Below are 56933 nucleotides of genomic sequence, written 5' to 3'. Positions count from 1 at the left end.
CGAATTTGCGGCTGTCCTCCAGGATGGCGTTGCGCGGCCCCTCCGGCCAGACGCTGCGCGGCAGGGTGACGGAGACGCCCTTCACGGGCTGGATCGGCATGGCGACGCCCAGGCGCTTCAGCAGCGGCACGCTCTGGCTGGCCAGCGCCACCACCACAGCATCCGCCGGCAGCTCCGCCGCGCCGGCATCGCTGGAAATCCGCACCGCCGCCACGCGGCCGCCCTTCAGCACGACATCCTCGACCGTGGTGTTGTATCGGAAGCGCACGCCGCGCGCTTCCAGCCACTTCGCCAGCCCCTGGCTGAACTTGTTGCAGTCGCCCACCTCATCCTGCGGGAAGCCCAGGCCACCGGCGATCTTGTCGGCCACCGGCGCCAGCGCGGGCTCCCGCGCCACGCATTCCGCCTGGCTCAGCACCTCCGTCTGCAAGCCATACGGCGCCAGCGCCAGGTGCTCGGCGGCGGCCACATCGAGGCTGCCCTGGTCGGAGAAGGTCTTGATGACGCAGTTGCCGGCATAGTCGTATTGCACGCCCGTGGCCTCGCGGATCTCGGCCATGGCGGCGGTGCTTTCCATCGCCAGCTTCAGATTGGCCAGGCTGCCGGCCTTGTACTGCGCCGGCCGCGCCGCGCGCAGGAAGCCCAGGCCCCAGCGCCAGACGCGCGGCACGGCGGAAGGGCGCAGCAGCATCGGCGCGTCCTCCTGCCCCAGCCACTTCAGCACCTTCATCGGCACGCCCGGCGCCGCCCAGGGCTGGACGGAGCTGACATGGATGATGGCGCCATTGCCCCAGCTGGTCTCCAGCCCCGCGCCTTCACGACGCTCGATCACCTCGACCTCATGGCCTTCGGCATGAAGCCAATAGGCGCTGGCCACGCCGATGACGCCGGCGCCGAGGATGGTGATACGCATGCTGGAAAAACCTCCGCGAGAAAGCCGGATGGCAGCGCGGCGGCAGCCGGATTGCAAGCCCCACCCCGCCGTTCTATCGAAGCATCCATGCCCAGCCCACGCCAGCCGTCATGAGCCGCACAGCCTTCGATGCCATCGTCATCGGCGGCGGGCTGGTGGGTTCTGCCATCGGCTATGGCCTGCAGCGCCAGGGCCTGGCCGTGCTGCTGCTGGATGAGGGCGATGTCGCGCACCGGGCCAGCCGCGGCAATTTCGGCCTGATCTGGGTGCAGTCCAAGGGGTTGGGCGCGCCACATTACCAGCGTTGGACGCGCGGCTCGGCGCAGGAATGGCCGGAACTGGCGCGGGACCTGCAGGAGCGCACCGGAATCGATACCCGCCGCCACCAGCCCGGCGGCGTGAGCATCTGCATCGGCGAGGAGGAATTCGACCGGCGCGCCGAGACCATGGCGCGGATGCAGGCGGAAGCCGGGAATTTCGGCTTCGACTACCGCATGATCCCGGCCGCCGAGGCGCGGGACATGCTGCCCGGCCTGGGGCCGGAGGTCAGCGGTGTCAGCTGGACACCCTATGACGGCCATGCCAGCCCGCTGCACCTGCTGCGGGCGCTGCATGCTGGCTTCACCGGCCTCGGCGGGCACTACCTGCCCAATGCCGGGGTGGAGGAAGGCACCGCCGCGCCGCGCGACTTCAGCATCGCCGCCGCCGGGCAGCGATTCACCGCGCCCCGCCTGGTGCTGGCGGCGGGCCTGGGCAATGCAGCGCTGGCCCCGCGCTTCGGCCTCTCCGCCCCCGTGAAGCCGGAGCGCGGACAGATCCTGGTGACGGAGCGCGCCCGCACCATCCTGCCCATGCCCACCGTCAGCCTGCGCCAGACCGCCGAGGGCAGCCTGATGATCGGCGACAGCAAGGAGGACGCGGGCTACGACAGCCTGACCCAGTCGCCCGAGATCATGCGGGCCATGGCGCGGCGTGCCGTGCTCTGCTTCCCCTGGATCGCCGATCTCAACATCGTCCGCGCCTGGTCGGCGCTGCGGGTGATGGCGCCCGACGGGCTGCCGATCTACGACGAATCCGAGCGTTTCCCCGGCGCCTTCACCGCCAATTGCCATTCCGGCGTGACGCTGGCCGGCGCCCATGCCAACCGACTGGCGCCGATGATCGCCGCCGGCGCCCTCTCCCCCGAATTGTCCCTGTTCAGTGCGAGGCGGTTCCATGTTCACGCAGCGGCCTGAGGCCCGCCCCGCCACCGTGCAGGTCTTCGTCGACGGCCATCCGCTGCTGGTACCGGAAGGCAGCAGCGCCGCCGCCGCCGTGCTGCTGGCCGGGCTGCCCGCCATCCGCCACACGCCCGTCACCGGTGCGCCCCGCCTGCCCTATTGCATGATGGGCATCTGCTTCGACTGCCTGGCCGAGATCGATGGCCAGCCCAACCGGCAGGCTTGCATGGTGCCGGTGCGGCCGGGCATGCGGATCGCCCCGCAGCAGGGCGCGCGGGCGGTGCCGGCATGACCGACCTCGCCATCATCGGCGCTGGCCCGGCGGGCATGAGCGCGGCGATCGAGGCTGCCGCGCTGGGCCTTTCCGTCACCGTCATCGACGAGCAGCCCGCGCCGGGCGGGCAGATCTTCCGTGGCGTGGAACAGGCCGGGCGCGACCCCGCCCTGGCCGGGGAATATGCCGCCGAGGGGGCCGCCCTGGCCCGCCGCTTCCGCGCCACGCCGGGCATCGACTACCGTCCCGCCACCACCCTCTGGCACCTGGATACCGAGGCCGGGCTGCTCTCCCTGCGCGGGGATGACGGCACCGGCACCCTGGCCGCCAGCCGCGTGCTGCTGGCGACCGGCGCGCAGGAACGCCCGGTGCCCATCCCCGGCTGGACCCTGCCCAATGTCATGACGGCGGGCGCGGCGCAGATCCTGCTGAAGCAGGCGGGCGCCGTGCCGCACGGGCGCACGGTGCTGGCGGGCCAGGGGCCGCTGCTCTGGCTGCTGGCCGGGCAACTGGCGCGGGCCGGCGCGCCGCCGGCCCTGCTGCTAGAGACGACGCCGCGTGGCGCGCTGGGGCCGGCACTGCGGGCGGGCGGGCTCTGGCGCGGCCGGGCCATGCTGGCCAAGGGCGCGGGGCTGATGCTGGCGGCCCGGGCCGCCGGCATGCGCGTCATCCGCCATGTGACGGGGCTGCGGGCGGAAGGCGACGGCATCCTGCGCCGCGTCACCTGGGACGGCGGCAGCACGGAGGCCGGCACGCTGCTGCTGCATGAGGGGGTGATCCCCTCCACCCATATCTCCCGTGCCCTGGGCCTGCCGCATCACTGGGACGAGGCGCAGCTCTGCTGGCGGCCGGAAGCGGATGCCTGGGGCGCCACGCCGCACCCGCTGCTGGCCGTGGCGGGGGATGGCGCGGGCATCGGCGGCTGGCAGGCGGCCATGGCCGGCGGCGCGCTGGCGGCGCTGGATGCCGCCCACCGGCTAGGCCGGCTGGCGGAGCATGCGCGGGACAGCCGCGCGGTGCCGCATCGCGCCCGGCTGGCGGCTGCCCTGGCGCTGCGGCCTTTCCTGGACCGGCTCTATGCCCCCGCCCCTGGCCTGCTGGCCCCGCCGGAGGATGCCACCATCGTCTGCCGCTGCGAGGAGATCACGGCCGGGGAGGTGCGCGCCGCCGCCCGGCTGGGCGCCACCGGGCCGAACCAGGCCAAGGCCTATCTCCGCACGGGCATGGGCCCTTGCCAGGGACGGGTCTGCGGCACCATCCTCTCTGCACTGATCGCCGAGACACGGGGCGTCCCCGTCGCCGAGGCCGGGGCGCTGCGGCCCCGCGCGCCCTTCAAGCCCATCACGGTGGGGGAACTGGCCTCCCTGCCGGTGGATTGAGGCAGGCCTGCCCATGGGCAGCTTGCATCGGGCGGCGCATCGGTCCATGTCTCGCGCGCGCGAAAGGAACTATGGGCCGTGGCTTACGTCGTCACCGAGAACTGCATCCGCTGCAAATACATGGACTGCGTGGAAGTCTGTCCCGTCGACTGCTTCTATGTCGGCGAGAACATGCTGGTCATTCACCCGGACGAGTGCATCGACTGCGGCGTGTGCGAGCCGGAATGCCCGGCCGAGGCCATCCTGCCCGACAGCGACGACCGCGCGACCGACTGGGCCGAGCTGAACCGCGAATATGCCCAGACCTGGCCGAACATCACCCGCAAGGGCGAGGCCCCGGCCGATGCCGAGGAATGGAACGGCAAGCCGGGCAAGAAGGACCTCTTCGACCCCAAGCCCGGTACGCCCTGAGGGGCGCCGCGCGGCCGCGGATGACGCGGCATGAAACTTATGCTATCATCATGTTCTGATTGGGGCGTGCGGGCGTCGGGACAGGGCGCCGCGCGCTTTTGCCATGTGACACGGGGCGGCGTCATCTCGCCCTTGAGGCCCCGCTTTCGTCCCAGGCGCCTCGCAGGAGAATAGAAAACGGATGAAGCCCCCCGCCGGCGCGAAATCCCCCGCCCAATCCGAAACCGCTGAGCCGCGCAGCCCCGGCATGGTGGAAAACCAGGCGCCCGGCGAAGGCACGGTGGCCCCTGGCCCCTCCCGCCCCATGCCGCCACCGAAGCCGCTCGGCAACAAGGGCAGCGATTTCAAGGCGGGCGACTATGTCGTCTATCCCACCCATGGCGTCGGCCAGGTACAGGGCATCGAGACGATGCAGGCCGCCGGGCTGGAGCTCAAGGTGATCGTCGTCACCTTCGAGGAGAACCGCATGACCCTGCGGGTGCCGCTGGGCAAGGCGGCCTCCGCCGGCCTGCGGATGCTCGCCAACAAGGACATGATGGGCGAGGCGCTGGACACGCTGAAGGGCCGGGCGCGCATCAAGCGCACCATGTGGTCCCGCCGTGCCCAGGAATACGAGCAGAAGATCAACAGCGGCGACCCCGTGCAGATCGCCGAGGTGGTGCGCGACCTGCACCGCAATGCCGGCCAGCCCGACCAGTCCTTCAGCGAGCGGCAGATCTATGAGCTGGCGATGGACCGGCTGGCGGCCGAGGTGGCGGCTCTGGACCGCACCGACAAGACGGCGGCCATGAACAAGCTGCTGGACTACCTGAAGCAGGGCTGAACGCCCCCCCGGCGAAAGGCCCGGCCACCGCGAGGTGCCGGGCCTTTTTCATGCCATCTCCCCTCCGGCGCGCCCATAGAAAAAGCCCCGGGGATCGCTCCCCGGGGCCCGGTGCCGTCAAGCCTGGCCGGGTCAGTCCTGCTGGCGGACCCCCATGAACTGCAGCAGCAGCTGGAACAGGTTGATGAAGTTCAGATACAGGCCCAGCGCGTCGAAGACGCTGCGCTTGGCGGCCAGATCCGTGCCCTCGGCATAGGCGTACTCGATGTAGTCCGCCTTGATCCGCTGCGTGTCATAGGCGGTCAGGCCGACGAAGACGACCACGCCGATGACGCTGATGGCGAACTGCAGCGCGCTGGAGCCGATGAACATATTGACGATGCCGGCGATGATGATGCCGATCAGGCCCATCATCATGAAGCTGCCCATGCGCGTCAGGTCGGCCTTCGTGGTGTAGCCGTAGAGGCTGACACCGGCGAACATGCCGGCGGTGATCACGAAGGTGGAGGCGATGGAGGTGCCGACATAGACGGCGAAGATATTCGCCATGCTGGCGCCCATCGTGGCGCAGAAGACCCAGAACAGCGCCTGAACCGTGCCCTTGCTCATTCGGTTCACGCCGAAGGAGAGGGCCAGCACGAAGGCCAGGGGCGCGAACATCGCGGCGAAGCCCAGGATGGTGGGCTGGGTGGCGGCGCCACGCGGCGTCATCACGCGGGTGTAGAACAGGTCGGCAGCGCCGGTGCTCGCGATCACATAGGCAACGATCGCGGTCAGCAGCAGGCCGGAAGCCATCCAGTTGTAGACGCGCAGCATATAGGCCCGCAGCCCGGCATCCAGGGCGGCGGCATCGGTGGTCGCGGCGCGGCCCCAGCCAGGCGCGCCCGTGGTGCGATAGTCTTGACCAAAGGCCATGGCGGCGAAAACTCCTCCGATCGCGGGATGATCCCACGTATGAGCACTAATATGGACTAACGGTAATGTTGTTCAATTGGATTCGGCACGGTTTGCGCTTCGTTACACCCTGCCGTACCCGAATTGCCAGGCGTGACAGTGCCTTAATCCCCGCTCATCTCGTGCGGCGGCGGGAGGAGAGGGCCAGAGCCTTTCAGCCATCCGCTTCCGTCAGAAGATCGTAGCAACGCGGCGGGCGCAAGGCACAACCTGCGAAGGATGGTGCCAGCGGGCCTCCGGGCGCCGGCACCACCGCCTCATTCATTGCGTAGCAGCGGCGCGGGGCGCGCCCGCAGCGCCAGAGCCGTGCCGGCATAGCCCAGTAGAAGCGTCAGCACGGTGCAGCCCAGCACCGTCACGGCCAGGGTGCCGGGCAGGAAAATCCAGTCCGTCCGCATGACGTAACGCGCCACGCCCCAACTCGCTGCGGTGCCGATACCGGCGGCCAGCAGGCCGGCGGTCAGGCCCAGCAGCCCGAATTCCACCATCCAGGCCCGGCGCACCTGGGCCCGGGTAGCGCCGATCACCTTCAGCACCACGGCATCCCGGACGCGGCGCCGCTGCCCGGCGGCCATGGCCCCGGCCAGCACCAGCCCGCCCGCCAGCAGCGTCACCCCCGCCACGGCAGAGATGGCGGTGCCCAGCCGCTCCATCAGCGCGCCCACCGTCTCCAGCGCATCCCGCACGCGAATGCCGGAGACATTGGGGAAGGTGTCCGTCACCGCGCGCAGCACGGCGGCGTCCTGCGCGGCATCGCCATAGAGGGTGGCGATATGCGTATGCGGCGCCCGCTCCAGCAGCCCGGGCGAGGCGATCAGGACGAAGTTCAGCCCGAGGCCCTGCCACTCGATCTGCCGGAGGCTGGCGATCTTCAGCGGCACGTCGCGGCCCAGCACATTCACCACGATCTCGTCGCCCAGCCCGACATTCCAGCCCTCGGCCAGCGCCGCATCCAGCGAGAGCAGGGGCGGCCCGTCGTAATCCGGCGCCCACCACTGGCCGGCGACGACGCGCGTGCCGTCAGGCGGCGTGGCGGCATAGGTCAGGCCGCGGTCGCCGCGCAGCGCCCAGCGCGTGTCGTTGGTGGTCTGCACCTCCTCCGCCGGCACGCCCTTGACCGAGACGATGCGCGCCCGGAGCGAGGGCACGCGCTTCACCTCCCGCACCCCCGGCAGGCCGGCGGTCAGGCGGTCGAATTGCGGCACCTGATCGGACTGGATGTCGATGAAGTAGAAATTCGGCGCGGCGGCGGGGATCTGGGAGCTGATCTGCTGGCGCAGATTACCCTCGATCAGCGCCAGGGCCGAAAGGGTGGTCAGGCCGATGCCCAGCGCCACCAGCAGCAGGGCGGTGGGCGCGCCCGGACGGTGCAGATTGGCCAGGCCCAGCCGCAGCGCCGGCCTCTGCCCGGCCCGCAGGCGCCGGGCCAGGGCCATCAGCGCGGCGGCGCCGAGGCGGAAGACCAGCAGCGTGGCCCCGGCGGCGGCGCAGAAGGCCAGCGCGAAGATCGGCTGCGCCGCCGTGCCCACCACCAGCGCCACCAGCGCCAGCACCGCCGCCGCGTTCATCAGCAGCAGGGACAGGCGCGGCCGCGCCGCGCGGGGGGCCAGCGTGTCGCGGAACAGCGCGGCGCCCGGAATCTCCCGTGCACGACCCAGAGGCCAGAGGGAGAAGGAGAGCGCAGTGAGGATGCCGTAGAGTGCCGCCTGCGCCAGCGTCCAGGGGAAGAAGCCGATGCGCGGCGGCACCGGCATGGCGCTGGCCAGAAGCTGCGCCGCCAGCAGCGCCAGCCCCTGCCCCGCCACCAGCCCCAGCAGGATGCCCAGCACGGAGAGGCCGAGCACCTGGATCATGTAGGTGGCGAAGACGGTGCCGGGCGGCGCGCCCAGGCAGCGCAGGGTGGCGATGGTGCGGGCGCGCTGGTCCAGCCAGCTCCGCACCCCCGTCGCCACGCCGATGCCGCCCACCAGCAGCGCCGTCAGCCCCGCCAGGGTCAGGAAGGAGGCGACGCGGTCCAGCACGCGGTTGACCCCCGGTGCCGCCTGGCTGGCATCGCGCACCCGCCAGCCGCCATCGTCATGTGCCGCCTGCAGGTCCCGCGCGAAGGTCTGGGGCGAGATGCCCGGCGGCAGCGCCACGCGGTATTCGTATTGCACCAGGCTGCCGGGCTGGACGAGGCGCGTGGATTCCAGCGCCGCCATCGGGATCAGCGCCCGCGGCCCCAGCAGCGCGGGGCTGGCCACCTTGTCCGGCTCCGTCCGGATCAGCGCGGCCAGGGTGAAGCCCGCCTCGCCCAGCCGCAGCCGGTCGCCGATCTTCAGGCCCAGACGCTCGGCCACCAGCGGCTCCAGCGCCACGCCGTATTCGGCGCCGGGCGCGGAAGGCGTCAGGCGGGCATCGGGCGGGTCCAGTTCCAGCCGGCCATAGAGGGGGTAGGCGTTGTCGGCCGCCTTCAGTTCCACCAGCGTGCGGTCGCCGCCGGGGGCGATGGCCATGCCGCGCATCTCGATGATCTCGGACAGCCGCCCGCCATGGCCGGTGATCCAGTCCCGCGCCTCCTGCGGCATGGGGCGGTGGGAGACGCGGATGGCGAGGTCGCCGCCCAGGATGCGGGCGCCGTCCTCGGCCAGCCCGGCCTCGGTCGCCGCGCGCAGCACGCCGACGGCGGTGATGGCGGCCACCCCCAGCGCCAGGCAGGCCAGGACGATCCGCAGGCCTTTGATGCCGCCGCGCAGCTCCCGCCGCGCGAAGCGCAGGCCAAGCGCCAGATGGCCGCTCATGCCGCCGCCGCGGCCTGGCTGTCGGCGGCGATCACGCCATCGCCCATGCTCAGCTGCCGCCCGCAGCGGCCGGCCAGGGCCGGGTCATGGGTGATCAGCAGCAGGGTGGTGCCGAGCTGGGCGCGGATCTCGAAGAGCAGGTCCATCACCATCAGCCCGGTGGCGCGGTCGAGGTTGCCGGTCGGCTCGTCGGCCAGCAGCAGGCTGGGCTCGGCCACCACGGCGCGGGCCAGGGCCACGCGCTGCTGCTCGCCGCCCGAAAGCTGGCCAGGATAATGGTCGAGCCGGTGGCCCAGCCCGACCCGCGCCAGGGCCTTGCCCGCGCGCTCGAAGGCATCGCGGCGGCCGGCGAATTCCAGGGGGACGGCTACATTCTCCAGCGCCGTCATGGTGGGGATGAGGTGGAAGGCCTGGAAGACGATGCCGAGATGGTCGCGCCGGAAGCGCGCCAGGGCGTCCTCGTCCAGCTTCGGCAGGTCGTGCCCGGCGACGGAGAGGCTGCCGCCCGTCGGCCGTTCCAGCCCCGCCAGCAGCATGAGGAGCGATGTCTTGCCGGAGCCCGAGGGGCCGACGATGCCGACCGCCTCCCCTCTCGCCACATCCAGGTCGATGCCCCTGAGGATGTTGACCTCCCCCCCTGCGGCGACCACCTTGAGCGAGAGGCCCCTCGCCCGGATCAGTGGTGCGGGGTCACGGGGTGGCAGGCCAGGGGAGGTTCGCATGGGGTTCGTGGCATCGGGCATGAACCACAAGTTGGGCCGGAGGGCCGCGTTGGGAAAGGCCACGCTCGGTATCGGACTGTTTCTCGCCGGCGGTATCCGCATGGCCAAGGCCCAGGCGCCTGCCCCGCTGAAGCTGATGATCCTGGGCGATTCGATCACCGCCGGCTATGGCCTGCCGGAGGCCGAGGCCTGGCCGGTGAAGCTGGAGGCCGCGCTGAAGGCCGCCGGCGAGGCGGTGCGCGTGATCAATGCCGGCGTCTCCGGCGATACCACGGCGGGCGGCAAGTCCCGGCTGGACTGGGCGCTGGCCGACCGGCCGGACGCGGTGATCGTGGCGCTGGGCGGCAATGACGGGCTGCGCGGCCTGCCGCCCAGGGATTCGCAAGCCAATCTGGAGGATATCCTGGCCCGGCTGAAGGCGAGGCGCCTGCCCGTGCTGCTGGCCGGCATGCTGGCGCCGCCCAACCTGGGCGCCGATTACGGGCGCGAGTTCAGCACCACCTTCCAGAACCTGGCCAGGGCGCATCCCGAAGTGATCTTCTATCCCTTCCTGCTGGAGGGGGTGGCGGGGGAGCCGGCACTGAACCAGCCGGACCGCATCCATCCCAATCCGCAGGGCGTGGAGGAGATGATCCGCCGCATGATGCCTCCGGTGCAGGACTTGCTCGCCCGGGTCCGCAAGGCCAGGCAAGGAGAGGGCTGACCCATGGTGCGCCTGTTCGTGGCCCTGCCCATCGACGACGGCACGCGGGATGAGTTGGCCGGCCTGGCCGGCGGCATTCCCGGCGCCCGCTGGGTACCGCCCGAGAACTACCACCTGACCTTGCGCTTCATCGGCGAGGTGGAGAATGTGCTGGCCGATGAGCTGGACGAAGCCCTGGCCACCATCCGCGCCAAGCCCTTCGAGCTGAAGCTGCGCGGCGTGAATGTCTTCGAGAAGGCCGGACGCATCCATTCCCTCTACGCGGGGGTGGAGCGGTGCGAGCGCCTTTCCCACCTGCAATCGAAGGTGGAGACGGCATTGCAGCGTGCCGGGCTGCCGCCGGAGCGCAAGAAATTCGCCCCGCATGTCACGCTGGCACGGACCGAGAAGGCGGCGCCGGACAAGCTGATCGCCTTCGTGCAGGCGCATAACCTCTTCCGCGCCCCGCCCCAGCCGGTGAACCACTTCAGCCTCTATTCCTCCCGCCTCGGGAAGGAACAGGCGCATTACGTGGCGGAGGTGGATTACGCGCTGGAGGGAGCGAGCCTTGCCGCCAGGGCTGCGGAGCATTAGTCCGGTTCCCGCATGAACCCTCGCCCGACGCCATTGCCGCGGCTGCTGGTCACGCTGCTGCTGCTCTGGCAGGCCGTGGCGGCGCCGGCCTACGGGCTGGCCCAGTTGGCGCGCAGCGGGGGGATCCCGATCTGCACCGCCGGGGGGCTGACGACCGCCCATGGGCAGGAGGATGGCGGCCCCGCCTCGCAGCATGGCGATTGCTGCGCCATCTGCCACCTGCCGCCGCAGGGCCCGGCCCCGCATTCCGCCACGCCCGGCGCGCCGGGCTGGCAACTGGCGGAAGGCTCCGCCCCCCTGCCCCTTCGCGCCGCACCACCATACCGGATGGCCGGCGAAGCCTATGCCGCGCGGGCCCCACCGCGGGCGTGAGAGCCTTCCAATCTGCTGTCACGTCCCACGCAACCCGCATCAGCGGAGCCTTTCCCGTGCATCACCGCCGTTTCCTGCTCGCCGCCCTGGGCGCGGGCTGCCTCGCCCTGCCCATCCCTGCCCTGGCCCATAGCTACAAGGCGGGCGAGATCGAGATCGCCCATCCCTGGAGCCGCGCCGCCCCCGCCGGCATCACCGGCGCCGGCTACATGACCCTGACCAACAAGGGCGGCACCGCGGACCGGCTGGTCGGCGCCCGTGCCGTGATCGCCCGCACCGTCGAGATCCATACCCACAGCATGGAGGGCGGCGTGATGCGGATGCGCCCCGTGCCGGGCATCGACCTTCCCCCCGGCGCCAGCGTGACGCTGCAGCCAGGCGGGCTGCACATCATGCTGATCGGCCTGAAGCAGCCTCTGGTGAAGGACAGCCGCGTGCCGCTGACCCTGGTCTTCGAGAAGGCCGGAGAGGTGCCGGTGGAACTGGCGGTGGAAGCCGCCGGCTCGCGCGGCGGCGGCGGGCGGGAGCATGGACACAGCCACGGGCACGGCGGCTGAGGCCAGGCTTGAGCCAGGGGGCAAGGCGGGCCATCTGCGCGGCATGCCCCCCGAGACCCTGGAGGAAGCAGCCGCCGCCGCCCGCGCCTGCACGCGCTGCGGCCCGGCCCTGCCGCTTGGCCCCCGCCCTGTCTTCCGCGTCAGCCCCACCGCCCGCCTGCTGATTATCGGCCAGGCACCGGGCACCCGGGTGCATGCCACTGGCATCCCCTGGAACGACCCCTCCGGCGACCGGCTGCGGTCCTGGCTGGGGATGGAGCGGGAGGATTTCTACGATGCCGGCCGCATCGCCATCGTGCCCGCCGGGCTCTGCTATCCCGGCCGCATGCCGCGCGGGGGCGATGCGCCGCCCCGGCCGGAATGCGCGCCGCTCTGGCACCCCCGGCTGATCGGGCCGATGCGGCAGATCCGCCTCACCCTGCTGGTCGGCACCTACGCCATCCGCACGGTGCTGGGGCGTCAGGCCGCCGCCGCGCTCGGGCAGACGGTGCAGGATTTCGCCGGACCACTGGCGCGGGGCTGTTTCCCTCTGCCGCATCCCTCCTGGCGCACCCGCGCCTGGGCGGCGCAGCGGCCCTGGTTCGAGGATACGGTGCTGCCCGCCCTGCGGGATGCCGTCAGGGCGGCGCTGGCGGGCTGAAGGCGCGCCGCCGCGCCAGCCGGCTCATCCCTCGCCTTCCAGCCGGGCGATCTCCTCGTCGGAGAAGCCGAAGTGATGGCCGATCTCATGGATCAGCACATTGCGGACCAGACGGAAGAGATCCTCCCCCGTCTCGATCCATTCGACCAGGATGGGCTCGCGGTAGAGCAGGATCGTATCCGGCACGGCAGGCACGTCCAGGCTGGACCTCTGCGTCAGCGGCGTGCCGCGGTAGAGGCCGGTCAGCTCCCAGGGGTGCTCGAGTTCCAGGGCCGCGAGGGTTTCCTCATCGGGCACTTCCTCCACCAGGAGGGCCGTGCCTCGCACCGCCTCCCGCAGCACCTCCGGGATGGCGGCGAAGGCAATTTCCGCCATCTCCAGCAGGTCATCGGCCGAGGGTGGGTGGTTGAAGCGCATGGGTATTCCTAGCAGGGCCGGCGCGTTGCGCCAGCCCTGACATCAGGCGCCGGTGCCTCCGGTGCCGGGAACCCCCGGGGTTCCGCGCGCCACCGGAGGCGTGGCACCGGCCTGGCGCATGGCGCGCATCTCGTCGCGGATCTCCATCAGCAGCTTCTCCTCCGCCGTGGGGCCTGCCGCCTCCTTCGCTTCCTCCTGGCGCAGGCGCAGCCTGGTCAGGGCCCGCAGCAGCCAGAAGATCGCCAGGGCCACGATCAGGAACTTGATGACGGCATTGATGAAGGCGCCGATGGCCAGCACTGCCGCGCCGGATTCCCGCGTCGCCTCCAGCGAGGGCCCGCGCTCTCCGCTCAGCACGACGAATATGTTGGAGAAATCGACCCCACCGATCAGCAGGCCGATGACCGGGTTGATGAGATCCTCCACCAGCGAGTTGACGATGCCGGTGAAGGCCGCGCCGATGATGATGCCGACCGCCAGGTCGACAACACTGCCGCGCATGATGAAAGCCTTGAACTCCCGAAGCCACGCGGGTTCGTGCAGGGGGATACTGGGCGGTTTCATCGGCATCCTTTCAGGAGATGTCTCGGGCAACCGGGCTCGATGGGATCACGTGGATCAGCCGTCGCGCAAGGCTTGCGGCAAGCGCCGCCCGCGATACGGCCCGCTGCTCCAACTCGCCCGGCACCACCGAGGATGCAGGATGCGTTATCATTCCGTTGGGACCAGCGCGCCGCGCCACTGGCCGCTCGCTTTCGGCCATGTCCCGGGCGCGGTCCTCTCCGGCCAGCCCTGCTTCCCATGCCTTCCGCATGCAGTGGCGGAGGGCAGCATGGCCATGATCCTCAGGGCAGGCTCGCAACGTCACACCTCTCGCGGGCATGAGCGAGGCAGCTTCCTGAGACCATCATAACGGCCCAGGTGACGGCATATCCCCGCGCAATATCCATCCACCATCCCCTCGCCCGCCCGCCGCCTGAAGGCCTGACATCCTGGCGCGGACAGGGACGGCTCAGCCGGCGGTGGAGACGTAGTTCCGCAATTCGGTGGCCTCCAGCTCGGCTTCCGCGATGCGCGCCTTCACCAGGTCGCCGATCGAGACCATGCCGACCAGGCGCTTCTCCCCGTCCAGCACGGGCAGGTGGCGGACGCGGCGGTCGGTCATCATGGCCAGCGCCTCGACGATCAGGGTGCGGGGCGTGACGGTATGCAGCACCTTGGTCATGAGGTCGGTGGCCGACTGCTGCGCCACAGTCTCGGCGGAGGCGGCCATGCAGCGGACGATGTCGCGCTCGCTGACGATGCCCATGATCTCGCCCGCCTCGTCCCGCACCAGTACCGCGCCGATACGGTGCCGCGAGAGGGTGCGGGCGATATCGATGGCACTGTCCCGGGGCCCGACGGCGATCACCTCGCTGCCCTTGCTGTGCAGGATGTTCCCGATGACCATCATGCTCTCCCTTCAGCTTCCCAGCTCAAACCCGGTTATTTCGCCGGTCTTCTTAATGAGACGAATAGGTTGAAGGGTGCCACGCCTTTACGTCCAGCGGAATCGGGCGCGCGCGCGGCTTCGTGCACGGGAATGTAACCGCTGGAGGAGGCTGTAAAACCGGGAAAAGGGACATGGCCGCCTAGACCAGCAGCCGCCGGGCCTCGTCTGCGGCACGCCGGATGGACAGGACGAAGACCGCACGCTCCGCGCGCACCAGCCCGTCGAGGTCGGCACCGGCGAGGAAAGCCAGGATGCCGGCACCCTGCCCCCCCGGCAGGGCAGAAGTCAGGCCCATCAGCGCGCCACCGGCATCCACCACCGGCCCGCCGGAATAACCCATCAGCGCCGGCATCCGGGCAGTGAAGCCCCGGCCGAAGCCGGGCATGACGGCATCCGGCGCCTCCACCACGCCACGTGCCACCGGGCTGCCCAACGCCGGTGCCCCGGCGGCCCAGACTTCCTCCCCTTCAAGGGGCGCGTCGGTGGCCTGTGGCGGCGGCAGCAGGAAGCCGGCGGGCACGCGCATCACCGCCAGATCCATCCGCCGGCTGCGGCGCAGCAGCAGGGGCCGGACCTCCGCGCCATCCGGCCCGCGCCGCAGCACCACCGCATCATCTCCGGGCAGAACATGGGCACAGGTCATCACATGGCATTCGTCGAAGGCGACAGCGGCGCCACGGGCCGTGCCGCCGGCCTGCACGGCCGCGAAGCCCGTGGCGGCGACCTGCGCCACCGGGGTGCCTCCGGCCTCCGGCCCAGGCATGCGGGCGCAGGCGCCCAGGCCCATCGCCATGGCCGCCCCGCCCATCCCATGCAGGAAGAAGCCCCACCGCCCTCTCATCCGCGCCCCACGCCCCAACCCCAGGTCGATTCGGGCGCACAATATCTGAAGGATTCGTTGAGTGGCAGGCGCCAGCCCCACGGGATTCCTGGTTTTTTTCTCCGGACGGGGGCGCTCAAATCATCTCCAGCGACCGCTTATGGCGCGGCGGCGGAAAAGCGGAATCGAGTTCCAGCAGGTCCTCCGGCGTCAGCACCATCAGCCGGGCGCCCAGGTTCTCCCGCAGATGCGCCTCGTTCGAAGCCTTGGGAATGCTGATGACGCCGGGGTTCCGCAGCGTCCAGGCCAGCGCCACCTGCGCCGGGGTCGCCCCCTGTCGCTCCGCCACCCGGCGTATCACGGGATGGCGCAGCAGCGCGCCGCCCTGGCCCAGGGGGGAATAAGCCATCACCGGCATCAACTCGTTCTGGCAGAAGGGCAGCAGGTCGAATTCCACGCCGCGGGCCTCCAGGTTGTAGAGCACCTGGTTCGCCGCGCAGTTCTTCAGATGCGGACCCAGCTCCTCCAGGTCGGCGACATCGAGGTTGGAGACGCCCCAGTGGCGGATCTTGCCCTGCTCCTTCAGCCGCTCCATCGCCTCGGCCGTCTCGGCCAGGGGCACGGCACCGCGCCAGTGCAGCAGGTAGAGGTCGATCACATCCGTCCCCATCCGCCGCAGGCTGCGCTCGCAGGCCAGCGGCAACTGGGTGCGCGAGGCATTCTGCGGATAGGCCTTGCTGACCAGGAAGACCTCCTCCCGCCGGCCGGCGATGGCCTCGCCCACCACCTCCTCCGCCCCACCATCGCCATACATCTCGGCCGTGTCGATCAGGGTCAGCCCGAGGTCGAGGCCAAGCCGCAGCACGGCGGCCTCCGCGCCACGGTCGGCGCCGCGCTCGCCCAGGCGCCAGGTGCCCTGGCCCAGGGTGGGAATGGGGGTGCCGTCAGCCAGCGTGATGCTGTGCATGGTATCCTCCTCTGATGATACCTATCTTGGCTGGCATGCGCCGTCTCGCCACCGCCACCATCCGGCTTTTCCCACGTCCCCTCGCCTCGGCGCTGCTGTTGGCGGCTCCCCTGGGGCTGGCCCCTCCACCCGCCGCGGCCCAGGCGGTCGATACCTATGGCCCCTGGCTGCTGACCTGCGCCACCGACAGCATGACCGACCGCCAGCGCTGCCGCATGACGCATGAGACGCCTGTCGAGGCTGCCACCGCCGGCCAGTCCGCCATGGCACTGGAAGTGGTGATGCGTGACGGGATGCTGGTGCCGGCGGTGACGGCCCGTGACCTGGGGCTGGAGACGGCCGGGCGCGGGCTGCTGGCCTTCACCGGGACGGCGCAGGTGCGCTTCCCGCCGAACCCGATGATGGAAATGCCCTGCCGGCTGGAGGGCCGCTCCGTCATCTGCGCGCCACGGCGGGAGGACCTGCCCCGCGCGGCCCAGGAGCTGAGCCAGGCCTCGCGCGCGCTGGTGCGGCTGACCGGCCTCGGCGCCGGCGGCACGGATGCGGAGCCCAAGGCCCTGCGGCTGGACCGGACGGCGGAGGCCCTGGCCGCCTTCCGCGCCCGGGTGCCGCCGGGCGCCGCCACGCAGGAAAGCGAGCAGGGCTTCGACCTGCGGGATGTCTTCCTGCGCCTGCAGCAGTTCTTCTTCCCGCAGCAGTAGCCGCGGGCGTTCAGGCCGCTGGCCGGCTCGCGCTCAGCGCTTCATCCAGCGCCGCAGCCGCTCCGGCGCCTCGGCCACGGCCGCCTCCGGCCCGCAATAGGAGAAGCGCAGGAAGCGCCCGCCCCGCGCGGGGTCGAAGTCGATGCCGGGGGTGGCGGCGATGCCGGCCTCGGCCAGCATGCGGGCGGCGAAATCCAGGCTGTCATTGGTCAGGTGGCCAATGTCGGCCCAGAGGTAGAAGGCGCCATCGGCCTCGGCCAGCCGGTCGAAGCCCGCCTCCGGCAGGCCGCGCAGCAGCAGGGCGCGGTTGCGGGCATAGGCGGCCTTGTTGGCTTCCAGCTCCTCGGCGCAGCCGAAGGCGGCCTCGGCGGCGACCTGGGCGATATGCGGGGCGGAGATGAACATGTTCTGCGCCAGGCATTCCACCGGGCGCACCAGATCCTCCGGCAGCACCATCCAGCCGATGCGCCAGCCGGTCATCGAGAAATACTTGCTGAAGCTGTTCACCACGATGGCGCTATCACTGCATCCGGCGGCGGTGCTCTCCTCCATGCCGTAGGAGAGGCCGTGATAGATCTCGTCCGAGACGAGGCGCACGCCATTGGCCTCGCACCATTCCGCGATGGCGGCCAGCTCGTCGCGCGAGAGCATGGTGCCGGCGGGGTTGCAGGGCGAGGCGACGATCAGCCCGGCCGGGCGCGGGTCCAGCGCCTCCAGCATGGCGATGGTGGGCTGGAAGCGGGTGGAGGCGTCGCAGGGCAGCAGTTGCGGCACCATGCCCAGCGCCGTCAGGATATTGGCGTAAGGCGGGTAGAAGGGCGCGGCCATGGCCACGCGGTCGCCCGCGTCGAAGGCCGCCAGGAAGGCCAGCGGGAAGGCGCCGGAAGCCCCGACTGTGACGGCGATGCGGGAGGGCGGCACCGCCACCCCGTATTTCTCGCGGTAATGGCCGGCGATGTGCTCCCGCAGCGAACGCAGCCCGAAGGCTTCCGTATAGCCCAGTGGCGCGCCGCCCTGGAGGGCGCGGATGGCGGCCTCGGCAGCGCCACGCGGGGCGCCGGTGCCGGGCTGGCCGACCTCCATCCGCAGCACGCCGGGCGCGCCGGGCGGCAGCGCCGCCTGCCGCGCATTGGCGGCGGAGATCACGTCCATCACCAGGAAGGGCGGCGCCTCGGCCCCCCTGCCGACCTTCAGGGCCATCTTACTGCAGGCCGCCGATCGCCAGCCCGGCACCGCGCGGGTCGGTGGCCGCCACGCACTGGCGCGGGTCGCCGGGCAGGTAGCGGTCGCAGGCGATGGCATTGCCGCGCCCGGGCTCCGGCGCCTCGGCCAGGGCCTGGGCCGCCGGCACGCGGTTCACCAGCTGCCGCACCGCGGGCAGGGCGGTGGCCAGCGGCGCGCCCGTCTGGCCGGAGGAGGCGCCGGCATAGCGGAAGGCTGAGAGGCTGCGGTTATGCGCCATCACCGCCGAGAGCAGCGGCGGCTCCACCCGGCCCACGCCGGGGGCGGCGGCCAGGAAGAAGCCCATACCCGGCACGATGCGCCCGGTGCCGAAGAGGTTGTTCATGCTGAAGGCGCAGGAGACGGCATTCCCCTCCCGGTCCAGCACCACCAGGCTGGTGGAGGCCGGCAGCACGCCCCAGCCGCCCCCGCCGGCGGGCGGGTTGGCCAGCAGCGTCGCGGGGTCGCCGCCACCCCGGCGCCAGGTGCCGGCGGCGGCGAGGCCCTGCGCCTCGGCGCTGGCCGGGGCCTGGCCGGCGGCGATGCCGCGCGCCGCCACGGCGGCGGCCAGCCCGCCATCGGCCGGCGGCGGCAGGAAGGAGAGCGTGTCGCTGACCAGCGTGATCTCCAGCGGCGGCACCACCTGCGCCACGGCGGGGCGCAGCGCCTCCACCGTCAGCGGGCCACCGACGCGGGGGGAGAGTTCCTCCAGCCGCCGCGCCTGCGTGCCCTGGTAGAGGTCGCCCACGCCCGAGACGCGCAGCGCCGCCAGGGTGCTGCTGAGGTCGGGCTGGAGGAGGTTGTCGCCCTCGGCCAGGGGCTGGCCGCCGGGACCGGTGAAGACGGCGCGGGCGGCCGGGTCCGCCAGCAGCGGCCCGGACACGGCCGCCAGGTCGGTGGCCAGGGCGCGGGAGGTCAGGGCGCCGAAGCGCGCCAGCTGCTCGGCCGGGGCCACCAGCTCCTCGAAGGGCCGGCGCGGCTTGCGGGTATGCAGGGCGAAAAGGCCGCGCGCCATCATCGGCACGGCCGCCGGCCGGTCGCCGCCGGAGGTGCCGGGGTTGCCGGCCGGGAAGATCACGGCCTCCGTGGCATTGCGCGCGCGGTCGAAGACCAGGCAGGCGCCGCCGCCGCCCAGGCCCGCGCGGGAGGGCAGCGTGACCGAGAGGGCGAAGCCCGCCGCCACCGCCGCATCCACCGCCGTACCGCCGGCCGAGAGGACGTCCCGCCCGACCAGCGCCGCGCGCGGCTCGTCGGCCACGACGCCGCCCAGGAAGCCCGTGACATAGCCGGGCTGCCCCGCCGGGGTGCTGCCGCCGCCCACGACACCGGATACAGTGCTGCAACCCGCCAGGGTCGCCGCCATCCCCAGCACTGCCAGGGCACGCCTCTGCGCGCGGCGCGGCGCGGGATGGGCAAGAGCTTGGTCGCGGGTGCTGGTCATGCTGTCGAACTTCACTCCGGTAAGCCGTGGCTCTGGCGGATGGTGGTTCCGCCTTGCGTGCTCGCACCGGGCCATAGACTCCTTCGCCACCCCCGGCAACCGGCTCTTGGTAAGGCCCTGTCTTCACGCGGGCTGGATTTGCGCGCCGCCGCCGGAGCCAGCAGATTGCCGGACCCCCGGAGTCCGCCGCCATGCCGAAGCCCCGCCTCGCCACCGCCCTGATGGGCCTCAGCCTGATTGCCGCCACCCCTGCCCTGGCCAGCGAGGCCCTGACTCCCGCGCAGCGGCAGGAGGTGGTGGAGGTGCTGCGGCAGGCGCTGAAGCAGGACCCCTCCATCCTGCGCGACGCCCTGGCCGCCATGCAGGAGGCACAGCAGCAGGATCGCGCCGAGGCCCAGCGCGCGGCCATCGCCGCCCATGCCGGGGCGCTGCTGCGCAACCCCGAGGACCCCGTGAAGGGGAACCCGAAGGGCGACGTGACGCTGGTGGAATTCTTCGATGCCCGCTGCGGCTACTGCAAGATCCTGCATCCCACCCTGGAGCAGCTGGTGAAGTCGGACCCTGATCTGCGCGTGGTCATGAAGGACCTGCCGATCCTCGGCCCCGCCAGCGTGCTCGCCAGCCGCGCCCTGCTGGCGGCGCAGCGCCAGGGTAAATACCTGCCCTTGCAGGAGGCGCTGATGCGCCTGCGGAGCGAGCCCACCGAGGCCGCGCTGAAGACCGAGGCCGAGCGCGCCGGGCTGGACTGGGCGCGGCTGCGGCGGGACATGGACGACCCCGCCATCCAGCGCCGGCTTGAAGGCAATATGGCCCTGGCGCAGGCGCTCTCCATCGAGGGCACGCCGGCCCTGGTCATCGGCGACCGGCTGGTGCCGGGCGCCGTGGACCTGGCCACCCTGCAGGCACTGGTGGCCGAGGCCCGCCAGCAGGCGCGTGGAAGCGGTGGCTGAACCATTCCGCCCCGGATTGCCGCGCCCGCCACGCCGTATAGACTGACCCGCCGGGGCCGCCCGGAATCCAGAGGAGGAGCGGAGGTGAGATGCCAGCCATGGCCTTGGCACGCTGCGCGCCGCAGCCCCGTGCAGGCGGCTGCGGGTGACTGAGGCAGCGATGACGGGGGCCGGCTACCTGCCGCATTTTCCGGTGCGTGTGCCGATCCCGGACCTGCGCCCCTGGCTTGAGGGCAACCGCATGCCGGGAGTCTGGAGCTTCAGCTCCCCCCTGCCCGGCCCGCATGTGGCGCTGGTCTCGCTGATGCACGGCAATGAGATCGCCGGCGCGCTGCTGCTGGCCCGCTGGCTGCGGGAGGGGCTGCGCCCGCTGCGCGGCACGCTGACCATGATCTTCGCCAATCTGGCCGCCTTCTCCCGCTTCGACCCCGCCAATCCCACGCTCAGCCGCTTCGTGGATGAGGATCTGAACCGCGTCTGGGACGACCGCCTGCTGAAGGGCTGCCGCCACAGCACCGAGCTGGCCCGCGCCCGCGCCCTGCTGCCGCTGATGCAGGAGGCGGATGTGCTGCTGGATCTGCACAGCATGCTCTGGCCCTCCGACCCGCTGATGATCGCGGGGGATACGCCGCAGTCCCGGGACATGGCGCTGCGGCTGGGCACGCCGGAACTGGTGGTGGTGGACCAGGGCCACCGTACCGGGCAGCGGCTGATCGACCACCCGATCTTCACCGCGCCCGGCAGCCGCCGCGCCTGCCTGCTGGTCGAGGGCGGCCCGCACTGGGAGCCGGCGACGCTGGAGACGCTGGAGCAATGCGCCACCGCCCTGCTGCGGGAGAACGGGCTGCTGCCCCAGGCCCCTCGCCCGTCCCGGCCCGGCCGGCTTGCGGAAGTGACCCGTACCGTCATCGCCGGCACCCATGGCTTCGCCTTCGTGCAGGATTTCCGCGGTGGCACCGTCATCCCGGCACGCAACACCCTGCTGGCCCTGGACGGGGAGCAGGAGATCCGCACCCCACATGACGACTGCCTGCTGGTGATGCCCACGCCGCGCGCCATGCGCGGGCACACGGCGGTGCGGCTGGCCCGCTTCGCCTGAATGATTTCGGTCCAGGCATTCTTCCCTCGCATGCCTGACATGTGGTTTGCTGAATCCTGAGTGTCACAGCGCCGAGGAGCCGCTCCATGCCGAATACATTCTTCCGGCTGAAAACCGCCTTGCTGATGGGGGCCGCGGGCCTGGCCATGGCCACTGGTCCGGCCCTGGCCCAGAATGTCACCATCGCCATCGGCGGCTCTGTCACCTCGCTGGACCCGCATTTCTACAACGCCTCGCCCAACCACAGCGCCGCCGCCCATTTCTTCGAGCGGCTGACGGAGTTCGACAGCACCGCCAAGCTGCAACCGGCGCTGGCGGAATCCTGGAAGGCGATCGCCCCCGATGTCTGGGAATTCAAGCTGCGCCCGGGCGTGAAGTGGCATGACGGCCGCGACTTCACCGCCGAGGACGTGGCCTACACCATCAAGCGCGCGCCCGATGTGCCGAACAGCCCGGGCGGCTTCGGCGCCTTCGTGCGCGGCGTGAAAAGCGTGGAGATCGTCGATCCACTGACCATCCGCTTCCACACGCCCGGCCCCTATCCGCTGCTGCCGGTGGATTTCGCCTCGCTCTTCGTCATCTCCCGCCATGCGGGGGAGAATGCTTCCACCGAGGATTACAACAGCGGCAAGGCCGTCATCGGCACCGGCCCCTACCGCTTCTCATCCTACACGCCGGGCAACCGCGTGCAGATGACGCGCAACGACACCTACTGGGGCGGCAAGCCGGACTGGGCGACGGTGGATTTCCGCATCATCTCCAACCCCGGCGCGCGGACGGCGGCGATGATGTCGGGCGATGTGGACATCATCGACACCGTTCCGACCTCCGACATTCCCAAGTTGCAGCAGGACCCGAAGCTGCAGGTGACCTCGATCCAGGGGCTTCGCCTCATCTACCTGGCACCGGACCGCTCGCGCGACGAGAATCCCGTCTTCGTCACCGACAACGATGGCAAGCCGCTGGCGAGGAATCCTTTCAACGACCTGCGGGTGCGGCGCGCGCTCTCCATCGCCATCAACCGCGAGGCGCTGGCCGAGCGTGTGATGGAGAATACCGCCAAGCCGGCCGGCCAGTGGCTGCCGTCGGGCACCTACTCCTACAACCCGGATGTGCAGGTGCCGTCGCAGGATATCGACGGCGCGAAGAAGCTGCTGGCCGAGGCCGGCTTCCCGCAGGGCTTCAAGCTGACCCTGCACACGCCGAACGACCGCTACCCCAATGACGCCAAGACCGCCCAGGCCGTCGCGCAGATGTGGACGCGCGCCGGCGTGCAGACCACCGTCGAGGCCCTGCCCTGGACCACCTACTCCGTCCGTTCCAACCGGCAGGAATTCGGCGTCAGGCTGATGGGCTGGGGCAGCCTGACCGGCGAGGCCTCCTATGCCCTGGTGAACATCATGGGCACCTACAGCCAGGAGACGCGCTTCGGCGCCAACAATTCCGGCCGGTATTCCAGCCCGGAGCTGGATGCGCTGACGATCAAGGCGACATCCACGCTGGATGACGAGGGGCGTGAGAAGTTGCTGCAGCAGGCGGTGAAGCTGGCCATCGACGACGTGGCCATCATCCCGCTGCACCAGCTGGTGAATACCTGGGCGGTCAAGAAGGGCCTGCAGCACAGCCCGCGCATGGACGAGCGCACCCGTGCCATGGACGTGAAGCCCCCCAAGGGCTGAACCTGCCTGCCTGCCGGGCGGGCACCTTGCCCGCCCGGCAACGGCTTTGTGGACTACCTCCTTGCGTGGCGTTCATCTTTCTTGCAGAGCTTTCCCTCACATATTCTCGAGGGGAGCGATGATGCCCATTTCCAACCTGAAGACCGCCTTGCTGGCGGGGGCCGCCGGTATCGTCCTGGCCACCGTGCAGCCGGTGCAGGCACAGGACCTGACCATCGCCATCGGTGGTTCCGTCACCTCGCTGGACCCGCATTTCTACAATGCCTCGCCCAATAACGGCCTGGGCACGCATTTTTTCGACCGCCTGACCGAGCTGGACGCCAATGCGCAGATCCGGCCCATGCTGGCCGAATCCTGGAAGGTGATCGAGCCGACCCTCTGGGAATTCAAGCTGCGCCCGGGTGTGAAGTGGCATGACGGCCGTGACTTCACCGCCGAGGACGTGGCCTTCACCATCCAGCGCGCCCCCAATGTGCCGAACAGCCCGGGCGGCTTCGGCGCCTTTGTGCGCGGCGTGCAGAAGGTCGAGATCGTCGATCCGCTGACGATCCGCTTCCACACCGCGACGCCCTACCCGATGCTGCCGACCGATTTCGCGCAGGTGCTGGTGATCTCGCGCCATGCCGGCGAGGGCGCGACGACCGAGGATTACAACAGCGGCAAGGCCGTCATCGGCACCGGCCCCTATAAATTCAGCGCCTATACGCCGGGCAGCCGCACCCGCATGGTCCGCAACGACGCCTATTGGGGTGGCAAGCCCGACTGGGCCAATGTCGATTACCGCGTCATCTCCTCCGCCCCCGGCCGCACGGCGGCGATCCTGTCGGGCGATGTGGATGTGATCGACACCGTCCCCTCCTCCGACATTCCGAAGCTGGAGAAGGACGGCAAGGTCCAGCTCTCCTCCATCCAGGGCCTGCGGCTGATCTACGCTTCCTTCGACCGCAGCCGCACCGACAACCCCGTCTTCGTCACCGACAATGACGGCAAGCCCCTGGCCACCAATCCCTTCAACGACCTTCGGGTGCGGCGCGCGCTCTCCATCGCCATCAACCGCGAGGCCCTGGCCGAGCGCGTGATGGAGAATACCGCCAAGCCGGCCGGCCAGTGGCTGCCGCCCGGTGCCTATTCCTACAATCCGGAGGTGAAGCCTCTGGCGCAGGATATCGACGGCGCGAAGAAGCTGCTGGCCGAGGCCGGCTTCCCGCAGGGCTTCAAGATGACCCTGCACACGCCGAACGACCGCTATCCCAACGACGCCAAGACCGCCCAGGCCGTGGCGCAGATGTGGACGCGCGCCGGCGTGCAGACCACCGTCGAGGCCCTGCCCTGGTCCGCCTATTCCATGCGCGCCAACCGCCAGGAATTCGGCATGCGGATCACCGGCTGGAGCAGCTCCAGCGGCGAGGCTTCCTCCGCCCTGGTGAACATCATCGGCACCTATGATCCGGAGAAGCGCTTCGGCGCCAGCAACGGCTCCCGCTATTCCAACCCGGAACTGGACGCGCTGACCCTGAAGGCCGGCTCGACCATGGATGACGCGGAGCGCGAGAAGCTGCTGCAGCAGGCCGTGAAAATGGCGATCGACGACCTCGCCCTGGTCCCGCTGCATCAGCTGGTGAATACCTGGGCGGTCAAGAAGGGCCTTCAGCACAGCCCGCGCATGGATGAGCGCACCCGCGCCATGGACGTGAAGCCCGCCAAGGGCTGAAACTGACGGCTGGGCGGGGCGCGTGACCTGCCCAGCCGCCATGCCGGCATTCGCGCCTTGCATGGCCGCCATGGTTCCTGCACAGCTTCCGCTCATGCTTCATGAGAGGATTCGCCTGATGCCGACCCTGATGCCAAGGCTGAAGATCACCCTGTCAGTGGGGGTCGCCGCTCTGGGCCTCATGGTCGCGCAGCCGGCAATGGCGCAGAAGCTCACCATCGCCATCGGCGGTTCCGTCACCTCGCTGGACCCGCATTTCTACAATGCCTCGCCCAATAGCAGCGTCACCTCGCATTTCTTCGAGGGGCTGGCCCAGCTCGACAGCAACGCGCAGATCCGGCCATTGCTGGCGGAATCCTGGAAAGCGATCGAGCCCACAGTGTGGGAATACAAGCTGCGCCCGGGCGTGAAGTGGCATGACGGCCGCGACTTCACCGCCGAGGATGTCGCCTTCACCATCGAGCGGACGCCCAATGTGCCGAACAGCCCCGGTGGCTTCGGCGCTTATGTGCGCGGCGTGCAGAGGATCGAGATCGTCGACCCGCTGACCATCCGCTTCCACACCGCGACGCCCTACCCGATGCTGCCGACCGACCTCGCGCAGTTGCTGGTGATCTCGCGCCATATCGGCCAGGGCGCGGCCACCGAGGATTACAACAGCGGCAAGGCCGCCATCGGCACCGGCCCCTATAGGTTCGGCGCCTATACGCCGGGCAGCCGGACGAGCATGGTGCGGAACGACGGCTACTGGGGCGGCAAGCCCGACTGGGCCGAGGTCGATTTCCGCGTCATCTCCTCCGCCCCTGCCCGCGCCGCCGCGCTGATCTCGGGCGATGTGGATGTGATCGACACGGTCCCCTCCTCCGACATCCCGCGGCTGGCGAAGGAGAGCAAGATCGAGCTGACTTCCATCCAGGGCCTGCGCGTGATCTATCTCTCCTTCGACCGTCGCGGGGATGAGGCGCTCTTCGCCACCGACAATGACGGCAAGCCGCTGGCGAGGAACCCGTTCAACGACCTGCGCGTGCGCCGCGCATTGTCCATGGCCATCAACCGCGAGGCGCTGGCCGAGCGCGTGATGGAGAATACCGCCAAGCCGGCCGGCCAGTGGCTGCCGCCGGGCACCTATTCCTACAACCCGGAGGTGAAGCCTCTGGTGCAGAATACCGAGGGGGCGAAGAAGCTGCTGGCCGAGGCCGGCTTCCCGCAGGGCTTCAGGCTGACCCTGCACACGCCGAACGACCGCTACCCCAACGACGCCAAGACCGCCCAGGCCGTCGCGCAGATGTGGACGCGCGCCGGCGTGCAGACCACCGTCGAGGCCCTGCCCTGGACCACCTATTCGACACGCGCAAGCCGAGGCGAGTTCGGCGCCCGCCTGACCGGCTGGAGCAGTTCCAGCGGCGAGGCCTCCTCAGTGCTGGTGAATGTCATCGGCACCTACAGCCACGAGATGCGCTTCGGCGCCAATAATTCCGGCCGCTATTCCAACCCGGCGATGGACGCGCTGACCCTCAAGGCCGGCTCCACGCTCGATGACAAGGAGCGGGAAGAGGTGCTGCGGCAGGCCATCAAGCTCGCGATCGACGATGTCGCCATGGTCCCGCTGCACCAGCTGGTGAATACCTGGGCGGTCAGGAAGGGCCTGCAGCACAGCCCGCGCATGGATGAGCGCACCCGCGCCATGGACCTGAAGCCCGCCAAGGGCTGAACCTGCCTGCCGGGCGGGCCCTATGGCCCACCCGGCGTCATCCGCAGTCAGGCCGGCTCGCCCGGCACCGGCGTGAAGCCGAGGCTGGCGACGAAATCGGCGATCTCGGTGATGACGCCGTCCAGCATCGCCTCATCCGTACCCTTGGCGACCAGGGCCACGCCGCCACCATTCTCCCGGTAATAGGGGTAGGAGCCGATATCGACTTCCGGGTGGCGCGCCTGGATGGCGCCCAGGCCCTCGGCGATCCGCCCCTCCTGCATCCCCCAGGCATGCACCGCACGGCTCTTCACCGGCGCGCCGCCGCGCAGGCTGGGCGCCAGTTCCTCGAACATCGCCTGCATGATGCGCGGCACGCCGGCCATCACATGCACATTGCCGATGATGAAGCCCGGCGCGACGGAAACCGGATTGCGGATCAGCCTGGCGCCGCGCGGCATGGTCGCCATGCGCTGGCGGGCGGCATTGAACTCGGCTGGCGGCTCCCGGCTGGCGTAATGGGCCGCCATCAGTGCCCAGGCTTCCGGATGCGGCTCCCACGGCAGGCCGAAAGCCTGGGCGATGCATTCGGCGGTGATGTCGTCATGCGTCGGGCCGATGCCGCCCGTGGTGAAGATGTAAGTGTATTTCGCCCGCACCTCGTTGACGGTGGCGACGATCACCTCCGGCACATCCGGGATCACCCGCGCCTCGCGCAGCGGAATGCCGATCTCGCCCAGGCGGGTGGCGATGAACTTCAGGTTGGCATCCTGCGTGCGGCCCGAAAGGACTTCATTGCCGATGATCAGCAGGCAGGCGGTGGGGTTCGTCATGGTGCTTCCTTGGGCGAGGCGGCCATCGGGAGATGCGCGGCCGCCTGCTTGCGGCCGTGGCCGAGGTTCAAAGCATCGTCAAAGTCCGGCGCCGCCTTCCACCCGGCCGGCAACTCCCGATGGTCGCGCCAGAAGCCTAGAGAAAGTCCCGCAGCATGGCGACCAGCGGCTTGTCCGCCGGGGGCATGGCATAGTCGGACAGCTTGGTGGGCCGCACCCAGGCCAGCGCCTGCCCTTCCCGTGCCGTCAGCGTGCCCTGCCAGCGGCGGCAGAGATAGAGCGGCATCAGCAAATTGAACTTGCCGGCATCATGGCTGGCGAAGGTGAAGGGTGCGAGGCAGGCAGCGGAGACATCGATATCCAGCTCCTCCTTCAGCTCACGGATCAGCGCATCCTCCGGCGTCTCGCCGGGTTCCATCTTGCCGCCCGGGAACTCCCAGAGCCCCGCCAGCGGCTTGCCCTCCGGCCGGCGGGCCAGCAGAACGCGGCCATCGGCATCCACCAGGGCACAGGCGGCCACCAACAGCAGCGGCTTGCCCGGCGGGGCGGCGATGGCCGTCTCGGCCGTGACGGTCAGCGGCGGCGGCGGCTCCAGTTCCGGCTCGGTGAAGGGGCCGGTGATCTCCTCCCGCCCACCTTCGAAGAGACGCACCGGAAGGCGGCTGCCGCGCGCGAGGAAATGCTCCTCCCCCCTGCCGGTTTCCCGCAGGCCAACGCGGCGCAGCACGCCGGCGGAGCGTTCATTCTCCTCCAGCACACTGGCGACGATGCGGTCGATATCCAGATTGGCCAGGCCCCAGCGGGCGAGGCGCCCGGCGGCCTCGGCGGCAACGCCATGGCCCCAGTAGCGGCGGCCGACCCAATAGCCCAGTTCCGCGTCCCGGCTATCGGGCCGGCGCATCAGGCCGACGGAGCCGACCAGCATCTCCTTCTCCCCTTCCTGGCCGACAATGGCCAGATGCCAGGCCTCCCCCGCCAGCCGCTGCCGGTGGGTGGATTCGATCCACTCATCCGCCAGTTCCCGCGGATAGGGAAAGGGCACGCGGGAGAGCCAGCGCACCACGTCCCAGTCGTTGATCAGGCGGTGGAGCTCGGCGGCATCCCCCGCGCCCAGCGGGCGCAGCGTCAGCCGCTCGGTGCGAAGAGGAGGAAAGTCGGACTGGATCATCGAGGCAGCCTGAAGCACCCCGCGGCGGACGAATCCGCCGCGGGGCTGGATGGACTTAGCGGCGCCACCAGCCGCGCTTCTTGGGCGCGGCGTCGTCCGTGGCATCCACGATCACCGGCTGCACCGGCGGCGCGGCCACCGGTTCCGAGGAGACGGCCTCGGGCGCAGCGGTCGGCACGGGCTCCGGCGCAGCCGGCGGCGTCGCCGCTTCCGGCGCGGCCTCGACCGGCGCGGCGGCGCGCTTGGGGGCGCGGCGGCGGCTGGGCTTGGCCGGGACCAGTTCCGCCTCGGCCATCACCGCTTCGGCGGCGGCCGGCGCGGCCGCGGCAGCCGCGGGCGGAACCTCGGGGGCCGGAGCCGCCTCGGCCGCCGCAGCCTTGCGGCCACGCGGAGCACGCGGCGCCTTGGCCTTGGGTTCGGCCTTCGGCTTGGCGGCACGGCGGGCACGCGGCTTGGCGGGAGCTTCGGCTTCCTCGGCCTGCACCGCCTCGACCACGGCTTCCGGGGCCAGGAAGGCTTCCTGAGCCGTCTCGGCCGTCACCGCAGGCGCGGAGGCTTCCGCTGCCGCAGAGACTTCCGCCGCCTCGGGCGCGGCCGCCGCCGGTTCAGGCGCCGCCTGGACCGGAGCTGCCGGCACCGGGGCCGCAACCTCGGGCTTCGGCGCCACCGCCGCAGGCAGAGCCTCGGCCACCGGCGTCACCGGCGGCACGGGGGCCTGCGTCGTGGCGGGGCGCAGGGCTGCTTCCTCGGCCGCCGCCATGGCGTCGAAGATGTCCTCCAGCGAGCCACCGGCGAAGGGGTCCGCCGGGGTCGGGCCGACATAGCGCGGCTGCGGCTGTTCCGGCGTCTGGCGGGGTGCCTCGACACCCTCCTCGCGGCGGAAGCGGCTGCCGCTGCGGCGGCCACGGCGACGCAGACCACCCTCGTCATTCCGGCGCTGGCCATCCTCGAAGCGGCGCGGGGCACGTTCCTCCTGACGGGGGGCGCGCTCCTCCGGACTGGGCACGGCGGCCTCGGCGGCGGCTTCCGGCGCGGTGGCCTCGGCCTGCGGGGCCTCTTCCTCGCCTTCCTCGTCACCCTCGGCCTCCGCCTCGGCGGCGGCTTCCTGCGGCGTCATCGGGCTGCCATCCTCGCGGCGGCCGCTCCGGCGGCGGCGGCGGCGGCGGCGCTTGCGGCCCTCGCCCTCGGCTCCGTTCTCGGCCTGCGCGGCGACGGGCGCCTCAGCCTGCTGCGCCGGCTCCGACACCACGGGCTCGGCCTCCTCCTCCGGCGCCGGCAGCGGCTCGGGGGCATAGTCCATCCGCAGGGCGGTGGGGGCGGAGACGGGTTCGGATACCAGCTGCTGCCTGGTCCGCTCGATCCTCACGGCGGGCGGCAGCAGCTTGGCATCGGGCTCGAACAGCACGGTCATGCCGAAGCGGGCCTCGATCTGCGTCAGCCGGTCGCGCTTGCGGTTGAGCAGGTGCAGCGCCAGTTCCGGCGCCACATGGACGCAGATCTCGGCGGCCTTGCGCTTGGCGCCCTCTTCCTCGATCGCGCGCAGCACCTGCAGGGCGGCGCTGTCCGCGCTGCGGACGATGCCCAGGCCCTGGCAATGCGGGCAGGTGATGAAGGAGTGCTCGGTCACGCTGGGGCGCAGCCGCTGGCGGCTCATCTCCAGCAGGCCGAAATGGCTGATGCGGCCGACCTGGATGCGGGCGCGGTCGTTCTTCAGCGCCTCCTTCAGGCGGCGCTCCACCTGCGCGTCGTTGCGGCTCGCCTCCATGTCGATGAAGTCGATGACGATCAGGCCGGCCAGGTCACGCAGCCGCAGCTGGCGGGCGATCTCCTCCGCCGCTTCGCAATTGGTGCGCAGCGCCGTGTCCTCGATATGCCGGTCGCGCGTGGCGCGGCCCGAGTTCACGTCGATGGCAACCAGCGCCTCGGTCTGGTTGATGACGATATAGCCGCCGGACTTCAGCTGGACGATGGGCGACATCATCGCGTCGAGCTGCGCATCCACCCCCTGCCGGGCGAAGAGCGGAATGCCGCTATCGCGATAGAGGCGGATCTTGCGCTCATGCTGCGGCATCAGCATCCGCATGAAATCGCGGGCCTGGCGATAGGCGTCCTCGCCCTCGATCTGGATTTCCTCGATGCCGGTGTTGAAGACATCGCGGATGGAGCGCTTGATGAGGTCGGCTTCCTCATAGACCAGCGCGGGCGCCACGGATTCCAGCGTGCGGCTGCGGATCTCGTCCCAGAGGCGCAGCAGGTAGTCGCCGTCGCGCACGATCTCCGGCTTCGGGCGGGAGGCGCCGGCCGTGCGGACAATCAGGCTCATGCCCTTGGGCAGGCCGACTTCCTGGATGGCCTCGCGCAGGCGCTTGCGGTCGCCGGCGGAGGTGATCTTGCGGGAGATGCCGCCGCCGCGCGGGCTGTTCGGCATGAGCACGGAGAAGCGGCCGGCCAGGCTGATATAGGTGGTCAGCGCCGCGCCCTTATTGCCGCGCTCCTCCTTCACCACCTGCACCAGCATGATCTGCCGGCGGCGGATCACTTCCTGGATCTTGTAGTGCCGCATGAAGCGGGAGGGGATGCGGCGCTCGCGCGAGACGTCCTCGCTGTCGCTCTCATCCTTGCCGCGGCCGCCCAGGGTCTCGGGCGGGGTCTCGTCCTCCTCGTCCTCCGGCGACGGCACATCCTCGTGCGGAACCGGCGCCTCGGCGGCGGCGGCCTCGATGGCGACCAGCTCCTCAGGCGTGGCGGAGCGGGTCTCGCTCTGCATCGTCATGGGCTGGGCGCGGCCGGCGGGGGGCTGCTGCTTTTCGGCGTCGGGGTTGTCGGAGGGCTCCTCCGGCGGCAGGGCCTGGACCGGGTGGACATCCTCGGGCGCCACATGGCGCGGATTCTCGCCGCCAGGCTCGGCGGATTCGGTGAAGACGGAGGGATTGGCGGCGGCGCCCTCGGCCGCGGCGGCCTGCTCCTCGGCCCGGTCGGCCTCGTCGGCATCGGCGATAGCCTCGATCTCCGCCACCATGGCGTCGACCTCGGCCTCATTCACCTCCTCGCCGTCCTCGTCCTCATCCTCATCGGCCTCGGCGGCCTGCATCTCCAGCAGGCGCTGACGGTCGGCGACGGGGATCTGGTAATAGTCCGGGTGAATCTCGCCGAAGGCGAGGAAGCCGTGGCGGTTGCCACCGTATTCGACGAAGGCCGCCTGGAGACTGGGCTCCACCCGGACCACCTTGGCCAGGTAGATATTTCCCTTCAGGGGCTTCTTGTGCTCGGTCTCGACGTCGAATTCCTCGAGCCGGTTGCCGTCCAGCACCACCACACGGGTTTCTTCCGGGTGGGATGCATCGATCAGCATGCGCTTGGTCATGAACCGGGATGCTCCGAGCCGCCAGCGCTCATGGGCGTAGGGCGGCAGCAATGGGTGGGCATGCCCGAGGGAGCAGGATGGATCAGGCGGCGCGGCGATACACAGGCCATGCGGCTGCGATCCGACCTCTCTCTCGGCGGGCCGATGCCCCTTGCTAAGGGGTTTGGCCCTGTTGTCGCGCGCCACGCGCGGGCCCCGTGCAGCCTGGGCGGCCGCAAAGGCGGCACCGGCAGGCGCGGGCGGGCCAGCGGACAGGCGCGGGAGCTGGACGGCGTGCCATAGGGGCCAGGCCGCCCGTACCTCGCCATGCAACAGCCGGTGGAGCGGAGGACAGGATGTCCGGCAGTGCGGGGAACGGGACTCCGCGATCGGCGGAGGCACAGCCCGGTACCGGAGGCATCCATCGGGCCACCCTTGCCGGTGCTGCCGCCGCGTGGCGGGAGGGGACCGGAAAGGCCGGGCGGCCGCGCCCAAAACCTCCACCGACAGCACTGACCGCCGGGGCAATGCACCATAGGCGTCATGCCATCCTTCCACAAGGCTGAGCCGCGCTCAGGTGTTACATTCGGTAAAGCCACGATGTTGCTGTATTATCGTATAGACAGCGGCGTCTGCGGCAGCGTCGGGGGGCGAAGCCGCAACATTCTGGCCGCAGGAGACATTGGGGGAGCACCACGTCATGCCGCTTTCATCCACCCGCAGGCACCTGTTGCAGCTGGCTTTCGGCATGGCCGCGGCAGGGCTTGCCGGCACCGCCGAGGCCGCGGCACCCAGGCGGCGCGCCCCGGCCCTCCCCCTGGTGGTGCTGGACCCCGGGCATGGCGGGAAGGACCCCGGCACCATCGGCGTGACCGGCACCCATGAGAAGCGCATCACCCTGGCCACGGCGCAGGAGCTGAAGAAGCGCCTGGAAGCCACCGGCAAGTGCCGCGTCGCCCTGACCCGCTCACGCGACGTCTTCATCCCGCTGGACGGCCGGGTGGACTTCGCCCGCAAGCGCCAGGCCGCTCTCTTTATATCCTTGCATGCCGACAGCGCGCCCGGGGCGCGCGGCGCCAGTGTCTATACCCTCTCCGATCGCGCCACCGATTCGCTCTCGGCCGGACTCGCGAGGCGGGAGAACCGGGCCGACCTGCGCGGCGGGCTGCGCCTGCCGGAGGTTTCGCCGGAGGTGGAGCGCATCCTCTTCAGCCTGGTCCGGCAGGAGACGCGCGCGGGCTCCGACCGCATGGCGGCAGCGGTGGTCCGCAACCTCGGCGGCCAGGTTCCGCTGCTGCCCAATACCCACCGCCAGGCGGCCTTCGCCGTGCTGAAGGCGCCGGATGTGCCGAGCGTGCTGGTGGAGCTGGGCTTCCTCTCCGATCGCAGGGACGAGGCGGATCTGAAGCGGCCGGCGCACCGCACCAAGCTGGCGCGCGCCCTGGCCAGCGGGGTGCAGAGCTGGCTGCTCCAGCACCAGGCCGGGATGATCAGCGCGGGCTGAACAGCAAAAAGGGCGGGTTTCCCCGCCCTTTCTCCGCCTCAGCCGTTACGGCCGTGGCAGTGCTTGTATTTCTTGCCCGAGCCGCAGGGACAGGGCGCGTTACGCGGCGTGCGGTACCAGGTGGCGGGGTCGGCGGGGTCGATCTCCTCGCCGCCCTGGGCCAGCGGTGCCGGCGCATGCTCCCAGGCCGTGCCATCGGCGCCGGCGGTCGCCATGGCGGCGGCATCGGCCAGCGCCGGGTCGGGGTGGCGCATATCCGTGACCATCACCGGCGCCGGCATCGGCGGCGGCGCGTTCGGCGCCAGTTCGATCCGCATCAGCAGCGAGGTCACGCGCTGACGCAGCTCATCCAGCAGCCCGTTGAAGAGGTTGAAGGCCTCGCTCTTGTATTCGTTCAGAGGGTCCCGCTGCGCGAAGGCCCGCAGCCCGATGCCCTGGCGCAGATGGTCCAGGTTCAGCAGGTGCTCCTTCCAGACGGCGTCGAAGACCTGCAGCAGCAGGGACTTCTCGACCATCCGCATCAGGTCCGGGCCGATATTGGCGGCGCGGGCGGCGGCGGCCTGGTCGACCGCCTGCTGCAGCCGCTCACGCATCACCACCTCGTCGATACCCTCTTCCCGGCCCCATTCCTGGATCGGCAGGGCCAGGCCCAGCTGCTCGCGCACCTGACGCTCCAGCCCCTCCAGGTCCCACTGGTCGGGATAGGCATTCTCGGGGATGGCGCGGGCGACCAGGTCGGACACCGTGTCGCGCCGCATCTCCTCGATGGTTTCCGAGACATCCTGCGCCTGCATGAAGGCCCGCCGCTGGGCATAGACCTCCTTGCGCTGGTCGTTCATGACGTCGTCGTATTTCAGCAGGTTCTTGCGCGTGTCGAAGTTGCGCGCCTCGACCTTCTTCTGTGCCTTCTCCAGCGCCCGGTTGATCCAGGGGTGGATGATGGCCTCGCCTTCCTTCAGCCCCAGCTTCTCCAGCATCCCGCCCATGCGGTCGGAGCCGAAGATCCGCATCAGGTCGTCTTCCAGGCTCAGGAAGAAGCGGCTGGCGCCCGGGTCGCCCTGGCGGCCGGAGCGGCCGCGCAGCTGGTTGTCGATGCGCCGGCTCTCATGCCGCTCGGTGCCGATGACGAAGAGGCCGCCGGCCTCCTTCACCACCGCCTCGTCCCGCTTCACCTGGGCCACGGCCTCGGCCAGATGGGCCTCCCATTCCGGGCCTTCCTGCGGGCCCTGGAAGGTGGACTCGGCCATCAGCAGGGCGTTGCCGCCCAGTTTGATGTCGGTGCCGCGGCCGGCCATGTTGGTGGCGATGGTCACCGCGCCCGGGCGACCCGCCTGGGCGACGATGCCGGCCTCCTGCTCGTGGTAGCGGGCATTCAGCACCTTGTGCGGCACGCCCTGCTTCTTCAGCAGCTCCGAGATCAGCTCGGACTTCTCGATGCTGGTGGTGCCGACCAGCACGGGCTGCTGCCGGGCCTGGGCTTCCTTCACCAGTTCCGCCACCGCCTCGTACTTCTCGCGGGCGGAGCGATAGACCTCGTCGTCGCTGTCCTTGCGGATGACGGGCAGGTTGGTCGGGATCTCGACCACTTCCAGCTTGTAGATCTCGGCGAACTCATCCGCCTCGGTCGCCGCCGTGCCGGTCATGCCGGCCAGCTTCGGATACATGCGGAAGTAGTTCTGGAAGGTGATGGAGGCCAGCGTCTGGTTCTCGGGCTGGACCTCGACGCCTTCCTTGGCCTCCAGCGCCTGGTGCAGCCCGTCCGAGTAGCGGCGGCCTTCCATCATGCGGCCGGTGAATTCGTCGATGATGACGAGCTTGTTGTCGCGGGAGACGATGTAGTCCACGTCGCGCGCGAAGAGCACATGCGCGCGCAGCGCCTGGTTCACGTGGTGGACCAGGGCGATGTTGTGGCTGTCGTAGAGGTTGCCCTCGGTCAGCAGCCCGTTATCGCGCAGCATCTGCTCGACGACCTCGCCACCCTTCTCGGTCAGGGAGGCGGAGCGGAGCTTCTCGTCCTTGTCGTAGGTCTCCTTGTCCTCCACCAGCTGGCGCACCACCGTGTCCATGCGGCGGTAGAGGTCGGAACTGTCCTCGGAGGGGCCGGAGATGATCAGCGGCGTGCGCGCCTCGTCCACCAGGATCGAGTCCACCTCATCCACGATGGCATAGGCGAAGTCGCGCTGGACCATCTCGTCCAGCCGGTACTTCATGTTGTCGCGCAGGTAGTCGAAGCCGAATTCGTTGTTGGTGCCGTAGGTGACGTCGGCGGCATAGGCCGCGCGGCGTTCCTCGTCGGTCAGGCCATGCACCACGCAGCCGGTGGTCAGGCCCAGCCAGCCATAGAGCCGGCCCATCTGCTCGCTGTCGCGCTTCGCCAGATAGTCGTTGACGGTGACGACATGCACGCCCTTGGCGGCCAGCGCGTTCAGGTAGACGGCGAGCGTCGCGACCAGCGTCTTGCCCTCGCCGGTCTTCATCTCGGCGATGCGGCCGGAATGCAGCACCATGCCGCCGACCATCTGCACGTCGAAATGACGCATGCCCAGCACACGCTTGGAAGCCTCCCGCACCGTGGCGAAGGCTTCCGGCAAGAGGTCGTCCAGCGTCTCGCCCTGGGCCAGGCGTTCGCGGAAGCGGGCTGTCTGGGCCTGCAGCTCGGCATCCGGCATCGCGGCCAGCTTCGCCTCGAAGCCGGCGATGGCGGGCAGGCGGGCGTTGAACTGCTTCAGCACGCGGTCATTGGCGGTGCCGAAGACGGCGCGGGCAAGGCGGGCAAACATGTGCTTCAAGTCTCTCCGAGAGCCGCCCCCACCCCCGGCCCCCTCGCGCTGCGAGAAGTCACCAAGGCGCGCCGGGGCCGCAAGGGGTCCCGCCAGACATCCTTTGACCCATGGGGACGGGCGACAGGCTGCGTCACGCGCACAGATAGGCTTGGGGCGGGCCAGGGTCAACGAAGGGCTGGGCCGCAGAAGGGCACGACGTGCTGAGCCCTGGCATTATTTCATGGAACGACATTTCTTTCCGCCCCGGCCCCTCCGGTGCCAGGTGATTTGCGGCCCGCCACATGCTGCGTCATCTTGCAGGCCCCTGGCCGCGAAGGCACACCTGCGACATGCGCTCAACCGCCCTGATCCTCCCCCTCGTCCTTCTCGCCGCGCAGCCGGCCCTGGCCCAGGCACCCGCCCCGGCCCAGCCACCCGCCGCCGCGGCACCGGCCACCCCCGCCACCGACCCCGTGCTGGCGCGTGTGGACGGGGCGGAGATCCGCCGCAGCGACGTGCAGGCCGCCATTGCCGAGCTGCCGCCTGAGTTGCGCTCGGCCCCCGAGAATGTGCTCACCCCCCTGGTGATGGACCAGCTCATCACCCAGCAGGCCATCGTCACCGCCGCCCGTGCCCGGAAGCTCGACGAGCAGCCGGAGGTGCAGGCGCGCATCCGCCGCGCCGAGGAGCAGGAGCTGCAGCAGGCCCTGCTGCGGCAGGAGATCACGCCCAAGCTGACCGAGGAGGCGCTGCGCGCCCGCTATAACCGCGACATCGCCGGCAAGCCGGGCGAGGAGGAGGTGCATGCGCGCCATATCCTGGTGCCCAGCGAGGAGGAGGCGAAGAAGGTGGAGGCCGAGGCGCGCAAGCCCGGCGCCGATTTCGCCGCCCTCGCCCGCGCCCGCTCCACCGGCCCCGGCACCGATCAGGGCGGCGATCTCGGCTTCTTCAAGAAGGGCGACATGGTGCCGGAATTCGCCGATGCCGCCTTCGCCATGAAGCCGGGCGAGATCAGCAAGCCCGTGCGCAGCCCCTTCGGCTGGCATGTCATCAAGGTGGAGGGGCGTCGCACGGCGGAGGCGCCGAGCTACGAGGACAGCCTGGAATCGCTGCGCCAGACCGCCTTCGAGGAGGCGGTGCAGGAGACCGTCACCCGCCTGCGCGCCAATGCCAAGGTCGAGCGTTTCGCCGAGGATGGCACGCCGATGCCGGACAAGCCCGCGCCCTCCCTGCTGGACAGCGCGACGCCCCCGCCGCCCGCGCAGCGCCGCTAAGGCCCCGCGCCACCCGCTTCCCGGGTGGGGGCCGCGCGCCCCTGCCCTTTTCCCGCTCCGCGACCTGACTGAGGACTTGGCCCATGGCCGGTAAGGACCTGCCCGTCTCCCCTCTCGCCGTGCCGATGCCGGCGGTGCCGCCGATCGCCGGCGTGCGCCTGGGCACCGCCGCCGCCGGTATCCGATACAAGGGCCGCCCGGACCTGACTTTCTTCGAATTCGCGCCGGGCACCACGGTCGCCGGCGTCTTCACCCGCAACAAGTGCCCCGGCGCGCCGGTGGACTGGTGCCGGGCGGCGCTGAAGTCGGGCAAGGCCCGGGCGCTGGTGGTCAATGCCGGCAATGCCAATGTCTTCACCGGCAAGGCCGGGCGCGATGCCGTGCAGGCCACCGCCGATGCTGCCGCCGCCCTGGTGGGCTGCAAGCCGAAGGAGGTCTTCCTGGCCTCGACCGGCGTGATCGGCGAGCCGCTGCCGCATGAGAAGCTGACCGCCGCCCTGCCCGCGCTCTTCGGCAAGCTGCGCGAGGACAATTGGGAGGATGCCGCCCGCGGCATCATGACCACCGACACCTTCCCCAAGGCCTGCGTGCGGAAAGCCATGATCGGCGAGACGGAAGTCACCATCGCCGGCATCGCCAAGGGCAGCGGCATGGTGGCGCCGGACATGGCCACGATGCTCTGCTTCATCGCGACGGATGCCAAGATCCCGGCGGCGGCGCTCCAGGCGGCGCTCAGGAAGGGCACCGACGCCAGCTTCAACCGCACCACGGTCGATTCCGACACCTCCACCAGCGACACCGTGCTGGTCTTCGCCACCGGCCAGGCGAAGCATCCGCGCGTGCCGGCCGAGGGCGGGCCGATGCTGAAGGGCTTCGTGAAGGCACTGCACGCGCTGCTGCTGGACCTCGCCCTGCAGGTGGTGCGGGATGGCGAGGGCGCGCAGAAATTCATCCGCATCGACGTGACGGGCGCGACCACCGCCCGCTCCGCCCAGCGCATCGCCATGGCCATCGCCAATTCCCCCCTGGTCAAGACCGCCATCGCGGGCGAGGACGCCAATTGGGGCCGTATCGTCATGGCGGTCGGCAAGGCGGGCGAGCCGGCGGACCGCGACAGGCTTTCGGTGGCGGTCGGCGGCACCTGGATGGCGCGGGATGGCGGCGTGGTGCCGGGCTATGACGAGACGCCGGTCGTGGCGCACATGAAGGGCCGGGAGATCGAGATCACCGTCGATCTCGGCCTGGGCCGCGGCAAGGGCACCGCCTGGACCTGCGACCTGACGCATGGGTACATCGACATCAACGGGTCGTACCGGTCGTAACGGCTCCGGCCGGGCGCGGAGGCGTTCCGCCTCCCGCGCCCGGCCCGGCACATATCCCCAGATTACGGGGACAGGGCTGTGGATGACCGCGTGGACAGCCTGTTCGGGGTTCTGAACGGGACGGAAGGGCACCAATGACGAAGGGCGGCGCGGTCATCCCGCGCCGCCCTTCGTCGTTGGAATATGGCGGCTCACACCACGCCGTGCTTGCCCATCTCCAGGAACTTCTCGCGCCGGCGGGCGCGCAGCGTGGCCGCGTCCAGGTCCAGCAGCGGCTCCAGGCTGGCCCAGACCCTGTCGGCCACCGCCTGCACCGTCGCCCCGGGGTCGCGGTGGGCACCGCCCAGCGGCTCCGGCACCACGCTGTCGATCAGCGCAAGGCGGGAGAGGTCCTGCGCCGTCAGCTTCAGCGCATCGGCCGCCGTGCTGGCCTGGGCGGCGTCGCGCCACAGGATGCTGGCGCAGCCTTCCGGGCTGATGACGGAATAGATGGAGTGCTCCAGCATCAGCACGCGGTCGGCGGCGGCGAGCGCGATGGCGCCGCCCGAGCCGCCCTCGCCGATGATGGTGGCGACGAAGGGCACCGGCGCGTCCAGCCCGGCCTCGATGGCGCGGGCGATGGCCTCGGCCTGGCCGCGTGCCTCGGCCTCGATGCCCGGAAAGGCGCCGGAGGTATCGACGAAGGAAAGGATCGGCAGGCCGAAGCGGCCGGCCAGCTCCATCAGGCGCCGCGCCTTGCGGTAGCCCTCGGGCTTGGCCATGCCGAAATTATGCTTCACGCGGCTTTCGGTGTCGGTGCCCTTCTCGGTGCCCAGCACCATCACGGAATGGCCCCGGAAGCGCCCCATGCCGCCGATGACGGCCGCATCGTCGCCAAAGGCGCGGTCGCCTGCGAGCGGCGTGAAATCCTCGATCAGCGCCTCGACATAGGTGAGGCATTTGGGGCGGTCGGGGTGGCGGGCCACCTGCGCCTTCTGCCAGGGCGTCAGCTTGGCGTAGGTGCTGGCCAGCAGCTTGTCGGCCTTGGCCTGCAGGTTTCCCACTTCCTCGGCCACGTCGATGCCGCCGGCGTCCGTGGTGCGACGCAGTTCGTCGATTTTGCCCTCAAGCTCGGCCAGGGGCTTTTCGAAGTCCAGGAAGTGACGCATTTCGGTCCCAACTCGTGCCATGCCGCGATCGTGGCGCGGGCGCGCCTGCCCTAGCCCAGCACGCGCCGCAATGCCAGCCCAAGGCGCCGGTTCGGCCTCAGCCGGGGCTGTCCTGAGCCAGGGGATGATGCTCCTCCACCAGGGCTTTCAGCCGCTCCTCCAGCACCCGCGTATAGATCTGCACCGTGGCGATATCGGAATGGCCGAGCAGGATCTGCAGGCTCCGCAGGTCTGCCCCGCCTTCCAGCAGGTGGGTGGCGAAGGAATGGCGGAGCACATGCGGGCTGACCCGTGCCGGATCGATTCCCGCCGCCAGCGCCGCCTGATGCACCAGCCCGTGCAGGCTCTGCCGCGTCAGGTGACCGGCGGCCCCGCGTGAGGGGAACAGCCATTTGGAGGGCTTCTTCGGGTCCCGCAGCGCCAGGGCGGCGGCGCGGGCGCGGGCGGAGATGGGCACCAGCCGCTCCTTGCCGCCCTTGCCCCGCACCATCACCAGCGGCGCCTCGGCCGAGAGGGCGACGGCGGGCAGCGAGACCAGCTCGCTGGCCCGCAGCCCGGCGCAGTAGAGCAGTTCCAGTGCCGCCACCGCCACCGGCCCGCGCTTGCCCGGCAGGGTCGCCGCGGCATCCAGCAGGGCCGTCACCTCCTCCCGCCGCAGGGCCTTGGGCAGGGGCGCCGGCAGGCGCGGGCTGTCCAGCAGGGCGGTGGGGTCGTCGCTCCGCACGCCCTCCCGCACCAGGAAGCGGTAGAACTGCCGCAGGGCGGAAAGGCGGCGGGCCGCCGTACGGGGGGAGAGGCCCTGGTCCGTCAGGCCGGCGATATAGCGCTGCAAGGCCTCCGGACCGGCGGCGACCAGCGCCAGTCCTTCCCGCCGCCGTGCGAAGCCCGCGAAATCCGACAGGTCGGCCTCATAGGCCGCCAGCGTGTTGCGGGCGGCACCACGCTCCGCCGCCAGCATCTCCAGGAAGGCTTCCAGGTGCCGGTCCATCGCGGGCGGCGCCGGCCGGGATCAGCGCGTGTTGAACCGCTCGTTGGGCAGGGTGCGCTCCACCGGCTGCTGTGTCGCAGGCGGGGGGAAGGCGCCGATGGCCAGCAGGCCACCCAGCGCGGCGATGACCAGGATGAGGATCAGAAGCAGCAGAGGGCGGCGGAACATGACGGACAGAGATATCCTCGCGCATGGGGCGGGCTGCGCTACGCGCATCGGGCCCGTTGTGCTACCGTCGGTCCCTGTGTCACGCAACCTCAGCTTCGCCATCATTCCGTCCCCCGCATCGTCGCCACCCGGTTCCGCCAGCCCGGGCAGCGACACGGTGGTGACCGCGCCCGCCGGTGGGCGCCCTGTTTCGGTCGTGCTGGTGGGGATGCCGGGGGCGGGCAAAACTTCGGTCGGCCGCCGTCTGGCGCAGCGCCTCGGCCTGCCCTTCCTGGACGCCGATGCCGAGATCGAGGCCGCGGCCGGGCAGCCGGTGACGGAAATCTTCGCCCGCTACGGCGAGCCGCATTTCCGCGAGGGCGAGCGCCGCGTCATCGCCCGCCTGCTGGACGGCCCGCCCATCGTGCTGGCCACCGGCGGCGGCGCCTTCAACGACCCGGAGACGCGGGCGGCGGTGCGGGCTTCCGGCGCCGTTTCCGTCTGGCTGCGCGCCACCCTGCCGACCCTGCTGGACCGGGTCTCCGGCCGCACCACCAGGCCGCTGTTCCTGAACGCCGACCCGCTGGAACTGCTGACGCGCCTGATGAAAACCCGCCACCCCTACTATGCCGAGGCCGATCTCGTGACCGACTGCCTGGATACCGATACCCCCGAAGCCACCGCCGAGAAGGTGGCCGCCGCCCTGGCCGGCTGGCGCGCGCCCGCCCGTCTGCCCGTGGCCCTCGGCCAGCGCAGCTACGATGTGGTGGTGGGCGAGGACCTGCTGGCCCGCGCCGGGATGCTGATGGCCCCGGTGCTGCCGGCCCGGCGCGTCGCCATCGTCAGCGATGCCCATGTCGCCCCCCTGCACCTGGCGACGCTGCGCGAGGGACTGGAAGCGGCGGAGTTCGAGATCCGCGCCACCATCGGCGTGCCGCCCGGCGAGGGCAGCAAGAGCCTGGAGAGCTTTGGGCAGGTGCTGGAGACGCTGCTGGCCGCGGGTATCGACCGGCGGACGACCGTCATCGCCCTGGGCGGCGGCGTGGTGGGGGACCTGGCCGGCTTCGTCGCCGCCAGCGCCCTGCGCGGCCTGCCCTTCGTGCAGATTCCCACCACCCTGCTGGCGCAGGTGGACAGTTCCGTCGGCGGCAAGACCGGCATCAACCTGAAGGCGGGCAAGAACCTGGCCGGCGCCTTCCACCAGCCCGCCGTGGTGCTGGCCGATACCGGCACGCTCGCAACCCTTCCCGCGCGCGAGTTGCGCGCCGGCTATGCCGAGGTAGCCAAGCACGGGCTGCTGCAAGGCCCACTCTGGGACTGGTGCGAGGCGCATGGCGCGCGCGCCGTGGCCGGCGAGGCCGATGCGCTGCGCCATGCCGTGCTGGAGAGCTGCCGGCTGAAATCCGCCGTGGTGGCGGCCGATGAGCGGGAGGAAAGCGCCGAGGGCGGCCGCGCCCTGCTGAATCTCGGCCATACCTTCGGCCACGCGCTGGAGGCCGAATGCGGCTATGACGGCACCCTGCTGCATGGCGAGGCGGTGGCCATCGGCCTGGGTCTGGCGGCCCGGCTCTCGGCCCGGCTGGGGCATTGCGATGCCGGCCTGCCGGGGCGGGTGGAGGCGCATATCGCCGCCGTCGGCCTGCCCGCCCGCATCCGCGACCTGCCGCGCGGCTTCACGGTGGAGGCGCTGATGGGCCGGATGCGGAAGGACAAGAAGGTGCGGGACGGCGCCCTGCGCTTCGTGCTGCTGCGCGCGCCGGGCGAGGTCTTCACCGCCGGCGACGTGCCGGCGGCGGAGGTCGAGGCCCTGCTGCGGGAGGAAGGCTGCGCCGGCTGAGCCGGCCGGCCTAGCGCCCGAACAGCGCCCCCAGCAGGCGGCGGAAGCCGGAGGGGCGCTCCTCCTCCTCTTTCTCGGTCACTGCCGCCACCGGCTTGGGCTCGTTGGGCGGGCCCATGCGCCGGTGGATGGCCTGGACACGGGTGTCGTTGGGCAGCGCGGCGGCGGCATCGGCCGCGACATGGCGCGCCTCCTCCAGCCGCCCGGTCCGCTCCAGCGAACGGGCTAGGCCGATATGCGCGGCGCCGATCTGCGGCGCGTGTTCCAGCGCCACACGGAAATGCGGCTCGGCCTCCGCCGGCTCCCCCACCACCAGCAGCAGCTGGCCCAGCCAGACGCGCATGCCCGCGTCCTCCGGTGCCAGCGGCACAGCCTGCTGCATCAGCTCGATCGCCTCGGCCTGGCGGCCATAGGCGGCCAGCACGTTGCTCTTGCCGGTCAGGGCGCCTGTATGGTTGGGCACCTGGCTGAGCACGATGTCGAACTGGCCCTGCGCCTCCTCCAGCTTGGCGGCGTTCAACAGCAGGTAGCCGAGGTGGATATGCAGCCCGGCATCGCCCGGTGCTTCCCGGATGCCATCCATCGCGATGGCGATGGCCTCGTCCAGCCGGCCCTTGGAGGCCACGACCATGCTGAGGCCCTGGTAGACGTGGCTGACATCCCGCCGCAGCGCGAGCGCCGCGCGGAAGGGCTCCTCGGCCGCCTCGCCCTCCCCCATGCCGATCAGGATATGGCCGATCTGCGCCAGCACCACCGCATCGCCGGCGCATTCCTGCGCGCGCCGCAGGGCCAGGGCGCGTGCCTCGGCCCGGCGGCCCTTGTCGATCAGGCGGCGCATGGCATCGCCCAGCAGGCGCATGACCTCCTGCTCGCGGATGTTGCGGTCCAGCCCCAGCTCTTCGGCGCGGTTCCAGAGGCGGTTGGCGAGGGCGGGCTTGTTCCGCAGGAAGGCGTGGTGCGCGACCCAGAAGAACCAGTGGACGTTCTGGTGCCGTCGCTCCCGCAGCCGGGTGGAGAGCCTCGGCAGGTCGGCATCCTGGATCAGCCCGAGCACCTCCCGCAGGAAGGCCGTATCGGTCAGCAGCCAGATGGCGGCATGGCCCACGAAGGGGGTGCGGACCCAGTGGATACCGCCATCCTGCTGCAGCATCCGGGCGTTCACCAGATCGTCCGGATGGTAGGGATCGGCCATCATCACGCCGAATTCAGGCGCTTCGTCCCGCGTCAGGCGCATGCCCGCATGCGCTGCCCGCTCATGAAACTTATGGAAACGCTTGTCGTCCGGCAGGTCGGCCGGGCTGATGCTGGCCTGCGGGCAGACGCCGAGCGCCCGAGTCACGCCCAGCAGCCGGGCGTATTTCAGGGCCGCGTAGCCGCCCATGCTGTAGCCGTAGCACAGCGCGGGGCCCAGCAGCGCCGCGTGCACCGCCGGCGCCGCCCGCCGGATGGAGGCCGCCGGGAACCAGTTTTCCCGCTTGGCCACGAAGCCGATGGCCGGCAGGCCCAGCTTGGTCGCGGGCTCCTGCCCCCAGATCGCGTAGCCGTCCGGGCGGAAGGTCAGGTCGGCGAAGGTGACGAGCGTCAGCGGCGGCTCGCCCGCCTCCGCCGCCGGCGCGGGACGGTGGATGACGACGATCTCGTCATCCTCGTAGAGGATACTGTTGGCGATCATGGCTTCAGGCGCGGGGAGATCCGGCATCTAGCGCCCGGTCCCGGTTTCGCCAGGGGCCAGCAGACGCAGCGAGAGGGCATGCAGCCCGCTGCCGAACTCGCCCTCCAGCACCTCGTGCACGGCGCGCGCGCGGGCGACGCGGGACAGGCCCTGGAACGCCGGGCTCACCACGCGCACGGTGTAGTGCGTCTGGCCGCCAGGGGCCGCCCCGGCATGGCCGGCATGGCGGTGGCTGTCGTCCTGGATCGTGATCTCGGCGGAGGCAAAGGCAGTTGCCAGCAAATCTCTGATACGGTCGGCTCGGGGCATCATGCGCTTTCCTTTTCCACGCCGGCGCGAGGCTGCCAAGCGAAAGCTGCGGCACCTGGCGCCTTGCGGTGGCCTGCTTCCGAGATCATAAGACGTCGGATGGCCCGACGCGGCGAACGTCTCCGTTCCGACAAATCCTCTCCTCCCTCGGGCCCGCCCTGCGATGCGCCGGGCTGCGAGGCCATAGGCGAATATCGTGCGCCGCGCGACCGCAGCCGGCTGCGCGACTACTATCATTTCTGCCTGGAGCATGTCCGCGCCTATAATCAGGCCTGGGACTACTACAAGGGCATGTCGGCGGCCGAGATCGAGAACAACCTGCGAAGCGATTCCGGCTGGCAGCGGCCCACCTGGCCGCTGGGAAGGCTTGGCAACACGAAGATCGATCCCGATATCTTCCACGACCCGATGGGGTTGTTCGGCCAGGCACCACCGACACCACGCAAGAGCGCCAGGGAAGCACCGCCGGAACTGCGCGCCGCGCTGGACCTGCTTGGCCTCGGCTGGCCGTTGGAAGATTCCGTCCTGCGTGCCCGCTACAAGGAGCTGGCCAAGCGTTACCACCCCGACAGCAATGGTGGGGACCGGTCCTTCGAGGAACGGATGAAGGACATCAACCGCGCCTACAGCCTGCTGCGGAAGCGGCTGGCGATCATGCAGTCCAGTGGACAGGCGGAAGCTTCCGACAAGTCCGCCGCCCCTTCCCAAGAGGCGCCGAGCAGGGCAGCCTGAACCACGCGCCCCACGTCCACGCGACACGAGACCGACGAGAGCAAAGCCCGATGAGCCAGGTCGCCACCCTTACCGAAACCCGCACCCCCGCGATCAACCTGCCCGATATCACGGTCAAGGTCCGCGAGGTCTTCGGCATCGACAGCGATCTGGAAGTGCCGGCCTTCTCCGTGGCGACCGAGCATGTGCCGGAGCGGGACCCCACCTACCAGTTCGACCGCGAGACGACGCTCGCCATCCTGGCCGGCTTCGCCTTCAACCGGCGCGTCATGGTCCAGGGCTATCACGGCACCGGCAAGTCCACGCATATCGAGCAGGTGGCCGCGCGCCTCAACTGGCCCTGCGTCCGCGTCAACCTGGACAGCCACATCAGCCGCATCGACCTGATCGGCAAGGACGCCATCGTCCTGAAGGACGGAAAGCAGATCACCGAATTCCGCGAGGGCATCCTGCCCTGGGCGCTGCAGCGTCCCTGCGCCATGGTCTTCGACGAATACGACGCCGGCCGCCCGGACGTGATGTTCGTCATCCAGCGCGTGCTGGAGGTCGAGGGCAAGCTGACGCTGCTGGACCAGAACAAGGTCATCCGCCCGCACCCGGCCTTCCGCATCTTCGCCACGGCCAATACCGTGGGCCTGGGCGACACCACCGGCCTCTATCACGGCACGCAGCAGATCAACCAGGGTCAGATGGACCGCTGGAACATCGTGGCCACGCTGAACTACCTGCCCCACGCGCAGGAAAGCGCGATCGTGGCCGCCAAGCTGGGCATCAAGCCCAATGACACCGCGGCCAAGAAGCGCATCGACGCCATGGTGGCGCTGGCCGACCTGACGCGCGCGGGCTTCATCGCCGGCGACATCTCCACCGTCATGTCCCCGCGCACGGTCATCACCTGGGCCGAGAATACCCGCATCTTCGGCGATATCGGCTTCGCCTTCCGTGTCACCTTCCTCAACAAATGCGACGAGGCGGAGCGCGCGACGGTGGCCGAGTATTACCAGCGCTGCTTCAACGAGGAGATCCCGACCGGCCTCCTCGTCCGCAAGGGCTGACCGGCGCCGGGGCTGAAGCCCCGGTTCCATCCAGACGGCAGCGGGAGAGAGAGCGATGAGCGGCAGCAAGGATCAGACGCGCCAGGAAGAGTTCAAGCGCGCGACAGCGGGCGCGCTGCGCGCCATCGCCCGCAATGCCGAGGTGCAGGTGGCCTATCAGCCCGGCCCCTCCGGCCTGGCGGGCAAGCGGGCGCGGCTGCCATTGCCCACGCGCTCCCTCCCCCCCGCCGAGATGGCGCGGCTGCGCGGTGCTGCGGATGCCATCGCGCTGCGCCTGCGCCACCATGACGAAGCCGCCCATGCCGCCCGCACCCCTCCCCGCCGCGAGGCGAAGGAGGTGTTCGACGCGCTGGAACAGGCGCGGGTGGAGGTGGTGGGCAGCCGCCACATGCCCGGCGTCGCCGCCAATTTGGACGCCCGCCTCGCCGAGACCTGCGAGGCCGAGGGCTATGACCGCATGACCCGCAAGGACCAGCTGCCGCTGACGGCGGCGCTGTCCCTGCTGGCGCGGGAGCGTCTCTCCGGCCATCCGGCGCCCCCGGCGGCGCAGCGCATCCTGGACCTCTGGCGTGACACGCTGGGCGAGAAGGCGGATGCCGCGCTGGCCGAGATGGCGGAATCCAGCGAGAGCCAGGAGGACTTCGCCAAGGCGGCCCGCAAGCTGCTCACGGCCCTGGACCTGGCCGAGGCCGAGGTCGAGGCGGAATCGGAGGAGGAATCCGAGGGCGACGAGGCCGGCGAATCCTCCCCGCAGCAGGACAGCTCCACCGAGGGCGAGAGCCAGACCAAGGAAAGCGAATCGACGCTCGGCGCCCAGCCTGAAGCCATGCAGGGCGAGGCGGCTGAGGAAGAGGGCGAGAGCGAGGAAGAGGAAGGCACCGCCGCCGAGGGCGAGGACCGCCCGGGCGGCCCGCAGCAGCGCAAGGAGGTCGCGCCCTCCGAGGATGTCTCCGCCTATCGCGCCTATACCAAGCAGTTCGACGAGGAGATCGAGGCGGAGGATCTGTGCGACGCCGAGGAGCTGTCGCGCCTGCGCCAGCAGCTCGACCAGCAGCTCTCGCATCTCCAGGGCGTCGTCTCCAAGCTGGCCAACCGGTTGCAGCGCCGCCTGCTGGCGCAACAGCAGCGAGCCTGGGAATTCGACCTGGAGGAGGGGATGCTCGATGCCGCGCGGCTCGCGCGCATCGTCGTCAACCCGATGCTCTCCCTCTCCTACAAGCGGGAGCGGGAGGCGGATTTCCGCGATACCGTCGTGACGCTGCTGATCGACAATTCCGGCTCCATGCGCGGGCGGCCCATCTCGGTCGCCGCCATGTGCTCCGACATCCTGGCGCGCACGCTGGAACGGTGCAGCGTGAAGGTCGAGATCCTGGGCTTCACCACCCGCGCCTGGAAGGGCGGCCAGAGCCGCGAGCGCTGGGTGCAGGATGGCAAGCCGCGCAACCCGGGCCGCCTGAACGACCTGCGCCACGTCATCTACAAATCCGCCGATGCCCCCTGGCGCCGGGCCCGCAAGAACCTGGGCCTGATGCTGCGCGAGGGGCTGCTGAAGGAGAATATCGACGGCGAGGCGCTGGAATGGGCCTATCGCCGCCTGCTCTCCCGCCCGGAGAAGCGGCGCATCCTGATGGTCATCAGCGATGGCGCGCCGGTCGATGACAGCACACTGTCGGTGAATCCCGGCAATTACCTGGAGCGTCACCTGCGCAAGGTGATCCAGGATATCGAGCACCGCGACATCGTGGAACTGATCGCCATCGGTATCGGCCATGACGTCACGCGCTACTACCGCCGCGCCGTGACCATCGTGGATGCCGAGGAGCTTGGCGGCACCATGATGAAGAAGCTGGCCGAACTCTTCGACGAGGACGCCGCCATGGCCTATCAGCGTGCCGCCGCCGAGCGCGCCCCGGCCATGATCTGACGGTGCCGCTCGGCCGGCGTCGCCTGCTGGCGGCGCTGGGGGGGCTTGGCCTGCTGGCGGCCTGCGGCACCGATACGCCGCCGGCCACCCCCCTCCCGCCGCTGACCCTGCCCGCCGATGCACCGCTGGTCTCGTTGGGAGGCCTGCTGCTGAACCGGGGCGTCATGGGCTTCGGCGGGCTCTCCGGCCTGCATGTGGAACCGGACCTCGGCCTGACCGCCGTCAGCGACAACGGCCGCTGGCTGCGCGCGCGGCTGGTGCTGGACGAGGCCGGGCAGCCCGAGGGGCTGGCGGAACTCCGCAGCGGGCGGCTCTCCGACGGACGGATCTTCAGCCTGCCAGCGAAGCTCTCGCGCGATGCCGAATCCCTGGCGCGTACGCCGGAAGGCACCTGGCTGGTGGGCTTCGAGCGCTGGCACCACATCCGCGCCTATGATGGCGATATCGCCGGCTGGGGCCGGATGGTCCAGGGCCCGCCCGGCCTGGGGCGGGCACCGCTGAACGCGGGTCTGGAGAGCCTGACCGTGCTGGCCGATGGCCGCTGGCTGGCGATCACCGAGGGGTTCGAGGAAAGCGGCGGCGACCTGTTGCGCGGCTGGATCGGCCACCCCGGCGCCTGGACCCCCATCTCCTACCGCCCCACACCCGGCTTCCTGCCGACCGACCTGGCCGCCCTGCCGGATGGCGGTGCCCTGCTGACCGAGCGGCGCTTCAGCCTGCTGGGCGGCTTCCAGGGGCAGCTTCTGCGCCTGCCCGCCGCCGCCCTGGCCCGCCCGTCCCCCGGCACCATCCTGGCGGGCGAGGTCCTGCTGGACGCCGCCGCGCTGCCGGCCGAGAACTGGGAGGGTGTCACCAGCTTCCCCTGGCGCGGCCGGCAGCTGGTTGCGCTGATCGCCGACGACAACGAGTTCTTCCTGCAGCAGGGGATGCTGCTGCTCTTCGCCTTCCGCTAGGCCTCTCCCGGCGGCTCAGGCTTCGGCCAGCGCATCCTCAAATCGCTGGCGGGGGAAGATCTCCATCAGCCCGCCACGGCTGGCATTGCGGATGAAGCCGCCTTCCGATTCCATCAGCCGCCGCGCGATATGGAAGCTGGCGGCGATGTCCCGCAGGCTGGGCGGGCACCAGGGCCGGCCGCCGCGATAGCCGGGGATGAAGTGGTTGCCCTCGCCGCGGGCGATGCGGAAGGCATCGCCGCCGCGCTCCGTCTCGAAGACGAAGCGGAAATCGGCGCCGTAGAGGTAGAAGCGCCGCACCCCCATCCAGTAGCCCAGCTGCATTGCGACATAGAGGGAAGATCCGCCGGGCGAGACCAGCCGGTCCGGCTGCCGGCAGAAGAGCGGCGGATAGACCGCCAGTTGCCGCAGCCAGATATAGTCGCCCTCGACCGCCGGATGCTCCTCATGGGCGAGGAAGACGGTATTGCCGCTCTCCGCCACGATCTGCTCGCCGAAATCCTCGATCATCTGCCGGTCACCCGTCACCGTGTAGGTGGGGCGCAGCCGGGTGCGCGGATAGGCGAGGTGGAAGCGGTTGAAGCTGAAGGTCAGACGGCCCCGGAGCGCGTCGAGATCCTCGGTCCGTACGGAAGGGCCGTTGCCGATCAGCCAGGCGGCCTGCCCGCGGTGCCTGTCCTTCATCGCTGCCAGCTCGGGACTGGTAGAGGGGCGCGGCAGCAGCCACTCGGCTGGTTGCGGCAGGCTCTGGCCCAGCCCGCTGGCGGGCTGGATGCCCAGCGCCGTGGCGTGGCCGAAACGCTCCAGCCGCCCTTGCAGGATGGCCGGCCCCTGCGGCAGCGGCTGCCGCAGGGTATCGGCAGGGGGCGAGAAGCGGGCGGAGGACGCATCGCTCCAGCCCGTGACGGCGATGCCATCGGCATCCTGCTCCAGCAGCATCAGCCCCGCCGTCTCCTGCGGGATATCGTCCGGCGGCATGCGGCGCAGCACCACCTGGCCCCAGGCGCGGATGCGCAGCGCCAGCTGCTGCGGCGCCAGCCCCGGCGGCAGCACGGCAACGAGGTCGATGCCCACCGCCTCCTGCGGACGTTTCCGCACCGCCGCGACCGCATTGGGCAACTCCGGGACATCGGCGGCCTCGGCCTCCGCCGAGACCGCCTCGGGCCCCGCCGGCAGGCGCAGGTCGAAGGACCAGTGCAGCAGCCGCGTATGCGGGTTGAAGCGGATCTGCTCCTGGCCGACCCCGATACGGAGATTGGCGGCGAAGACGCCGTCCTCCGGCCCGCCGGCGGCGAGGCCGAGATCCTTCAGCGCCTCCCCCACCGCCTCGAGCAAAGCGGGATGATCCGCCGGCAGCAGGCGGATGCGCCGGTGCGGGACATCGGCCGGCTCTCGCAGCCAGAGCTGGTCGATACAGGGCGCAGAGAGCTGCTCGGCATCCGCATGGGCCAGGCTGGCCGTTTCATGCCAGGCACGCAGGGCCCGGCCGGCCGCTGTCCGCGCCAGGGTGGCATGACGGCTGCTGTCATGCTGCTCCGCCACAACCACGACAGGCACGCCCAGCCCGCGAAGCTGCTGCGCCAGTGGGCCGAGGGCGGCGCCGTGGAGCAGGATCAAGTCCGGCCGCCATGCCCGCAGGCGCTGCTCAAGACGGGCGGCGCGGCGGGGGTTGAGGAAGTGGCGCGTCAGGCTCGCCGCGTCCCCCAGCCTCTGCCACAGCCAGTCCGGCAGGTCGGCGCCGCGGATTTCCTCCAGCGCGGGCAGGGCGACATCGCGCCGCCCCTGGGCCAGGGCCTGTTCCAGCAGCGGGCGCCGGTAATCGCGGCGAGGCCAGTATTCGGCGCCAGCGCGGCGCGACAGGCCACGCCAGGGCGGCGGCGCGACATCGCCGAGGATGATGGGCAGGACCTCCCCATGGGTGGCCAGGGCCCGCCAGAGCTGCTGCGCGTCCTGCCGCCCTGGCCGGTCCGCGGGCAGGATGGCATGGGGCGTGAGGCAGGCGATGCGTGGCCGCTTCCTCACAGACACAGCGCCCGGGCGCGATGGATCAGGATCATGGCTTCCCTGGCGGAATACCCCAGGCTGATGCCATGCCCCGCGTATTTCTGTAAAGCGCGGCGGGGAGCCACATGGCGGGCGTGAAACAGGCTTGGAACGGCAACCCGGCCATGGCATCTCGGCAACCGATCATGCCGCAACGCTCATCTCGACCCCGTCCCGACCGGAGCTGCACGCGGTGAGAGTCGCCATATTTGTGACGAATGCGTCTGGGACGTATGGGGGTGGTCGTCTGGCGGCGTTCCTGCTGGCGCAGTGCCTGGCGCGGGCGGGGGCGGAAGTGGCCTTCGTCACCAATGCCAAGCCGGTCTTCTATGAGGACCTGAAGCATTTCGGCCATCCCGGCCGCGTCGCCTTCCACCAGACCAAGGATTTCCACGCCGGACTGCCGGCGGGCGGCTTCGACATCGTCATCATCATCCCCGGCCAGTCGCAGGACCGCCAGTTCTACATCGGCGCCCGCGGCTTCGCCCGCCGCCGCGGCGCCCGCCTGGTGCTGTTCAACTTCGAGACGCCCAACTGGTTCAACAGCCAGGCCCCCACCACCCGCAGCGAGGATATGTGGCTGGAGTGGCGCCGCTGCATCGAGGACGGCTGCCTCGTCCTCTCCAATTCCGAGCAGTCCATGCGCTTCGCCCAGGACTATTACTGCTCGCATCCCGAGACCACCTTCTTCGACTACTGGCACCAGCCGATCAACCTGCAGGCGCTGGCCCGCGTCGCGCCGCAGTATCGCGAGAACCGCGCCGTCTGCTTCGTCCGCGCCCGCGACCCGCACAAGGGCGGACAGGACCTGATCGACGCCCTCTCCGAGGACCTGCGCGGCTGGACCCTCTCGCTGATCGTCGGCTCCGCCAAGCTCGACGAGGAATACCACGAGGCCATCGCCGCCGCCGCGCGCCGCCACCAGATCGCCATCGAGGTCAAGCCGCTGCTGTCGGACACCGACAAGTTCGTCGAACTCAAGCGCGCCCGCATGCTGATCTACCCCTCCCGCTTCGAGGGCTACGGCATCCCCCCCATCGAGGCCCTCTCCGCCGGCACACCCTGCGTCTGCTACGACCTGCCGGTCTTCCGCGAGGTCTGCGGCGACGCCCTCATCGCCGTGCCCTCCGGCGATATCGAGGGCCTGCGCGCCGGCATCCGACAGGTCATCGCCTCCTCCCCCGCAGACTGGAACCACCTGCCCCAACAGGTCGCCTCCGTCTCCTCCATCCTCCAGTGCGGCCAGGCCGCCCTCGCAGCTCTCCAGACGTATCTGCGACAGGAGATCCGCGAAACCGGGCACGCACTGCCCGCGCCGCGCCGGGCTTCGGAGCGCCAGGTCTGGGTCGACACGCTGCGGGTGGATCCCGGCGGCTTCCTGGAGATCCGTGGCGGGACCGGGCTGGAGGAGCCGGGCCGGCTGCTGCTCACCCTGAATGGCGCGCGGGCCGCCGAGGCCGTGCCCCGCGGCGGCCGTTACCTCCTGCTGCATCCCCTCCCCCGTGAGGCGCACGCGGAGGAAGCGGAACTCTCCGTCCTGGCGCTGGGCCACAACGGCCAGGTGCTGGACAGTGCATCCAGCAGCCTGATGCCCTCCCGCCTGCAAGCCAGTTCCGAGGCCGCGGCGCTACGGCATGGCGGATGGCGCTGGCTGCGGGAGGGGGATACTGCCTGCGTCATCGGCTGGATCACGGCCGATGCGCCGATCCTGGGCCTGCAAGCCCATGCCGGCGGCCGACGGCTCTGGCTGCAGAGCGGCATCAACCGCCCGGACCTGCGCGGCCGGGGGGCGGGAGCCGGGTTGTCCATCCATCTCAGTGCCGAGGATCTGGCGGCGCTGGATGCTGTCGGGGAATTGCTGCTGCTGGCCGGCACCGATGCCGGGGCGCGGGCGCTGCATCTGGCGCCTTCCTGGGAGCCCGCCCAGCCCGGAGAGCCGGAATGGCCGCCTGAACTGCCCGGGGACGCGGACCCTTTTCCGCTGCCGGTGCAGGCGCATCTGCATCGCGCCACCTATGACGAGTATGGCGTGGCCGAGTTCGATGGCTGGGTGCAGGCCCGCCCACGCGTGGACGTCATCAAGTTCTGGCTGGCCGGCGCCTTCCTGGGCGAGACCGCGCCCGACCGGCTGCAACTGCATATCCACGAGCGCCACCGCGCCTATGGCGATGCCTATTGCGGCTTCCATCTGGCGGGGCGCCTGACGGGGCTGACAGCGGACCGGCTACAGTACCGCGTCGAGTTCTGCCAGGGCGATGCGCCCGTGCATGTGCTGGAAGGCATGGCCGCGCCACAGCGGCGGGCCCAGGGGCCTCTCGGCAGCGACGCCGCGCTGCTGCCCCCTGGCCTGCTGGACAGCGAAGACGAGGTGGTGGTGCTGGTGGTCGAGGATGCCCGGCTGCTGGAACCCCTGGCCGGCGCGGCGCAGCGCGCGACGCTGCGCTATCTGCGCGACAGCGGGCGCCGCGTGGTGCTGGTGCTGCATGGCAACCCGCACCGCTTCGCCGACGACCTGCCACGGTGGCAGGCCCTGGCGGATGGCGTGGTCCTGGTGAATGCCATGACCCCACGCCATAGCGCCCGGCTGCCCCCGGCGGGCTGAGCCCGCGGGGGCGGAGCGTCAGCTGGCGGCCAGGGCGGCCTGTTTCCGCTGCGTGATTCGGTCGATCTGGCGGCGGATGGAGGTCACGTCGCCGGTATTGAGGCGCAGGGCTTCCAGAGCCGCCTGCTCCGCCCCATCCAGGTCGCCCCGCTGCAGCAGCAGGCCGGCGAGGTGGTTGTAGGAGACAGCATCCACCGGATCGGCCTCGATCGCCTGCCGTGCCCAGGCGACGGCGTCCTCCATCATATTCCGGCGGCTGGCGATGGTGCTCCGCTGCCGCAGTACCAGCGCCGACAAGGTGGCAGGGCTGAGCGCCAGCGCCCGTTCCGCCACCTGATCCGCGTCTTCCAGATCGCCGGCGACCGTCAACTGGCGACAGAGGTGCAACTGGATGATCGCATCCTCCGGATCGGCCTTGGCTGCCTGCCTAGCCCAATCGAGCGCCGCCGCGATATCCTTGCGGTGGCCGGCGACGATGCTGAGCTGGCGCAGAGCCATGGCCGGCGAATCCGGCCTCAGATCCAGCGCCTCGCGCGCCGCCTGCTCCGCTTCCTCAGGATGCCCGGCCCGCAGCAGCACATTGGAAAGGTGTATCCGTCCCCCGAGGTCTTGCGGGTTTGCCTCGACAGCCTGGCGCACCCAGCTGACGGCGGCATCCCAATTGCCCCGCTGCCCCTCGATGGTGGCGACACGGCGCATGATGGGCGCGGGGTTCACATGCGGCATGGCGGCGGCCCGGCGCGCTGCCTGCTGCGCATCGACAAGGTCGCTGGCGAGCTGGCGCTCGCGGATCTCGTGGAAGGGCAGCTGAATGGTCTGCTCCATGAGAGCATCGGGCGAGATGGCACCCAGGATCTCCGCCATCCGGCGACGCGCGACATCCAGCAGCGGCGCGTAGTCATCGGCGGCGAGGCTGAGGCTTTCCGGCGATTGCACGCGCTCCACCTCCTCCGGCCGCCAGCCGAGTGCCCGCTTGCCAAGGCTGTAGATCACGGCACGGGAGATCTTGCGGGTGATGGCCCATTCCGTCAGCCGCGCAGCCGCTTCGGCCTTCCCGGCGCCTGGAGCGGCCGCGAATTCCTGCTCCAGCTGCATCGCCATGGCGGCGAAGGCGGAATAGCTGAGATTGACGAAGATCTGGTGCGCTTCAGGATAGAACTTGGCTGCCCTGCCCTGCAATCCCTTCTCGTCGATCTGCTCCGGCTCCCGCAGGCCGATGATCTCCGGCGGCACCTCGAATTTCGGCTGCGGCCTGGGGCGCGGCGCCGCTGGCTGCTCACGCGGCGCCGGGGGAGCCGCCGGCGGCCGGGCGAGCGGCTTCGGCCCGCGCGGCCGCGCGGTGATGCCGAGTTGCACCAGCAGGTCCTGCAACTCGCCTTCCAGCTCGCTCATGTAGTCGGGCTGGGCGGGGCCGTAGGAGGCGATGATATCGCGCAGCCAGGCCGGGATGGCATCCCGCACGAGGGCCGCGAAATCCGCCAGGAAGACCTGGCGCTGGCCCCCGTGCTGAAAGCGCAGAAACTGGCGATACAGGTCGGGCCGCAGCGGATAGTCGTCCGGCAGTTCGACGAAGACACTGAAATGTGCTGCACCGAAGGGCATGCCGAAACTCGGCGCGTCGAGCACCCAGTCATGGCCCTGACGCAGGGCGTAGATCTCGCCCCGATGGATGACACCCGCCTGGCCGGACAGAACGACGCCGTCGGCTTCCCGCACCGTGCCGGCATCCTCACGCGCGTCATAGGCGAAGTGGATGCGGATATCCTCGATCGAGCGCAGGCTCTCGAAACGCGTCAGGCCCGGAAGGCGCGCCGCCAGCGGGCGGAAGATCTGCTGCTCCGACCCGGCAACTCCGGCTTTCAGGAGAAGCGTCACGCCTTCCGGCAAGGCATGGAAGCGGTGGCTGAGATAATCGCTGATCCAGGAGGCCGTGACCCGCGGATCACCGTCATAGGGATCGCGCAGCGTGTCCTGCCTGGCATGGTTTCCGAACAGCACCACCTCGGTCCAGTCGGAGGACAGATCGTATCCCTCGCCGGCACAGCGGGTAGTAACGTCATCCACCTCCGCCTCAATCGCCGTCTCCGCCGCCCGGTAGGGCAGGCGCCCATAGACGCCGTCGCGCTGGCCCATCGTCACTTCGCTGACGATGCCGCCACGGCAGGAACGGTAGCGCAGGGCATGTTTGTTGGATGGGAGCGATGCCACCTTCGCACCCATGCCGAAATTGCGATCCAGCGCGTTCTGCTTGTGCAGGGAGGAAGCGAGATCGCAAATTCCATGCAGTTCGGCGGCCGACATGCCCGGACCTGTGTTCCAGATGCAAAGCTTGTCGATACCATCGACGGACCTGGCCCCGATCTCGACCCGCCGCTGCCCCTCGGGCGCCGAGCCGGCGGATTCCACCGCGTTCATCACCAGCTCACGCAGCATCATCGTCTTGGGACAACGCTCGATGGTGCTGGCAACCAGGAACGCCTCATTGGCGATACGCAGGGCGGTGACAGGCAGTGGATTGGGCACGGGCTCTCCTGATACTTAACGGATAGGCCAACCACCGGCCGCCCACCTCTCTCCCGGAGGGGCGGGCGTTAGGGATCGCGACGGCATTTATGCGAAATGGCGCAAAAGACTAATAGTCTCAGCACCTACAGAAACCGCAAAATCTGGAATTGCCAAACGGAAGTCAAGCCCCGCGGCCAGTGCGCTCTTCCAAAGCACGCAGGACAGGAACGGAATGTCACCCTCACATTCCCAGGGCATGATTTTACTATGACAGGCAGCTGCAGGACAACGTCCCATAAATTC

The 56933-nt window shown here is 70.4% G+C and carries 47 protein-coding genes (1 of these 47 cut by a window edge); 25 read left to right on the top strand and 22 right to left on the bottom strand.

All coding sequences use genetic code 11. The features are described from left to right. Positions 1-913, bottom strand: the 5' portion of a protein-coding gene (locus IAI58_RS07540; protein ID WP_207449222.1) for a D-amino acid dehydrogenase. Its footprint begins 335 nt before the window's first position; the window shows 913 of its 1248 coding nt (coding positions 1-913); its start codon is at positions 911-913; its stop codon lies beyond the left edge, outside the window. A gap of 110 nt (positions 914-1023) precedes the next feature. Between IAI58_RS07540 and IAI58_RS07535 the strand changes: the two genes are divergently transcribed. The 5 genes from IAI58_RS07535 (at position 1024) to IAI58_RS07515 (ending at position 5020) form a co-directional block, all read left to right on the top strand. Further along, positions 1024-2148 (top strand): NAD(P)/FAD-dependent oxidoreductase, encoded by a 1125-nt coding sequence (locus IAI58_RS07535; RefSeq protein WP_207449220.1) that lies wholly within the window; start codon positions 1024-1026, stop codon positions 2146-2148. Next, a complete protein-coding gene (locus tag IAI58_RS07530) occupies positions 2129-2425 on the top strand; it encodes a (2Fe-2S)-binding protein (RefSeq protein WP_207449218.1) in 297 nt (98 codons plus the stop codon). Before IAI58_RS07535 ends, IAI58_RS07530 begins: the two co-directional genes overlap by 20 nt. Next, positions 2422-3786 carry an NAD(P)/FAD-dependent oxidoreductase gene (locus tag IAI58_RS07525; RefSeq protein ID WP_207449216.1) on the top strand — a complete coding sequence of 455 codons (1365 nt, stop codon included), beginning with the start codon at positions 2422-2424 and terminating at the stop codon, positions 3784-3786. The genes IAI58_RS07530 and IAI58_RS07525 overlap by 4 nt, the downstream gene beginning before the upstream one ends. Positions 3787-3864: 78 nt before the next feature. Further along, positions 3865-4197, top strand: a complete 333-nt coding sequence (gene fdxA, locus IAI58_RS07520) for a ferredoxin FdxA (RefSeq protein ID WP_207449214.1) — start codon at positions 3865-3867, stop codon at positions 4195-4197. A 181-nt stretch (positions 4198-4378) separates the two neighbouring features. Continuing rightward, positions 4379-5020 carry a CarD family transcriptional regulator gene (locus IAI58_RS07515; RefSeq protein ID WP_207449212.1) on the top strand — a complete coding sequence of 214 codons (642 nt, stop codon included), beginning with the start codon at positions 4379-4381 and terminating at the stop codon, positions 5018-5020. Positions 5021-5152: 132 nt separating this feature from the next. On the opposite strand, the gene IAI58_RS07510 is transcribed toward IAI58_RS07515, so the two are convergent. From IAI58_RS07510 to IAI58_RS07500, 3 genes are all read right to left on the bottom strand, one after another. Beyond that, positions 5153-5935, bottom strand: coding sequence for a Bax inhibitor-1/YccA family protein (locus IAI58_RS07510; protein WP_207449210.1), 783 nt, complete (start codon positions 5933-5935; stop codon positions 5153-5155). 296 nt (positions 5936-6231) lie between these two features. Continuing rightward, the gene (locus IAI58_RS07505) at positions 6232-8754 is read right to left on the bottom strand and encodes an ABC transporter permease (protein WP_207449208.1); all 2523 of its coding nucleotides are present in this window, start codon (positions 8752-8754) and stop codon (positions 6232-6234) included. Then, positions 8751-9476, bottom strand: a complete 726-nt coding sequence (locus tag IAI58_RS07500; RefSeq protein ID WP_207449206.1) for an ABC transporter ATP-binding protein — start codon at positions 9474-9476, stop codon at positions 8751-8753. Before IAI58_RS07500 ends, IAI58_RS07505 begins: the two co-directional genes overlap by 4 nt. A 49-nt stretch (positions 9477-9525) precedes the next feature. On the opposite strand from IAI58_RS07500, the gene IAI58_RS07495 reads away from it, so the two are divergent. From IAI58_RS07495 to IAI58_RS07475, 5 genes are read left to right on the top strand one after another with little or no spacing between them, the layout of a single operon-like run. Beyond that, positions 9526-10179, top strand: coding sequence for an arylesterase (locus tag IAI58_RS07495; protein WP_336512372.1), 654 nt, complete (start codon positions 9526-9528; stop codon positions 10177-10179). 3 nt (positions 10180-10182) lie between these two features. Then, on the top strand, positions 10183-10752 hold the full coding sequence (gene thpR, locus IAI58_RS07490; protein ID WP_207449202.1) for an RNA 2',3'-cyclic phosphodiesterase: 570 nt from the start codon (positions 10183-10185) through the stop codon (positions 10750-10752). A 12-nt stretch (positions 10753-10764) separates the two neighbouring features. Continuing rightward, entirely contained in the window at positions 10765-11124 is a 360-nt protein-coding gene (locus IAI58_RS07485) for a hypothetical protein (RefSeq protein ID WP_207449200.1), read from the top strand. Between the two features lie 56 nt (positions 11125-11180). Then, positions 11181-11681, top strand: coding sequence for a copper chaperone PCu(A)C (locus tag IAI58_RS07480; protein ID WP_237182929.1), 501 nt, complete (start codon positions 11181-11183; stop codon positions 11679-11681). A gap of 43 nt (positions 11682-11724) precedes the next feature. After that, positions 11725-12321 carry a uracil-DNA glycosylase family protein gene (locus IAI58_RS07475; RefSeq protein ID WP_207449278.1) on the top strand — a complete coding sequence of 199 codons (597 nt, stop codon included), beginning with the start codon at positions 11725-11727 and terminating at the stop codon, positions 12319-12321. A gap of 24 nt (positions 12322-12345) precedes the next feature. Here the strand turns inward: IAI58_RS07475 and IAI58_RS07470 are convergent, their stop codons facing one another. The 5 genes from IAI58_RS07470 to IAI58_RS07450 form a co-directional block, all read right to left on the bottom strand. Further along, on the bottom strand, positions 12346-12738 hold the full coding sequence (locus IAI58_RS07470; RefSeq protein WP_207449198.1) for a metallopeptidase family protein: 393 nt from the start codon (positions 12736-12738) through the stop codon (positions 12346-12348). Positions 12739-12780: 42 nt separating this feature from the next. Further along, positions 12781-13302 (bottom strand): large conductance mechanosensitive channel protein MscL, encoded by a 522-nt coding sequence (gene mscL / locus IAI58_RS07465; RefSeq protein WP_207449196.1) that lies wholly within the window; start codon positions 13300-13302, stop codon positions 12781-12783. A 448-nt stretch (positions 13303-13750) separates the two neighbouring features. Next, the gene (locus IAI58_RS07460) at positions 13751-14191 is read right to left on the bottom strand and encodes a CBS domain-containing protein (RefSeq protein WP_237182560.1); all 441 of its coding nucleotides are present in this window, start codon (positions 14189-14191) and stop codon (positions 13751-13753) included. Between the two features lie 178 nt (positions 14192-14369). Continuing rightward, positions 14370-15023: a S1 family peptidase gene (locus IAI58_RS07455; protein ID WP_208776048.1), complete on the bottom strand. Its 654-nt coding sequence runs from the start codon at positions 15021-15023 to the stop codon at positions 14370-14372. Between the two features lie 163 nt (positions 15024-15186). Then, complete coding sequence (locus tag IAI58_RS07450) at positions 15187-16017, bottom strand: aldo/keto reductase (RefSeq protein ID WP_207449190.1); 831 nt, start codon at positions 16015-16017, stop codon at positions 15187-15189. A 35-nt stretch (positions 16018-16052) separates the two neighbouring features. On the opposite strand from IAI58_RS07450, the gene IAI58_RS07445 reads away from it, so the two are divergent. Further along, positions 16053-16718 carry a hypothetical protein gene (locus tag IAI58_RS07445; RefSeq protein WP_237182562.1) on the top strand — a complete coding sequence of 222 codons (666 nt, stop codon included), beginning with the start codon at positions 16053-16055 and terminating at the stop codon, positions 16716-16718. A 33-nt stretch (positions 16719-16751) separates the two neighbouring features. Here IAI58_RS07445 and IAI58_RS07440 read toward each other — a convergent pair whose 3' ends face one another. Beyond that, positions 16752-17918 carry a pyridoxal phosphate-dependent aminotransferase gene (locus IAI58_RS07440; RefSeq protein ID WP_207449188.1) on the bottom strand — a complete coding sequence of 389 codons (1167 nt, stop codon included), beginning with the start codon at positions 17916-17918 and terminating at the stop codon, positions 16752-16754. A 1-nt stretch (position 17919) separates the two neighbouring features. Beyond that, positions 17920-19380 carry a gamma-glutamyltransferase gene (locus IAI58_RS07435; protein ID WP_207449186.1) on the bottom strand — a complete coding sequence of 487 codons (1461 nt, stop codon included), beginning with the start codon at positions 19378-19380 and terminating at the stop codon, positions 17920-17922. A gap of 191 nt (positions 19381-19571) precedes the next feature. On the opposite strand from IAI58_RS07435, the gene IAI58_RS07430 reads away from it, so the two are divergent. The 5 genes from IAI58_RS07430 (at position 19572) to IAI58_RS07410 (ending at position 26530) form a co-directional block, all read left to right on the top strand. Next, on the top strand, positions 19572-20330 hold the full coding sequence (locus tag IAI58_RS07430; RefSeq protein WP_207449184.1) for a DsbA family protein: 759 nt from the start codon (positions 19572-19574) through the stop codon (positions 20328-20330). A gap of 145 nt (positions 20331-20475) precedes the next feature. Continuing rightward, on the top strand, positions 20476-21429 hold the full coding sequence (locus tag IAI58_RS07425) for a M14 family metallopeptidase (RefSeq protein WP_336512371.1): 954 nt from the start codon (positions 20476-20478) through the stop codon (positions 21427-21429). 86 nt (positions 21430-21515) lie between these two features. Then, complete coding sequence (locus IAI58_RS07420) at positions 21516-23108, top strand: ABC transporter substrate-binding protein (RefSeq protein ID WP_207449182.1); 1593 nt, start codon at positions 21516-21518, stop codon at positions 23106-23108. 118 nt (positions 23109-23226) lie between these two features. After that, on the top strand, positions 23227-24819 hold the full coding sequence (locus IAI58_RS07415; protein WP_237182928.1) for an ABC transporter substrate-binding protein: 1593 nt from the start codon (positions 23227-23229) through the stop codon (positions 24817-24819). A 118-nt stretch (positions 24820-24937) separates the two neighbouring features. Then, positions 24938-26530, top strand: a complete 1593-nt coding sequence (locus IAI58_RS07410) for an ABC transporter substrate-binding protein (protein WP_237182559.1) — start codon at positions 24938-24940, stop codon at positions 26528-26530. 47 nt (positions 26531-26577) lie between these two features. Here IAI58_RS07410 and IAI58_RS07405 read toward each other — a convergent pair whose 3' ends face one another. The 3 genes from IAI58_RS07405 to IAI58_RS07395 form a co-directional block, all read right to left on the bottom strand. Then, positions 26578-27342, bottom strand: coding sequence for a competence/damage-inducible protein A (locus tag IAI58_RS07405; RefSeq protein WP_207449179.1), 765 nt, complete (start codon positions 27340-27342; stop codon positions 26578-26580). 136 nt (positions 27343-27478) lie between these two features. Continuing rightward, positions 27479-28510: a bifunctional GNAT family N-acetyltransferase/(deoxy)nucleoside triphosphate pyrophosphohydrolase gene (locus IAI58_RS07400; protein ID WP_207449177.1), complete on the bottom strand. Its 1032-nt coding sequence runs from the start codon at positions 28508-28510 to the stop codon at positions 27479-27481. A 55-nt stretch (positions 28511-28565) separates the two neighbouring features. Beyond that, positions 28566-31874 carry an Rne/Rng family ribonuclease gene (locus IAI58_RS07395; RefSeq protein WP_207449175.1) on the bottom strand — a complete coding sequence of 1103 codons (3309 nt, stop codon included), beginning with the start codon at positions 31872-31874 and terminating at the stop codon, positions 28566-28568. A gap of 679 nt (positions 31875-32553) precedes the next feature. Here IAI58_RS07395 and IAI58_RS07390 point away from each other — a divergent pair. Next, positions 32554-33357, top strand: a complete 804-nt coding sequence (locus IAI58_RS07390; protein ID WP_237182927.1) for an N-acetylmuramoyl-L-alanine amidase family protein — start codon at positions 32554-32556, stop codon at positions 33355-33357. 38 nt (positions 33358-33395) lie between these two features. On the opposite strand, the gene secA is transcribed toward IAI58_RS07390, so the two are convergent. Next, positions 33396-36137: a preprotein translocase subunit SecA gene (secA, locus tag IAI58_RS07385; protein ID WP_207449173.1), complete on the bottom strand. Its 2742-nt coding sequence runs from the start codon at positions 36135-36137 to the stop codon at positions 33396-33398. Between the two features lie 332 nt (positions 36138-36469). On the opposite strand from secA, the gene IAI58_RS07380 reads away from it, so the two are divergent. Together IAI58_RS07380 and argJ are read left to right on the top strand one after the other, a co-directional pair. Then, positions 36470-37393 carry a peptidylprolyl isomerase gene (locus tag IAI58_RS07380; protein ID WP_207449171.1) on the top strand — a complete coding sequence of 308 codons (924 nt, stop codon included), beginning with the start codon at positions 36470-36472 and terminating at the stop codon, positions 37391-37393. Between the two features lie 83 nt (positions 37394-37476). After that, the gene (gene argJ / locus IAI58_RS07375; protein ID WP_207449169.1) at positions 37477-38715 is read left to right on the top strand and encodes a bifunctional glutamate N-acetyltransferase/amino-acid acetyltransferase ArgJ; all 1239 of its coding nucleotides are present in this window, start codon (positions 37477-37479) and stop codon (positions 38713-38715) included. A 191-nt stretch (positions 38716-38906) separates the two neighbouring features. Here the strand turns inward: argJ and IAI58_RS07370 are convergent, their stop codons facing one another. From IAI58_RS07370 to IAI58_RS07360, 3 genes are all read right to left on the bottom strand, one after another. Further along, positions 38907-39863, bottom strand: coding sequence for an acetyl-CoA carboxylase carboxyltransferase subunit alpha (locus IAI58_RS07370; protein WP_207449167.1), 957 nt, complete (start codon positions 39861-39863; stop codon positions 38907-38909). Between the two features lie 97 nt (positions 39864-39960). Next, positions 39961-40851, bottom strand: coding sequence for a site-specific tyrosine recombinase XerD (locus IAI58_RS07365; RefSeq protein WP_207449165.1), 891 nt, complete (start codon positions 40849-40851; stop codon positions 39961-39963). Positions 40852-40872: 21 nt separating this feature from the next. Then, positions 40873-41019, bottom strand: a complete 147-nt coding sequence (locus IAI58_RS07360; protein ID WP_207449163.1) for a hypothetical protein — start codon at positions 41017-41019, stop codon at positions 40873-40875. On the opposite strand from IAI58_RS07360, the gene aroB reads away from it, so the two are divergent. Beyond that, positions 41018-42835, top strand: coding sequence for a 3-dehydroquinate synthase (gene aroB, locus IAI58_RS07355; protein WP_207449161.1), 1818 nt, complete (start codon positions 41018-41020; stop codon positions 42833-42835). The two genes, IAI58_RS07360 and aroB, sit on opposite strands and share 2 nt — an antisense overlap. A gap of 10 nt (positions 42836-42845) precedes the next feature. On the opposite strand, the gene IAI58_RS07350 is transcribed toward aroB, so the two are convergent. Together IAI58_RS07350 and IAI58_RS07345 are read right to left on the bottom strand one after the other, a co-directional pair. Continuing rightward, positions 42846-44534 carry a tetratricopeptide repeat protein gene (locus tag IAI58_RS07350; RefSeq protein ID WP_207449159.1) on the bottom strand — a complete coding sequence of 563 codons (1689 nt, stop codon included), beginning with the start codon at positions 44532-44534 and terminating at the stop codon, positions 42846-42848. After that, the gene (locus IAI58_RS07345) at positions 44535-44819 is read right to left on the bottom strand and encodes a BolA family protein (protein WP_207449157.1); all 285 of its coding nucleotides are present in this window, start codon (positions 44817-44819) and stop codon (positions 44535-44537) included. It abuts the gene before it with no gap. Positions 44820-44915: 96 nt separating this feature from the next. Between IAI58_RS07345 and IAI58_RS07340 the strand changes: the two genes are divergently transcribed. Genes IAI58_RS07340 through IAI58_RS07325 form a run of 4 tightly spaced genes read left to right on the top strand, consistent with a single transcriptional unit; the run spans position 44916 to position 49480 of the window. Then, on the top strand, positions 44916-45548 hold the full coding sequence (locus IAI58_RS07340) for a J domain-containing protein (protein WP_207449155.1): 633 nt from the start codon (positions 44916-44918) through the stop codon (positions 45546-45548). 50 nt (positions 45549-45598) lie between these two features. Continuing rightward, the gene (gene cobS / locus IAI58_RS07335) at positions 45599-46603 is read left to right on the top strand and encodes a cobaltochelatase subunit CobS (RefSeq protein WP_207449153.1); all 1005 of its coding nucleotides are present in this window, start codon (positions 45599-45601) and stop codon (positions 46601-46603) included. 55 nt (positions 46604-46658) lie between these two features. Beyond that, positions 46659-48527, top strand: a complete 1869-nt coding sequence (gene cobT / locus IAI58_RS07330) for a cobaltochelatase subunit CobT (RefSeq protein ID WP_207449151.1) — start codon at positions 46659-46661, stop codon at positions 48525-48527. Positions 48528-48529: 2 nt separating this feature from the next. Further along, positions 48530-49480, top strand: coding sequence for an esterase-like activity of phytase family protein (locus IAI58_RS07325; protein ID WP_208776046.1), 951 nt, complete (start codon positions 48530-48532; stop codon positions 49478-49480). Positions 49481-49495: 15 nt separating this feature from the next. Here IAI58_RS07325 and IAI58_RS07320 read toward each other — a convergent pair whose 3' ends face one another. Then, entirely contained in the window at positions 49496-51502 is a 2007-nt protein-coding gene (locus IAI58_RS07320; protein ID WP_207449147.1) for a glycosyltransferase, read from the bottom strand. A 232-nt stretch (positions 51503-51734) separates the two neighbouring features. Between IAI58_RS07320 and IAI58_RS07315 the strand changes: the two genes are divergently transcribed. Then, positions 51735-54125 carry a glycosyltransferase gene (locus IAI58_RS07315; RefSeq protein WP_208776043.1) on the top strand — a complete coding sequence of 797 codons (2391 nt, stop codon included), beginning with the start codon at positions 51735-51737 and terminating at the stop codon, positions 54123-54125. 18 nt (positions 54126-54143) lie between these two features. Here IAI58_RS07315 and IAI58_RS07310 read toward each other — a convergent pair whose 3' ends face one another. Then, positions 54144-56648, bottom strand: a complete 2505-nt coding sequence (locus IAI58_RS07310) for an ATP-binding protein (protein WP_207448263.1) — start codon at positions 56646-56648, stop codon at positions 54144-54146. Positions 56649-56933 lie beyond the last annotated feature (285 nt).

The organism is Roseomonas marmotae (assembly GCF_017654485.1).
GTDB lineage: Bacteria > Pseudomonadota > Alphaproteobacteria > Acetobacterales > Acetobacteraceae > Pseudoroseomonas > Pseudoroseomonas marmotae.
The sequence above is the reverse complement of the archived record's forward strand: the minus strand, read 5'-3'. Positions and strand labels throughout refer to the sequence as shown.

What these genes read in the sequence shown, in the direction of transcription:
- IAI58_RS07535 (WP_207449220.1), top strand. Translation starts at nt 1,024, where the DNA reads ATGAGCCGCACAGCCTTCGATGCCATCGTCATCGGCGGCGGGCTGGTG.
- IAI58_RS07530 (WP_207449218.1), top strand. Translation starts at nt 2,129, where the DNA reads ATGTTCACGCAGCGGCCTGAGGCCCGCCCCGCCACCGTGCAGGTCTTC.
- IAI58_RS07525 (WP_207449216.1), top strand. Translation starts at nt 2,422, where the DNA reads ATGACCGACCTCGCCATCATCGGCGCTGGCCCGGCGGGCATGAGCGCG.
- IAI58_RS07515 (WP_207449212.1), top strand. Translation starts at nt 4,379, where the DNA reads ATGAAGCCCCCCGCCGGCGCGAAATCCCCCGCCCAATCCGAAACCGCT.
- IAI58_RS07510 (WP_207449210.1), bottom strand. Translation starts at nt 5,935, where the DNA reads ATGGCCTTTGGTCAAGACTATCGCACCACGGGCGCGCCTGGCTGGGGC.
- IAI58_RS07505 (WP_207449208.1), bottom strand. Translation starts at nt 8,754, where the DNA reads ATGAGCGGCCATCTGGCGCTTGGCCTGCGCTTCGCGCGGCGGGAGCTG.
- IAI58_RS07500 (WP_207449206.1), bottom strand. Translation starts at nt 9,476, where the DNA reads ATGCGAACCTCCCCTGGCCTGCCACCCCGTGACCCCGCACCACTGATC.
- thpR (WP_207449202.1), top strand. Translation starts at nt 10,183, where the DNA reads ATGGTGCGCCTGTTCGTGGCCCTGCCCATCGACGACGGCACGCGGGAT.
- IAI58_RS07485 (WP_207449200.1), top strand. Translation starts at nt 10,765, where the DNA reads ATGAACCCTCGCCCGACGCCATTGCCGCGGCTGCTGGTCACGCTGCTG.
- IAI58_RS07475 (WP_207449278.1), top strand. Translation starts at nt 11,725, where the DNA reads ATGCCCCCCGAGACCCTGGAGGAAGCAGCCGCCGCCGCCCGCGCCTGC.
- IAI58_RS07470 (WP_207449198.1), bottom strand. Translation starts at nt 12,738, where the DNA reads ATGCGCTTCAACCACCCACCCTCGGCCGATGACCTGCTGGAGATGGCG.
- mscL (WP_207449196.1), bottom strand. Translation starts at nt 13,302, where the DNA reads ATGAAACCGCCCAGTATCCCCCTGCACGAACCCGCGTGGCTTCGGGAG.
- IAI58_RS07460 (WP_237182560.1), bottom strand. Translation starts at nt 14,191, where the DNA reads ATGATGGTCATCGGGAACATCCTGCACAGCAAGGGCAGCGAGGTGATC.
- IAI58_RS07455 (WP_208776048.1), bottom strand. Translation starts at nt 15,023, where the DNA reads ATGGCGATGGGCCTGGGCGCCTGCGCCCGCATGCCTGGGCCGGAGGCC.
- IAI58_RS07450 (WP_207449190.1), bottom strand. Translation starts at nt 16,017, where the DNA reads ATGCACAGCATCACGCTGGCTGACGGCACCCCCATTCCCACCCTGGGC.
- IAI58_RS07445 (WP_237182562.1), top strand. Translation starts at nt 16,053, where the DNA reads ATGCGCCGTCTCGCCACCGCCACCATCCGGCTTTTCCCACGTCCCCTC.
- IAI58_RS07440 (WP_207449188.1), bottom strand. Translation starts at nt 17,918, where the DNA reads ATGGCCCTGAAGGTCGGCAGGGGGGCCGAGGCGCCGCCCTTCCTGGTG.
- IAI58_RS07435 (WP_207449186.1), bottom strand. Translation starts at nt 19,380, where the DNA reads ATGACCAGCACCCGCGACCAAGCTCTTGCCCATCCCGCGCCGCGCCGC.
- IAI58_RS07430 (WP_207449184.1), top strand. Translation starts at nt 19,572, where the DNA reads ATGCCGAAGCCCCGCCTCGCCACCGCCCTGATGGGCCTCAGCCTGATT.
- IAI58_RS07420 (WP_207449182.1), top strand. Translation starts at nt 21,516, where the DNA reads ATGCCGAATACATTCTTCCGGCTGAAAACCGCCTTGCTGATGGGGGCC.
- IAI58_RS07415 (WP_237182928.1), top strand. Translation starts at nt 23,227, where the DNA reads ATGATGCCCATTTCCAACCTGAAGACCGCCTTGCTGGCGGGGGCCGCC.
- IAI58_RS07410 (WP_237182559.1), top strand. Translation starts at nt 24,938, where the DNA reads ATGCCGACCCTGATGCCAAGGCTGAAGATCACCCTGTCAGTGGGGGTC.
- IAI58_RS07405 (WP_207449179.1), bottom strand. Translation starts at nt 27,342, where the DNA reads ATGACGAACCCCACCGCCTGCCTGCTGATCATCGGCAATGAAGTCCTT.
- IAI58_RS07400 (WP_207449177.1), bottom strand. Translation starts at nt 28,510, where the DNA reads ATGATCCAGTCCGACTTTCCTCCTCTTCGCACCGAGCGGCTGACGCTG.
- IAI58_RS07395 (WP_207449175.1), bottom strand. Translation starts at nt 31,874, where the DNA reads ATGACCAAGCGCATGCTGATCGATGCATCCCACCCGGAAGAAACCCGT.
- IAI58_RS07390 (WP_237182927.1), top strand. Translation starts at nt 32,554, where the DNA reads ATGCCGCTTTCATCCACCCGCAGGCACCTGTTGCAGCTGGCTTTCGGC.
- secA (WP_207449173.1), bottom strand. Translation starts at nt 36,137, where the DNA reads ATGTTTGCCCGCCTTGCCCGCGCCGTCTTCGGCACCGCCAATGACCGC.
- IAI58_RS07380 (WP_207449171.1), top strand. Translation starts at nt 36,470, where the DNA reads ATGCGCTCAACCGCCCTGATCCTCCCCCTCGTCCTTCTCGCCGCGCAG.
- argJ (WP_207449169.1), top strand. Translation starts at nt 37,477, where the DNA reads ATGGCCGGTAAGGACCTGCCCGTCTCCCCTCTCGCCGTGCCGATGCCG.
- IAI58_RS07370 (WP_207449167.1), bottom strand. Translation starts at nt 39,863, where the DNA reads ATGCGTCACTTCCTGGACTTCGAAAAGCCCCTGGCCGAGCTTGAGGGC.
- IAI58_RS07365 (WP_207449165.1), bottom strand. Translation starts at nt 40,851, where the DNA reads ATGGACCGGCACCTGGAAGCCTTCCTGGAGATGCTGGCGGCGGAGCGT.
- aroB (WP_207449161.1), top strand. Translation starts at nt 41,018, where the DNA reads ATGACGGACAGAGATATCCTCGCGCATGGGGCGGGCTGCGCTACGCGC.
- IAI58_RS07360 (WP_207449163.1), bottom strand. Translation starts at nt 41,019, where the DNA reads ATGTTCCGCCGCCCTCTGCTGCTTCTGATCCTCATCCTGGTCATCGCC.
- IAI58_RS07350 (WP_207449159.1), bottom strand. Translation starts at nt 44,534, where the DNA reads ATGCCGGATCTCCCCGCGCCTGAAGCCATGATCGCCAACAGTATCCTC.
- IAI58_RS07345 (WP_207449157.1), bottom strand. Translation starts at nt 44,819, where the DNA reads ATGATGCCCCGAGCCGACCGTATCAGAGATTTGCTGGCAACTGCCTTT.
- IAI58_RS07340 (WP_207449155.1), top strand. Translation starts at nt 44,916, where the DNA reads ATGGCCCGACGCGGCGAACGTCTCCGTTCCGACAAATCCTCTCCTCCC.
- cobS (WP_207449153.1), top strand. Translation starts at nt 45,599, where the DNA reads ATGAGCCAGGTCGCCACCCTTACCGAAACCCGCACCCCCGCGATCAAC.
- cobT (WP_207449151.1), top strand. Translation starts at nt 46,659, where the DNA reads ATGAGCGGCAGCAAGGATCAGACGCGCCAGGAAGAGTTCAAGCGCGCG.